At 64.1% G+C, this 41,690-nt stretch carries 38 protein-coding genes and 7 pseudogenes (1 of these 45 cut by a window edge); 27 read left to right on the top strand and 18 right to left on the bottom strand.

All coding sequences use genetic code 11. The annotated features are described in order from the left end of the window. Positions 1–492 (bottom strand): annotated as a pseudogene (istB, locus tag ACNQPB_RS09865) (IS21-like element helper ATPase IstB); its annotated part reaches 107 nt to the left of the window's first position; the annotation flags it as partial. A gap of 191 nt (positions 493–683) precedes the next feature. Between istB and ACNQPB_RS09870 the strand changes: the two are divergent. Continuing rightward, positions 684–1,844 carry an IS30 family transposase gene (locus tag ACNQPB_RS09870; RefSeq protein ID WP_498751217.1) on the top strand — a complete coding sequence of 387 codons (1,161 nt, stop codon included), beginning with the start codon at positions 684–686 and terminating at the stop codon, positions 1,842–1,844. A 61-nt stretch (positions 1,845–1,905) separates the two neighbouring features. After that, positions 1,906–2,063 (top strand): annotated as a pseudogene (locus tag ACNQPB_RS09875) (ATP-binding protein); the annotation flags it as partial. A 309-nt stretch (positions 2,064–2,372) separates the two neighbouring features. On the opposite strand, the gene ACNQPB_RS09880 reads toward ACNQPB_RS09875, so the two are convergent. Further along, a complete protein-coding gene (locus tag ACNQPB_RS09880) occupies positions 2,373–3,785 on the bottom strand; it encodes an MFS transporter (RefSeq protein ID WP_498751219.1) in 1,413 nt (470 codons plus the stop codon). A 605-nt stretch (positions 3,786–4,390) separates the two neighbouring features. Between ACNQPB_RS09880 and ACNQPB_RS09885 the strand changes: the two genes are divergently transcribed. The 8 genes from ACNQPB_RS09885 (at position 4,391) to ACNQPB_RS09920 (ending at position 15,133) form a co-directional block, all read left to right on the top strand. Further along, positions 4,391–4,999: a PadR family transcriptional regulator gene (locus ACNQPB_RS09885; RefSeq protein ID WP_498751221.1), complete on the top strand. Its 609-nt coding sequence runs from the start codon at positions 4,391–4,393 to the stop codon at positions 4,997–4,999. A 41-nt stretch (positions 5,000–5,040) separates the two neighbouring features. Then, complete coding sequence (locus ACNQPB_RS09890) at positions 5,041–6,807, top strand: sulfatase (protein ID WP_498751223.1); 1,767 nt, start codon at positions 5,041–5,043, stop codon at positions 6,805–6,807. Between the two features lie 38 nt (positions 6,808–6,845). Next, the gene (locus ACNQPB_RS09895) at positions 6,846–8,195 is read left to right on the top strand and encodes an MFS transporter (RefSeq protein ID WP_498751224.1); all 1,350 of its coding nucleotides are present in this window, start codon (positions 6,846–6,848) and stop codon (positions 8,193–8,195) included. 96 nt (positions 8,196–8,291) lie between these two features. After that, positions 8,292–10,769 carry a beta-glucosidase H gene (locus ACNQPB_RS09900; RefSeq protein WP_498751225.1) on the top strand — a complete coding sequence of 826 codons (2,478 nt, stop codon included), beginning with the start codon at positions 8,292–8,294 and terminating at the stop codon, positions 10,767–10,769. Next, positions 10,766–11,704, top strand: coding sequence for a formylglycine-generating enzyme family protein (locus ACNQPB_RS09905; protein ID WP_498751227.1), 939 nt, complete (start codon positions 10,766–10,768; stop codon positions 11,702–11,704). Before ACNQPB_RS09900 ends, ACNQPB_RS09905 begins: the two co-directional genes overlap by 4 nt. A gap of 50 nt (positions 11,705–11,754) precedes the next feature. Then, positions 11,755–12,156 (top strand): YidH family protein, encoded by a 402-nt coding sequence (locus ACNQPB_RS09910; protein ID WP_498751229.1) that lies wholly within the window; start codon positions 11,755–11,757, stop codon positions 12,154–12,156. A 3-nt stretch (positions 12,157–12,159) separates the two neighbouring features. Further along, complete coding sequence (locus ACNQPB_RS09915; RefSeq protein ID WP_498751231.1) at positions 12,160–12,507, top strand: DUF202 domain-containing protein; 348 nt, start codon at positions 12,160–12,162, stop codon at positions 12,505–12,507. 1,153 nt (positions 12,508–13,660) lie between these two features. Further along, positions 13,661–15,133: a S8 family serine peptidase gene (locus ACNQPB_RS09920; protein WP_498751233.1), complete on the top strand. Its 1,473-nt coding sequence runs from the start codon at positions 13,661–13,663 to the stop codon at positions 15,131–15,133. A 105-nt stretch (positions 15,134–15,238) separates the two neighbouring features. Here the strand turns inward: ACNQPB_RS09920 and ACNQPB_RS09925 are convergent. Continuing rightward, a pseudogene (locus ACNQPB_RS09925) lies at positions 15,239–15,437 on the bottom strand (hypothetical protein); the annotation flags it as partial. A gap of 293 nt (positions 15,438–15,730) precedes the next feature. Here ACNQPB_RS09925 and ACNQPB_RS09930 point away from each other — a divergent pair. Continuing rightward, positions 15,731–16,561: a universal stress protein gene (locus ACNQPB_RS09930; protein ID WP_498751235.1), complete on the top strand. Its 831-nt coding sequence runs from the start codon at positions 15,731–15,733 to the stop codon at positions 16,559–16,561. 174 nt (positions 16,562–16,735) lie between these two features. On the opposite strand, the pseudogene ACNQPB_RS09935 reads toward ACNQPB_RS09930, so the two are convergent. Further along, positions 16,736–16,957 (bottom strand): annotated as a pseudogene (locus ACNQPB_RS09935) (pyridoxamine 5'-phosphate oxidase family protein); the annotation flags it as partial. A gap of 81 nt (positions 16,958–17,038) precedes the next feature. After that, a pseudogene (locus ACNQPB_RS09940) lies at positions 17,039–17,182 on the bottom strand (pyridoxamine 5'-phosphate oxidase family protein); the annotation flags it as partial. A gap of 299 nt (positions 17,183–17,481) precedes the next feature. Between ACNQPB_RS09940 and ACNQPB_RS09945 the strand changes: the two are divergent. Continuing rightward, a complete protein-coding gene (locus ACNQPB_RS09945) occupies positions 17,482–19,074 on the top strand; it encodes a sensor histidine kinase (protein ID WP_498751237.1) in 1,593 nt (530 codons plus the stop codon). 19 nt (positions 19,075–19,093) lie between these two features. Here the strand turns inward: ACNQPB_RS09945 and ACNQPB_RS09950 are convergent, their stop codons facing one another. Continuing rightward, on the bottom strand, positions 19,094–19,768 hold the full coding sequence (locus tag ACNQPB_RS09950) for a response regulator (RefSeq protein WP_498751239.1): 675 nt from the start codon (positions 19,766–19,768) through the stop codon (positions 19,094–19,096). Between the two features lie 251 nt (positions 19,769–20,019). Between ACNQPB_RS09950 and ACNQPB_RS09955 the strand changes: the two genes are divergently transcribed. From ACNQPB_RS09955 to ACNQPB_RS09970, 4 genes are all read left to right on the top strand, one after another. Beyond that, positions 20,020–20,382, top strand: coding sequence for an SPW repeat protein (locus ACNQPB_RS09955; protein WP_498751241.1), 363 nt, complete (start codon positions 20,020–20,022; stop codon positions 20,380–20,382). Between the two features lie 169 nt (positions 20,383–20,551). Beyond that, positions 20,552–20,671 carry an MBL fold metallo-hydrolase RNA specificity domain-containing protein gene (locus ACNQPB_RS09960; protein WP_498751309.1) on the top strand — a complete coding sequence of 40 codons (120 nt, stop codon included), beginning with the start codon at positions 20,552–20,554 and terminating at the stop codon, positions 20,669–20,671. Between the two features lie 36 nt (positions 20,672–20,707). Continuing rightward, a complete protein-coding gene (locus ACNQPB_RS09965) occupies positions 20,708–21,028 on the top strand; it encodes a DUF3040 domain-containing protein (protein WP_498751243.1) in 321 nt (106 codons plus the stop codon). A gap of 59 nt (positions 21,029–21,087) precedes the next feature. Beyond that, on the top strand, positions 21,088–21,951 hold the full coding sequence (locus tag ACNQPB_RS09970; RefSeq protein ID WP_498751244.1) for a universal stress protein: 864 nt from the start codon (positions 21,088–21,090) through the stop codon (positions 21,949–21,951). A gap of 120 nt (positions 21,952–22,071) precedes the next feature. On the opposite strand, the gene ACNQPB_RS09975 is transcribed toward ACNQPB_RS09970, so the two are convergent. From ACNQPB_RS09975 to ACNQPB_RS09985, 3 genes are all read right to left on the bottom strand, one after another. Continuing rightward, the gene (locus ACNQPB_RS09975; protein ID WP_498751246.1) at positions 22,072–22,581 is read right to left on the bottom strand and encodes a universal stress protein; all 510 of its coding nucleotides are present in this window, start codon (positions 22,579–22,581) and stop codon (positions 22,072–22,074) included. After that, positions 22,527–22,796, bottom strand: coding sequence for a universal stress protein (locus tag ACNQPB_RS09980; protein WP_498751248.1), 270 nt, complete (start codon positions 22,794–22,796; stop codon positions 22,527–22,529). Before ACNQPB_RS09980 ends, ACNQPB_RS09975 begins: the two co-directional genes overlap by 55 nt. A gap of 208 nt (positions 22,797–23,004) precedes the next feature. Further along, positions 23,005–23,625, bottom strand: a complete 621-nt coding sequence (locus ACNQPB_RS09985) for a pyridoxamine 5'-phosphate oxidase family protein (RefSeq protein ID WP_498751249.1) — start codon at positions 23,623–23,625, stop codon at positions 23,005–23,007. 25 nt (positions 23,626–23,650) lie between these two features. On the opposite strand from ACNQPB_RS09985, the gene ACNQPB_RS09990 reads away from it, so the two are divergent. Next, entirely contained in the window at positions 23,651–24,124 is a 474-nt protein-coding gene (locus ACNQPB_RS09990; protein ID WP_498751251.1) for a DUF1003 domain-containing protein, read from the top strand. A 6-nt stretch (positions 24,125–24,130) separates the two neighbouring features. Here the strand turns inward: ACNQPB_RS09990 and ACNQPB_RS09995 are convergent, their stop codons facing one another. The 5 genes from ACNQPB_RS09995 to ACNQPB_RS10015 are packed head-to-tail and all read right to left on the bottom strand — an operon-like array spanning position 24,131 to position 27,968. Then, a complete protein-coding gene (locus tag ACNQPB_RS09995) occupies positions 24,131–24,454 on the bottom strand; it encodes a hypothetical protein (RefSeq protein WP_498751253.1) in 324 nt (107 codons plus the stop codon). Beyond that, positions 24,448–24,981 (bottom strand): P-type ATPase actuator domain-containing protein, encoded by a 534-nt coding sequence (locus ACNQPB_RS10000; protein ID WP_498751255.1) that lies wholly within the window; start codon positions 24,979–24,981, stop codon positions 24,448–24,450. Before ACNQPB_RS10000 ends, ACNQPB_RS09995 begins: the two co-directional genes overlap by 7 nt. Before the next feature lie 2 nt (positions 24,982–24,983). Beyond that, complete coding sequence (locus ACNQPB_RS10005) at positions 24,984–25,280, bottom strand: hypothetical protein (protein WP_498751257.1); 297 nt, start codon at positions 25,278–25,280, stop codon at positions 24,984–24,986. After that, positions 25,223–25,999, bottom strand: a complete 777-nt coding sequence (locus ACNQPB_RS10010; protein ID WP_498751258.1) for a zinc-binding alcohol dehydrogenase family protein — start codon at positions 25,997–25,999, stop codon at positions 25,223–25,225. The genes ACNQPB_RS10005 and ACNQPB_RS10010 overlap by 58 nt, the downstream gene beginning before the upstream one ends. Next, positions 25,938–27,968 carry a heavy metal translocating P-type ATPase gene (locus ACNQPB_RS10015; protein ID WP_498751260.1) on the bottom strand — a complete coding sequence of 677 codons (2,031 nt, stop codon included), beginning with the start codon at positions 27,966–27,968 and terminating at the stop codon, positions 25,938–25,940. Before ACNQPB_RS10015 ends, ACNQPB_RS10010 begins: the two co-directional genes overlap by 62 nt. A gap of 191 nt (positions 27,969–28,159) precedes the next feature. Here ACNQPB_RS10015 and ACNQPB_RS10020 point away from each other — a divergent pair, with 191 nt between their 5' ends. Then, positions 28,160–28,906 (top strand): glucose 1-dehydrogenase, encoded by a 747-nt coding sequence (locus tag ACNQPB_RS10020; RefSeq protein ID WP_498751262.1) that lies wholly within the window; start codon positions 28,160–28,162, stop codon positions 28,904–28,906. Between the two features lie 138 nt (positions 28,907–29,044). Next, on the top strand, positions 29,045–29,299 hold the full coding sequence (locus ACNQPB_RS10025; RefSeq protein ID WP_498751263.1) for an SHOCT domain-containing protein: 255 nt from the start codon (positions 29,045–29,047) through the stop codon (positions 29,297–29,299). Here the strand turns inward: ACNQPB_RS10025 and ACNQPB_RS10030 are convergent, their stop codons facing one another. Then, the gene (locus ACNQPB_RS10030; RefSeq protein WP_498751265.1) at positions 29,300–29,773 is read right to left on the bottom strand and encodes a pyridoxamine 5'-phosphate oxidase family protein; all 474 of its coding nucleotides are present in this window, start codon (positions 29,771–29,773) and stop codon (positions 29,300–29,302) included. A gap of 134 nt (positions 29,774–29,907) precedes the next feature. On the opposite strand from ACNQPB_RS10030, the gene ACNQPB_RS10035 reads away from it, so the two are divergent. Continuing rightward, entirely contained in the window at positions 29,908–30,366 is a 459-nt protein-coding gene (locus ACNQPB_RS10035; protein WP_498751267.1) for a pyridoxamine 5'-phosphate oxidase family protein, read from the top strand. A gap of 10 nt (positions 30,367–30,376) precedes the next feature. On the opposite strand, the gene ACNQPB_RS10040 is transcribed toward ACNQPB_RS10035, so the two are convergent. Further along, a complete protein-coding gene (locus ACNQPB_RS10040; protein ID WP_498751269.1) occupies positions 30,377–30,850 on the bottom strand; it encodes a universal stress protein in 474 nt (157 codons plus the stop codon). A gap of 57 nt (positions 30,851–30,907) precedes the next feature. Between ACNQPB_RS10040 and ACNQPB_RS10045 the strand changes: the two are divergent. From ACNQPB_RS10045 to ACNQPB_RS10060, 4 genes and pseudogenes are all read left to right on the top strand, one after another. Then, a pseudogene (locus ACNQPB_RS10045) lies at positions 30,908–31,633 on the top strand (PEP/pyruvate-binding domain-containing protein); the annotation flags it as partial. 134 nt (positions 31,634–31,767) lie between these two features. Continuing rightward, on the top strand, positions 31,768–32,241 hold the full coding sequence (locus ACNQPB_RS10050; RefSeq protein ID WP_498751271.1) for a hypothetical protein: 474 nt from the start codon (positions 31,768–31,770) through the stop codon (positions 32,239–32,241). A 31-nt stretch (positions 32,242–32,272) separates the two neighbouring features. Then, positions 32,273–33,022 (top strand): DUF2705 family protein, encoded by a 750-nt coding sequence (locus tag ACNQPB_RS10055; RefSeq protein WP_498751310.1) that lies wholly within the window; start codon positions 32,273–32,275, stop codon positions 33,020–33,022. A 99-nt stretch (positions 33,023–33,121) separates the two neighbouring features. Continuing rightward, positions 33,122–33,616, top strand: coding sequence for a S1 domain-containing protein (locus tag ACNQPB_RS10060; RefSeq protein ID WP_498751273.1), 495 nt, complete (start codon positions 33,122–33,124; stop codon positions 33,614–33,616). 48 nt (positions 33,617–33,664) lie between these two features. Here ACNQPB_RS10060 and mgtA read toward each other — a convergent pair whose 3' ends face one another. Then, complete coding sequence (gene mgtA / locus ACNQPB_RS10065) at positions 33,665–36,373, bottom strand: magnesium-translocating P-type ATPase (RefSeq protein WP_498751275.1); 2,709 nt, start codon at positions 36,371–36,373, stop codon at positions 33,665–33,667. Between the two features lie 850 nt (positions 36,374–37,223). Further along, complete coding sequence (gene ppnP / locus ACNQPB_RS10070) at positions 37,224–37,535, bottom strand: pyrimidine/purine nucleoside phosphorylase (protein WP_498751277.1); 312 nt, start codon at positions 37,533–37,535, stop codon at positions 37,224–37,226. 166 nt (positions 37,536–37,701) lie between these two features. On the opposite strand from ppnP, the gene ACNQPB_RS10075 reads away from it, so the two are divergent. The 3 genes and pseudogenes from ACNQPB_RS10075 to ACNQPB_RS10085 all read left to right on the top strand — a co-directional run. Continuing rightward, positions 37,702–39,267 (top strand): helix-turn-helix domain-containing protein, encoded by a 1,566-nt coding sequence (locus tag ACNQPB_RS10075; protein WP_498751279.1) that lies wholly within the window; start codon positions 37,702–37,704, stop codon positions 39,265–39,267. A 118-nt stretch (positions 39,268–39,385) separates the two neighbouring features. Continuing rightward, the gene (locus ACNQPB_RS10080; protein ID WP_498751281.1) at positions 39,386–40,753 is read left to right on the top strand and encodes an MFS transporter; all 1,368 of its coding nucleotides are present in this window, start codon (positions 39,386–39,388) and stop codon (positions 40,751–40,753) included. Between the two features lie 386 nt (positions 40,754–41,139). Continuing rightward, positions 41,140–41,690 (top strand): annotated as a pseudogene (locus ACNQPB_RS10085) (transposase); the annotation flags it as partial.

Raw genomic sequence — 41,690 nt, forward strand, 5'->3', positions numbered from 1 at the left:
GGCGCGGGTCGGTGAAGGTTTTGGTCCAGCCGGAGAAGGATTCGTTGGTGGCGATCACGATGGAGTTCTTTCCTCCCGTTCGGTGAGGACCTGGAAAAGGAGTTCGGCGCCGCGGCGGTCCAGCTCCATATAGCCCAAATCGTCAATACACAGCAAATCCACGCGGCCGTAGCGGGCGATGGTCTTGGCCAGGACCTTCTCGTCCGCGGCTTCGACGAGTTCGTTCACGAGCCGGGTCGCGAGGGTGTATTTGACCCGGTAGCCCTGTTCCGCGGCCGCGGTGCCGAGCGCTATGAGCAGGTGGGTTTTGCCTGTGCCGGAGTCCCCGATCAGGCATAGGGGTGAGCCTTTGCGGATCCAGTGCCCGGTGGCCAGGGTGTGGATCGTGGCCGGGTTGATGTTCGGATTCGCGTCGAAATCAAAGTCCCCGAGCCACTTGTTCCGTGGAAAGTTCGCGGCTTTGACCCGGCGGATTGAGGAGCGCCGGTCCCGGGCGGGGCCACATATAACCGTCACCAATGCCCGGCGAGTCACGAAGTGGGGCCAGAAATAACCGGGTGGATTCTAACGAACGTCGCAACACCTGAGATTTTCAGGAGTTTGTTTTGGCCAAGGATGGAAAGTTGGGGCTGAAGCCGGGTCCCTCCGGGATGACGGCGGAGCGGGCCAGTTATGTTCGGCTCATGAAGCAAGGGTTCAGTAACACCGAGATCTGCCGAACGCTGGGTATCAACCGGAGAACCGGCACCCGGTGGCGGTACGGCCGGGCCGTGAAGGACCCGCTGACAGGCCGCACCTATCAATATCCGGCTGTGTCGTTAATCAGAGAACCGGCAGAGGCCGTTTCCGCACGGTATCTGTCGGAGGACGAACGGATCACGATAGCGGACCGCTACCGTGCCGGGCATAGTCTTCGCTCGATCGCCGAAGAGCTGGGCAGGCCGCCGTCGACCATCAGTCGTGAAGTCCGCCGGAACCGGCACCAAGGCGGGAGTTGCCGTCCGCACCATGCGCAGAAGCTGGCTCGCACCCGCCGTCAACGCCCCCGGCAAGGCAAGATCGCCCGGACGCCCGAACTGCGGGAATTCATCCAGAACCACCTAAACAAGTGGTGGAGTCCGAGCCTAATCTGCCGCAGACTCAAAGCCCTGTTCCCGGACCGGCCCGAGCTGCATCTGGTGCACGAAACGATCTACCAAGCCCTCTATATCGAGGGCAGGGGCGGGCTCCGACGCGAGCTGGTCCAGTGCTTGCGCACGCGGCGAAGCCGTCGTCGGCCCAACAGAGCAGTACCCCGGAGAGCCATCCGCTTCCCCGGGGACGTGCTGATGATCAATGACCGACCGTTCGGCCCCGCAGATCGTGCCCCGACAGGCCATTGGGAGGGCGACCTCATCATGGGAACCCAGAACCGGTCCGCAATCGCCACCCTGGTCGAACGCAGCACCCGCTACCTGATGCTCATCCATCTACCCGGGCACCACCGAGCCCGCGAACTTCGGGACGGCCTAATCCGGGCGTTCGGGCAACTGCCGGCGTCGATGACACGATCACTGACCTGGGACCAGGGCACAGAGATGAGCCTTCATGCCGACTTCACCGCCGCTACCGGCGTTCCCGTCTACTTCTGCGAGCCCCGATCGCCCTGGCAGCGAGGCACGAACGAGAACACGAACGGCCTGCTCAGGCAGTACTTCCCAAAGAGGACCAACCTCGCTCTTCACTCACCCGCGAACCTCGCGTCAGTGGCCGCTGCACTCAATGACAGGCCTCACGCGATACTCGGGGATGACACCCCGGCAGAATGCTTTGCTAGGCTCCTAACACCCAGATTTAACCGATGAGTGTTGCGACGTTCGTTAGAATCCACCCCGTCCTACCGGGGCCATCCAAACCTGTCACAGCCACTCCATCGCCATCGCGTCGAACGAATCATTCTCCGGCTGGACGAAAACATTCACCGACCCCGGCTCTGCGCCGCGATCGTGGACCGTCTCACCTTCAATGGCACCATCATCGAATCCGGCACCGACTCCCACCGACTCGCCCACACCATTGCCCAACACGCTTGGCCCTCCAAACGCAATTCCCGCCTGACGGAAATTTGGGGCTTGCCTGCAACCGGGGATCGGCTTTCCATCGTGGAGCCCACAGCATCAGAGGACTTGCGGCGACCGCGTCCAATTTGCTGGTTATCTGACCAGGCGAATATCAACGAAGGAGGGTATAGCTTCGTCTAGGACTTCCGTGCCTGCTTGACGTAACTGATCCTTCCTCCGAGGAGGCCGGCACCCAAAGCGGATCATTGCCAACTGGCAATGATCCGCCCGAGGGCCTTAGCTCTGGCTTGGAGTCACCGTGCAGTCCCGGTATCAGTGGGAGAAGTCTGTTGAGATCTCGGCGAGGGTGCGCCCCTTCGTCTCAGGCGCGAGCCATTGCGAGAGGACTGCGCCGAGTAATGCGACGGCGGCGGCTACGACCATGCTTGGGCCCATGCCGATGTTGCTGATCGCCCATGGCAGGGCGAAGGTGCCGAGTGCGGCTCCGATGCGGCTGAAGGCCGCGGCGAAGCCCATGCCGATGCCGCGCAGGTGGCCGGGGAATACCTCGGCCGGATAGACCTGGGTCATCGTGGTGTAGCCGGCATTGAAGAAGGAGAAGGCGAGAAACAGCGCGAGCACGAGGATCGCTGGTGCGTTCGCCCAGACTCCGATGACCAGCAAGATGCCTGCGCAGAGCCACTGCCCGGGCACGGTGAGGATTCGGCGGCCGAGCTTGTCAATCAGAAGCACGGTGGTGACAACACCCGCTGCCGCAAGTGCGGACAGGCCGACTCCACCGGCCCAGCCGCCGCCGAAGCCGAATTGGTTGAGCACCTCGTCAGCGAAGGTCGCGATCGCGAAGTACGGGGTGACCGCGCAGAACCAAAAACCTGAGGTGAAGAGGGTGGTGCGCCAGTACTGCCTCGAGAACAGCATTCCGAAGGAGGCGCTCTTGATTTTGGTCCTGTTCTTTGCGGCTTCGGCTTCCTGGATCATTCTCAGATCGATCTCTTCGGTGATGCTGTTGTGCATCTGGGGCGACTCGACGTATCTGCGTGCGATCGCGAGTGCTTCCTCGCGCCGTCCCTTCGTGATGAGCCAGCTGGGCGACTCGGGGAGGCCGATTCGGGCGACGAACAGGATGAGCGCCAGTATCGTGCTCGTGCCGATGACGATGCGCCAGGGTGCGCCGGCGTCGTGCAGGAGCGTGCCGATGATGAATGCCATCATGAAACCGACGTACCAGGCGATCAGAGTCAGCCCGAGCAGCCGCCCGCGGAGCTTTGGAGGGGAGAACTCCGACAGCAATGGCCCGCCGATCGAGTATTCGCCACCGATAGCCACGCCCATGAAGAAGCGGATGAGGGCCAGCTGCATCACGGCCCCGTCTCCGGACGTCACGAAGAACTGGGCCGCTGAGGCGAGCAGGAACAGGCCCATGTCCACGAGGAACATGGGTTTGCGTCCGAACTTGTCGGTAGCCCAGCCGGCCAGCGGGGAGCCGACGAAGATGCCCACCAGTGGGCCGGCAGCGATCATGCCCAGGGACAGTGCGTCCAGCTGGAGGTCGGACCGCATGAGTCCGGTGACGGGGCCGATGATTCCGAGGATGTAACCGTCGAGGAACATGCCCCCGATGAACACGGCGACGAGCCGCACCATGAAGCGGCGTTTGAATTTGGAGCTTGTCTCTTTTGATATGTCGGTGTCGACGGAGGCCGTCGTCCTGGTCGGATTACTCATGGAGCGTTGTTCCCTTCTGCTTTCAGCGCAAACCGCTGACGGCACCCCGAGTGCCTTTTCCTGGACGCACGGACAGCCGCACAGCCCCTTAGCGACCGGTGGACGTGCCGGCTGGCTCGATGCCAGCCGATGTGGCCGCGCGGGACTCGCGAGATGATTTCGGCGTCGTCATGTATCACTGCTCTTCAAGATGGCTATGGCAAGGCCTTGGTTTCCGGCACCCTTGCGCCGACCCATCGAGATGAAAACCTCGAGTCGGGCACGGCCAACTGTGATATGCGACTCATATATCAGAACCCTAAGGGTGCGATCCTCACCTGGTCAAGAGTTGACAAGTTAATTGCTTGTATCCGTCAACTCACCGGGGTCTGTCTGAACCGGCGCAGGTTCCGTGCCGCAGTCATACGAGTTGCGGGAAGCGCGGCAGTGGGTCGCCTCGAATTCGGTCGGCGTGGCCATTTGCATGGCCACCGCGGAGCCTGCAGGGGCGAAGCCCGCCACACCTATTCCACAAATGTCATTGACTAAATATTCCACTTGTGTCATCCTGAAGTGGAGATCGTGATGCAGGTCACGTCAAAGCCGCAATAAAGGGAGTCGACGCGATGAAGCTCGAGCACATCCTTCTCGGTGTCCTCCTTGAGCACCCGAGCACCGGGTATGACCTCAAGAAGTACATGGATACGCATGGCAGATTTCTGCGATCCAACACCCAAATGAGCCAGGTGTACCGGACGCTGGCGGCTATGGAGAACCAAGGATGGGTCACCCATAGCGTGGAAGCGCGTCCTGGAGCGCAGGACGCCAAGACGTACCGCGTGACAAACGAAGGTGCGACCGTTTTCCTCGACTGGCTCACCGGCCCCTACCACCCGCCCACTCGTTTCCAGGATCCGGATCTGGGCGTGCGCTTGATGTTCGCGGGCTTCATGAGCGCAGAACAACTGTTGCGGATCCTCGACACAGAAATCGATACCCGCCAGGACGAGATTGCCCGGTTCCGCTTCCGGGACCGTCGGCAGCAATGGGCTCCTACCATCCCCTTCGATGCCGAACTCACGGAGTCGCTTGGAGAGCGCTTGCACCAGATGGGCGCGGCGGCCATCGACGCACACGTGACCGCCATGATCGAACTTCGACGCAGCCTTCTCGACGGGAAGCTCACTTCGCGTTCGCTGACTTCAGTTCCGGGATCTTCGGAACACTCCCACTGATACCCGGCCCGCGTAAACCGGGTCGTTCCGAAAGGACTCCAATGAGGGCCATTATCCTCATGTTCGACAGCCTCAACAGGCACATGCTCTCCCCGTATGCCGCGGAGACCATGGTCAATGCTCCGAACTTTGCCCGCCTTGCCGCGAAATCGGCTACCTTCGACAACTTCTATGCCGGTTCCATGCCCTGCATGCCTGCCCGACGCGAAATGCACACCGGCCGGTACAACTTCCTCCACCGCAGCTGGGGACCGCTTGAGCCTTTTGATGACTCCATGCCGGAAATGCTCAAGCAGGCGGGAATCCACACCCACCTGGTTTCGGATCACCCCCACTATTGGGAAGACGGCGGGGCAACTTACCATCCCCGTTACACCACGTGGGAGTTCTTCCGGGGCCAGGAGGGCGACCCGTGGAAGGGCGTTGTCTCCGACGATGAACGCACCGGCAACTGGCGTTCAGCCATGAAGCGGCAGGACCTGATCAATCGTGCCTACATGGCCACCGAAGCCGAGCACTCCCAGACCAGGACCGTTGATGCAGGAATGCATTTCATCGACGTCAACCAGGCCGCCGACCGGTGGATGTTGCAGATCGAACTGTTCGATCCGCACGAACCGTTCTTTACGCACGCGGCCTACAAAGCGATGTACCCGCACAGCTACGACGGCCCGGACTTCGACTGGCCCGGTTATCAGAAAGTCACCGAGGCTCCCGACCAGGTCGAGCACGCCCGCTTCGAATACGCTGCGCTGGTTTCCATGTGCGATAAGTCCCTTGGCCGGGTCCTCGATGCCATGGACAAATACAACATGTGGGAGGACACGCTCCTGCTGGTCAACACCGACCACGGCTTCCTGCTCGGCGAGCACGGCTGGTGGGCAAAGTCCGTCCAGCCCTGGTTCAACGAACTCGTGCACCTGCCGATGTTCCTCTGGGATCCGCGCACCCGCGGCCGGGACACCCGGCGAGGCGCACTGGCCCAGACCATCGACATCGCACCCACGATGCTGCGCTACTTCGGCTTGGAACCGACGGCGGACATGCAAGGCCAGGATCTTGCCGCGGTTCTCGAGGAAGACACCGAGGTGCGGGATGCCGCCCTTTTCGGCATCCACGGCGGCCACGTCAACGTCACCGACGGCCGCTATGTCTACATGAGGGCCGCTGCCGCCCCTTCAAACACCCCCCTTGAGAACTACACCCTCATGCCCACTCACATGCGCAGCCGCTTCACCGCCCCCGAGCTTGCTGACTGGGAACCCGGACAGCCCTTCACCTTCACAAAAGGCCTGCGCACCATCCGGGTCATGACGAGTTCGCTGATGAACCCCTGGATGCACGGCACCCTCCTCTTCGACCTCGAAACTGATCCGGAGCAGCTCCGGCCGCTCACCGACGACGGCCTGGAACTGCGCATGTTGCAACTCCTGGCCCGCCTCATGCACCAAAGCGATGCACCTCGGAGCCAGTTTGAGCGCCTCGGCATCCCCTTCGACACAGAACCGGGCATGGAACACCTCCTCGGCCGTGCCCAGGCAGAGCGGGCGCGGAACGCACTCGAGCCACTCCCGCCACTGGCAAGTTTCCCCGGCAACGGGGAAGCCCTCACTGTCCCCCTCCTGGAACTCCTGCAGGACACCCGGGCCCGTGAAATCCTCGCCGAATACCTGCCCGGTACGGCATCCACCGAATTGGTGAACGTGCCGGTCCAACTGAGCCTCTACCAATTGGCTGCAGTCTTCCCCATCGGCCCGGACGCCCTGCGCAACGTCGCCGAAAACCTGGCCCACATCCCCACGGCCTGAATCGCATCCCCATCCCTGACAACGTAGACAGGACCCTCATGACCCTCAACCCCAGCTCCACGGTCACTGATCAAAACGAAGGCGCCGCCCAGGCCCGCCACGTCCCCCACCGCTGGCGGAACCTTGCCGTCCTCACCGGCGTCACCGTCGTCGACAACACCGAATCCGGCCTCAGCACCACCCTCTTCCCTACGATCGCCGCAGCCCTCAAACTGCAAAGCAGCCACCTCGGGCTGATGGCCGCACTGGGCAAGCTGGTAGCGGTGCCCGCCGGTCCCGCGTGGATGTGGCTCGCCAGCCGTATCGGCCGCCGCAACGCACTCGTGGCGACGACATTCGTCGGAGGTGGGTTCGGCATTGCCGCCGGCTTTGCCCACGACTTTGTCCAGCTGCTGATCTTCAACACCCTCATGTCGGCCGCAATCATCGGTGGCAGCCCGATCGCGAACGCCATCATCGCGGACTCCTTCGACGACAAACAGCGGGGAAAGGCGGCCGGCTATTTCTACGGCTTCATGAGCCTGATCAGTTCCTTTGTCGCTCCATTGATCGCCCTGTTCACCGGGCTGGGTGACGGCTGGCGCTACGGAATGTGGACTATCGGCGGCATTTGCATCTCTGCCGGCTTCGTCGTGGCAGCCCTCCTGAAGGATCCTGGAGTGGGAGCCTCCGAGAAACAACTCGCAGACCTGACGGGACGGGACCGTCTCGCACCCAAAGTCACCTTCCGCTCCGTCCTTTCGCTGTTCAAGATCCCGACCTTCTCCGTGATGATGGTCTCCCGCCTGCTCTCGGGGCACTTGCTCATCACGATCTTCGGCATCCAGTTCCTCGTCACGGAACGCGGCTTCACCAACGTCGTGGCCGCAATAGTGCTGGTGCCCTTCGGACTGGGCTACTTCGCGGGCACGGTCGGCGGAGGGTGGCTGGTCGGCCTGTTGGACCGCGTCCTGCCCCATAACGGCCGGGTCGCGTACCTCCAGGGGGCGCAGATCATGTTCGCCGCCGTCGCGTTCCTGGCAACCCAACTCCGGTACGATTCCATCGCCCTCTACGGCATCTTCTGGGCACTCATGGGCTTCGCTCAAGGAGCCAATCCGCCGGCCAACCGCCCGATTGTGGCCGCCGTCATCCTCCCGGAGTTGCGCGGCCAGGCCTTCGCGATCTTCCTCACCGTTTTCGAGACCATTGGATGGGCAGTTTTCTCGCTGGGCGCCGGCGCATTGGCGGCCAGCCTCGGCATCCAGACCGTCTTCCTCTGGACGCTGGTGATCCTCATGCTCGCCAACGCGTTGGTGCTGTCCCTCCTGCACCGCTACTACCCCCGCGACGTCCACCGCGTCGTCAACGAACTGGAGCGCCGCCGGGCCGAAGCACCGGCCAACTGAGCAGCCGGCAGCCCGGGGCGCACGAAGAACCATGGTCCGTCTCCCGCTGCCCGCCAACTCCCCCATCTCCACACACAATCCTCAAGGAGACCACACATGGCCCCCACCCAGACCACTCCAGCGGACCTCGATGTCCGAATCCACGGACTCATCGAACAGCTCAGCCTCGAACAGAAGGTCCAGCTCCTGACGGGCGCAGACGTCTGGTCCACTCGGACCATGCCCGAGATCGGACTCGGCAGAATCATCCTGTCCGACGGGCCTGCAGGCGTGCGGGGTGAAGACTTCGACGAAAGGCATGACTCCATCAGCCTGCCGTCCTCGACGGCGCTGGCGGCAACCTGGAGCGTCCAGGCGGCCCGGCGCTACGGCCAGGTCCTGGGCCAGGAGGCCCGCCGGAAGGGCGTCCACGTGGTGCTCGGGCCCACCATCAACCTGCACCGGTCCCCGTTGGGGGGACGGCACTTTGAATGCCTCAGCGAGGACCCCCGCCTTACCTCAAGCCTCGCAGCGGCATATGTCCGCGGCGTCCAGTCCGCCGGTGTCGGCGCCACGCCCAAACATTACGTGGCAAATGACGCCGAAACCGACCGGTTCACGGCGAACTCCGTGGTCGCAGAGCGTGCGTTGAGGGAGTTGTACCTGGCGGCATTCGAAGAAGCCATCACCGATGCCAAAGCCTGGTTGGTCATGAGCGCCTACAACTCCACCAACGGCACCACGATGAGCGAGAACGACCTCCTCAAGACACCGCTCTCCACTGAGTGGGGCTTCGACGGGGTCGTGGTGTCGGACTGGACCGGTGTCCGCTCGACGCAGGCTGCAGCGAACGCCCACCAGGACCTTGAAATGCCCGGGCCAATCGGCCATTGGGGACCAAAGCTCGTCACCGCTGTCAAGGAAGGCCACGTCAGCATGGCCTCCATCGATGAGAAGGTGGCCCGCATCCTCCGGCTCGCTGCACGCGTTGGCGTGCTGGAGGGCTTCGAACCGGCAGTCCACCAACCCGTGGAAACCCTGGACGCGCGGCAGGTCGCACGCGACACTGCTGTGCTGGGCGCTGTTCTCCTTCGCAACGAAGAAGCCCTCCTTCCCCTCGATGCCCGGGCACTGAGCCGGGTGGCCGTCATCGGCCACAATGCCGAAGAGGCGCGTACGCAAGGTGGCGGCAGCGCAACCGTCATGCCCAAGCACGTTGTCTCCCCTTTGGAGGGACTGCGCAGCGCGCTCCCGGACAGCGTTGAAATCAGCTACTCGCGCGGCGCCAAAGTCGCCGAGGGCATCCAACCATTCCGCAGAAGCGAGCTGACCAACCCAGCCACCGGCGGCCAAGGAGTCCGCCTGACCTTCCTGGACAGGGACGGCGCCGAAATTTCTTCGGAGGACCGCCTCGCGTCCCAACTGATCTGGTTCGGACTGGGGATTCCCGAAGGGACGGCCGCAGTCCGGGCCGAGACCTTCTGGACAGCACCGGGTGGCGGAACACACAACCTGGGTGTGGCCACCGTGGGCCGCATCAAGCTGCTCATCGACGGGAAGACATTCTTCGACGACGAGCTCAAGGACACCACGGAGGTGCTCGGAGCGGCCCTGTTTTCCCCTCCTGCATTCAGCACGCCTGTCCGGGCGGACAAAGGCCAAAAGATCCGGATCGAAGTTGAATACCAGCTTGAGCTGGCCGGGGCGATTCCCTTCAGCGTCTTCACGTTCGGCCAGGAGGCCATCGTCCAGGACCCGCAGGCCGAAATCGACGCCGCCGTCGCAGCCGCCCGGGATGCCGATGTCGCAGTCGTCGTCGTCGGCACGAATTCGGCCATCGAATCCGAAGGATTCGACCGCGACAACCTTGATCTTCCCGGCCACCAGGACAGCCTCGTGGAGGCAATCGCAGCAGCAAACCCGCGCACCGTCGTCGTGGTCAACTCCGGCGCACCAGTACTCATGCCGTGGCGCCACAAAGTGGGTGCGATAGTGCAAGGCTGGTTCGGCGGACAGGAGTTCGGCACGGCGATCGCTGACATCCTCCTCGGCGAACAGGAACCGGGAGGCCGCCTCCCCACCACCTGGCCGGCTTCGATCGAGGATGTCCCGGTGTTGTCCACCACCCCGGTCGACGGGCAGGTCGTTTACGCCGAAGGCATTCACATCGGGTACCGCGCATGGCTCAAGCAGCAGGCCGACGGCGGTCCCGGCCCGGCCTATCCGTTCGGCTTCGGTCTCAGCTACACCAAGTTCGAGCTGGGCCGCGCCCACGTTCCCATCACTGCGGCGGCCGGCAAGGACGTGACAGTCCATGTCCCCGTGACGAACACCGGGCGTCGGACCGGACGCGAGGTCGTCCAGGTGTATTTGGCGCGCCCCGGGTCCAGCATCGAACGTCCCGTGCGTTGGCTGGCCGGTTACGGCGACATCCACCTGGCGGCAAGCGGCGCCGGGAGCATGGAAATCAGGATCCCTGCCCGCTCTTTCAGCCATTACGACGACGGCTGGCAGTTCGAGCGCGGAACCTTCCAGGTCCTGGTCGGACGGCACGTCGAGGACGACTTCCAAGTGCACCAGCTGGAGTTGCGGTGACTTGCTGTTCAAGCCGCGGTCCGTCCCGGCCGGAAACCGCTTCCAGCCGACCGTTCGCCTCCCGGCCTTCCGGGCAGCGGGCGGTCCATCACGACGTCGGCCTTCCAGGCGGCGCTTTCCGCATGGGAGACGCGCACGGAGAAGGTTACCCGCGGGACGGGGAGACTCCCGTGCACGAGGTACGGGTTGACGCGTTCCGGATGGATTCAACAGCGGTAACCAACAGCATGTTTGCCCGTTTCGTCCAGGACAGCGGCTACCGCACGGAGGCCGAGCAATACGGCTCCTCCGCAGTTTTCCACCTTCTCTCCACCGCCACCGGCAGCGACGTCCTCGGCGCCGCCGCCGGTGCACCGTGGTGGCTGGACATCCGCGGGGCCGACTGGGCGCACCCCACGGGACCGTCGTCGGACTGGCGCGGCATGCCAGACCACCCGGTGGTCCATGTCTCGCATGACGATGCCATCGCCTATTGCCTCTGGGCCGGGCGTCGCCTGCCCCTGGAGGCTGAATGGGAGTACGCCGCCCGCGGCGGGCTGGAGGGCATGCGCTACGCCTGGGGCAACGACCTCACCCCCGGGGGCCAGCACCGGTGCAACATCTGGCAGGGGACCTTCCCGACCATCAACACCAGCGAAGACGGCTTCCTGGGAACTGCACCCGTGAAGTCCTTCCCGCCCAACGCCTACGGGTTCTACGAAATGGCAGGAAACGTCTGGGAATGGTGCGCCGACTGGTTCCTCCCCGACTACTACCGCAACTCACCCACCAAGAACCCGAAGGGACCGAGCAGCGGCGCCGGGCGCGTCATGCGGGGTGGCTCCTACCTCTGCCACGACTCCTACTGCAACCGATACCGGGTCGCGGCCCGCAGCTACAACACGCCCGATTCGTCCTCCGGCAACTGCGGCTTCCGGACAATTGCCATCACTTGACGGCATACGGACCCGGCGCCCGCACCACCCCGCACTTTGATGGAGACCACATGGCAGAAGACCGCACAGCAGAGGCAAAAGGCGAACGCTGCGCATTCCCGGCCCGAATCCTGGGCGGCGGGGCCGAACCCGATCCCCGGTTCACCCTCGCCAACGAACGCACCTTCCTTGCATGGATCCGCACATCCTTGGCGTTGATTGCCGGCGGGATCGCGGTCGAAGCCTTCACGGCGGACCACTTCCTCCCCACGTTGCGCAAACCCATCGCGATAATCCTGCTTTCCCTGGGCCTCGTGATCGGCGCCGGATCCTTTTTCCGATGGCTCAATGTTGAACGCTCCATCCGGAATAGGAATCCGCTGCCGCTTCCACTCATCGCACCCGTCCTGGCCATCGGGGGCGCCCTCGTTGCCGGCACGATGGTCGTGTTTGTCGTTGTCGGGCAGGCCTGAAACATGCAGGGACAACCGGCCACGCCAACGCATGGCGACGCCGGGCTCCAGCCCGAACGCAGCGATCTCGCATGGCGCCGGACCGCCATGTCCCTGGTGGTTGCCGCATCCATCTTCCTACGCTGGATGCCCCACCACGGCTGGTTCGCCGGCACCCTTGTCGCGGCCGCCGTCGCCACCGCCGGGGCCATCAACCTCAGCCGCAAACACCGCTATCTTCGCGCCATCACAGGCATCAACCGGGAACACATCGCCCCGAACGCCGCATCGACAGCGAGCCTTGCGGCAAGCGTAGTCGTCCTCGCTGCCCTCAGTATCTATACAGTTCTGGTGGTACCGCTGGACCGGTAGAGGCCGTCCCTGCATCTGGAGTTTGACGCCCGGCAGCGTCCCAACATGCTCATGCCCGCACCGGCGAACGCTGAATGCCGCCTCAGGGAATCGCGGATGGAACGGGGGCCGACAGCGGTGGAGAAGACGGTCTCATCACCCCAGCGCGCACGGCAAACGAGCCAGCTCGGCAAGAAACGAGTCCGTCGACTACTATCCGGCACCCGGCACTGGGAGAGCCACAGCGGGCTCGTCGGCACGGATCCCGAAGAACTCGACGGCGGCGAACGGGCCAGGGCCACTAAACATGTACCCGAGGTGGGACTCGAATTGCATTCCAGGCCCTGAGAATCCGCCACTCCCCCGAAAACATGCCCAGTACCCTGTGTGTCAGTCCGGCCGATGTAAGGCGCAGTCCGGAGGTCAGAGTGTGGACAGTGTCCACAGCCGATTTCTACTCACCACGGCGTTCCAGCTCGGAATCAGGTCAGGGCAAGGCTACTTTCCGGGCCGCCCGACAGTCCACCCGGCCGGCTGGGCGGCCTGGCGCAAACCACACGCGGGCCACTCCCGGCGCTTGGATAAGCCCGCCCGACACAGACCCGGCACCGGCTCGGATCTTCGCCCGCGGCAGCCGTGATGCCGGGAGGCAGCTTTTGCGGGCATTGCCGCAGGATTTGTGCAGGATTTCCCTGATCCGGGCCCAACGGCACTCCTGTCTTGTTAATTTGGTATGGGCGAGCCAAATGAGCGGGATTCGCGGCTCGGGGTCACTCTTAACGTCGATCACGGCACGGACCGTCAAACTCACGCTGGAAAATCAATCTTTGGAAAGTCGATCCATGTCGGACAACACGAAATCGCCGCGGGCATACTGGCCACCGATGCCATTCTGTCCGCGGGAGCAGGCGCTGTGATGGCCGTAGCTCCTGCCACAGTCCATCAGCTCCGCTTCCGATGCCTCCTCGGTCGCAGCGCTGAAGAAGGCCGCGGCGCTGGCCAAGCAGCTCACTGCAGTCAGCTAGCCTGACCATCGCTTCCTTGTCCGCGGCCACGAGCCGGGGTCTTGGACTAGGAAGCCTCCGGCTAACCGCCCCTGCGCCGCTCAGGCCGGAAATGTGTATTCATCACGTTCTGCCGCTCCACCCGGGAGCGGACCATTGAAAGGTACATTGTGCGCTCCCTCTCCCGCAGTTTCGCCGCAACCGTCTTCGCAGCCATCTCGCTGGGCTCACTGGCACCGGCGGCCTCGGCAGTCCCAGCGACAGGTGCGTCCGAGCAGACTGCCCGCTACCTGGTCCGTTACGCCCCCGGAACTGATGTTGCCGCCGCAACAAAATCGCTGCGAAGCTCCGGAAAGACTGTGGGCCGCACATTTACGACGGCGGTGCGCGCCGCCGTGGTGACCACCACCCCGGCCCAGGCCAAGATGCTGGCCGGTTCCCACGACGTCGTGAGTGTTGAGCCGGACCTGCCGGTGAGGGCCACGGACACGCAGGCGAACGCGCCCTGGGGCCTGGACCGTGCCGACCAGCGCGCCCTTCCCCTCTCGACCACCTTTACTCCCCCGTCCACCGGTGCCGGGGTCAGCGCCTATGTCGTCGACACCGGTGTCCTGGCCTCCCACGCCGACTTCGGCGGCCGCGTCGCGGCTGGTTACTCCGCCATCGCCGACGGACGGGGCAGCTCCGACTGCAACGGGCACGGCACTCACGTGGCCGGAACCCTCGCCGGCAGCACCTACGGTGTCGCCAAGGGCGCCACAGTGATTCCGGTGCGCGTCCTGGGCTGTGACGGCAGCGGCTCCATGTCGGACGTGATCGCCGGACTGGACTGGGTGGCAGCGAACCACACCGCGGGCACCCCAGCCGTGGTCAACCTGAGCCTGGGCGGGGGCACCAGCTCCACCCTTGACGCAGCCTTGCAGAACGTCATCAACGACGGCGTCACCGCAACTGTCGCGGCCGGCAACTCCGCCGCCGATGCATGCGCCAGTTCCCCCGCACGGGTAGCGGCAGCCCTGACGGTGGCAGCCAGCGACTCGTCGGACCGGCAGGCCTCGTTCTCGAACTATGGAACCTGCGTGGACCTCTACGCCCCCGGCGTCGGCATCAACTCGGACTACTACACCTCCAGCACGGCCACCGCCACCATGTCCGGAACATCAATGGCGTCCCCGCATGTGGCAGGCGCGGCGGCCGTGCTGCTCGCCCGGACACCGTCGCTGACGCCCGCCCAGGTGGCGTCCGCGCTAAACACTTCCGCCACCGCCGGCGTCATTACCGGCGCCGCCCCCGGGACCCCCAACCGGCTCCTCTACGTGGGCGCCGTAACTGTTACCGACCCTGCACCGGCCGCCACCAAGCCTTCCGCGGCAACCAATGTCAAAGCAACCGCCGGAAGCTGGTCCGCAAAAGTGAGCTGGACCAAAGGCAGCGACGGCGGCTCTGCCCTGACCGGTCAAACGTTGACCGTCTACTCCGGCACTACCCGGATCGCCAGCTTCCAGATTTCCGCATCCGCCGGCAGCGCCACGATCACCGGGCTGCGCGCGGGCAGCTACTACTCCTTCAGCATCATCGAAACCAGCAAGCTCGGTAGCAGCCCCGAATCCGCCAAATCCAACACAGTCCGCATCCTTCGATAACATCACGGCCCCGTTCCTGACGAGGACAAACGAAAGGCTGATGCGGCCACGGGACGACGTCACGCCGACAAAGCCCTTCAGGAGCTCCCGTACGATGCGGGGCCGGAACGACGAACGCGTGCCGCGTCCGGGCGGTCGTGACCAGTCCAAAGCATTCGCCAGCGACACCCAGCCGGTGGCCGGACGGGTCATCTCCTGCCCCACATAGTGGACCGATGTGATCTCCCCCCGGCCAGGCCGCGGCGTACGGAGTCGCGGCCTCGTCGTAGCCGCCCGCCCAATCCCCCGGAAGCCCCCAACGGCCGCGTTCCCGAAAGACCGCCCTTGCGTCGCCGGTCCGACCCATTTGGTGTGAAGAAGCGCCCGATCTTGAGCATTGCATCCAGGGCTGGGCCATCCAACCCCGCAGGGTCTTTGACACTCGTCCCCCGATCCCAAGGCTCCCATTCCGGTCGGAACAGGCTGCTCAGGCCCTAGCCGCGTTCCGGCTCTTGCACGTCCCGGTACAGCCAGGCCTTCCGACCCTTGTCCCCTCTTCGATCGATGGGTGGAATAGGGACAACAGCCTCAATAGCACCGCGAAAGGTGGTCAGGGCCATGAATGCGCACCTCTTGCTGGGTATCAACGGTTCGCGCTCAGGCGTGGCGGCAGCCGACTGGGCAGGGCTTCGTGCCTGCTCATCCGGGCTTCGCCTGGATGTCGCCCACGTTAGCCCGCCGCGTTGGGCATTCCCTGAAGCACAGCAGTTTGATGCCGTATTCGAGCAGGGCCGGGTTCTCCTGGACACCGAAGCCACTCGCCTCCTCGAGAAATTTCCCACACTGGACCTGCACACCGTCCTCCGAGCCGGAGAGCCGGCGGAAGCCCTGACGGCACTCTCAACCGACGCTGAGATGGTTGTTGTCGGCACAGACAGGCGACCCGGCGACAAGGGTGAGGGATTCGGCGCCGTCAGTTTCCAGGTCGCCGTTCTTAGCCACTGCGCAGTGGCGATCATACCGGAGGTGCTGCCCGCGGATTCTGCCGGGGTCGCCGTAGGCGTGGACGGCTCCCCCGAATCATGGCTTGCTCTCGAACGGGCCGCATCTGAAGCGACGCGTTTCGGTGATGAGTTGACAGTGGTTCATGCGTGTGGTCCGGCGTCCCGGGGTTCGGCCGGTCCTGTTGATTCAACTGCCGGTCGTGAGCGCTTCGGCAAGGAGCTGCTGAGGGAAGCCCTTCTCCGGCTGGATGAGAGCGCACCGCTCTTGAGGCGGCATTCGGCGCTGGATCCGCGACGGCCAGGTGAAGCCCTCATTGAGGCTGCTGCCCGTGCGCGGCTGCTGATCATTGGATGCAGGGGCAAGGGTGGCATGCGGGTGCTGCTCGGCTCCGTTGCCCGTGATGTCCTGTTCAACGTCCGTTGTCCGGTGCTGGTGGCCCGTTAGCGTCACTGTTTGAACCGTTCCAGGCGCTCGTCGTTGAGGGAGGTTGTCCATATCCCGGGAGGCACTGTCCTGAAGCGGCGCCCGGTGATTGTGTCTGGAGTCAACCGCATAATAATAGGCCTTTTCCCCCGGCTCCCACGGCTCCAAGCGCAGCGAATCCACGCGGGCCTTCTCCGATCGGTCAAGGATGAACCGTGCCCGCGCGTGCACAACAACGCTCCAGGCCTTCCCGGAAAGCGCGCTGTACCCGTCGACCTCCAACGCGCAGGTCTCCGCGAGGCTGGCCCAGAACTTGGAACCCATCGCCGTGCGGAAGACGATGCTGCCGTCGTCGAGCACGTAGTTGACCGGAAATACTTCCGGTCTGCCTTCCAGGATCACAGCGAGTCTCCCCACGGCTGTCTTGCCGAGAAGGTTCCAGCATTGATCAGCCGTGAGTCGCTCAGTCGAGGAGGCTGGGGAACATTCATGATGGTGTTACTCAAAGCGGGCGCGGCTTGCGCCATCCAAGGGGGTCCACCAGGTGAGAGGCGGGGTGACTTTGAACCGGCGGCTGGTGACGGCCCCCGGGACAACGCGGACGAAATGATCCTTGCGGCCTGCCTGCCAAGGGAAGAGCAGTCGCCGCAGAGCCCAGCACTCGTCAGAGGCAAGGACTTCGGTTTCGGGCGTTGACGGTTCTCTAGTCATGCCGTCAAGTTGCGCTGGACTGTGCCCATCCGAACAGGGCCCAAAGACCCGTGGGCTTCCCCTTTGAGCCAGGATCTGGATGAATGATAGATGCTGGTGAGGAAGCTGTTGGTGACACTCGGTGTGAGGTTGTGATGGACGGGACGACGCCAAATCCTGGAATCAGGATCGAAGACCTGCTCAAGGATTTCCTGTCCCGGGCAGGAGATCTCCTGCATGCACAGGAGCATATGAGGGGTTTGTTGGAAGCCGTGGTCTCGGTCGCCGAAGATCTCAGCCTCGAGGCAGTGCTGGACCGTGTGGTGAGGTCCGCTTGCAATCTTCTGCACGCCCGTTACGGCGCACTCGGAGTCATCGGCGAGGACCAGTCACTCAGCCACTTCGTGACAGTAGGCATCGACGCACAACTCGCCCACAGCATCGGGCCCCTTCCCACCGGCCACGGCGTGCTGGGATTGCTGATCACGGACCCGAAACCCCTGCGGCTGCATGATCTTCGTGAGCACCCGAAATCCTATGGATTCCCCGCCCATCACCCTCCCATGAAGTCCTTCCTCGGCGTGCCGATCAGGGTACGGGACGCCGTCTTCGGGAACCTCTACCTCACGGAGAAGGAAGACGAAGGCGACTTCACGCCCGAAGACGAGGACCTGGCCATCGCATTGGCGGCCGCTGCCGGTGTGGCAATCGAAAACGCGCGACTCTACGAAGACTCGCGCCGCAGGGCATCTTGGCTGGAAGCGTGCATGGACGTCACCGGCAGGATGTTCGAAGGCGACGACGTCGAGTCACCAGTCGGTTCGGCGATGAACCTGATAGCCGAACGTGCCCTCCGGGAATCGGGCTCGCGGCTGGCGCTGCTCCTTGTCCCGACGGAGGGAGGCGCCTCATACCAAGTGGCGGGCGCCGCCGGGGAACACGCGGAGGACTTCTCCGAGCGGACCGTAGGCGCGGATTCGCCAACCATCAGAGAGGTGGTGCACACCGGAACAGCGGCGACGACCGGGGATCCTGAAACCGTCCTCGGGCCCATCGACGGATTGAGCTCACGCAGGCTCGTGGTCTTCGACATGAGCGCCCAGGGTGCCCACCACGGATTGTTGATCCTGCTTCGCTCCGGCGAGGGACCGTACTCCAAGACAGATGTCGAAATGGGGTCCGTCTTCGGTTCCCACGTCGCTTTGGCCCTCGAACTGGACCGTATCCGCCGGCTCAGGGAGCAATTGGTCGTCTTCACTGACCGCGACCGGATCGCCAGGGACCTTCACGACGTCGTAATCCAACGGTTGTTCGCGGCCGGCCTGAGCATACAAAGCCTGCGGCGGTTCGTTGACGGCGCACCCGCTCTTGAGCGAATTGATTCCGTAACCGCCGAACTGGACGAAACCATCCGCGACCTGCGGAACACCATCTACTCCTTACGGGCCAGCGAAGGGGAATCCGGGTTACTCAGCTCCCGGATCCTGCAAGCGGTCCGCAAAGCCTCAAAGTCCCTGCCTTTCGCGCCACGACTGGTGCTGACCGGCGGGATTGACGCCGTCGTCACGAACGGCGTGGCAGGCAACCTCCTGGCAGTGATTTCCGAGAGCCTCAGCAATGCGGTGCGTCACGCTGACGCCAAGGAAATCGCAGTAACGGTGGCCGCTGACGACGGCACGCTGACCCTGACTGTCCGGGACGACGGCCGCGGATTCAGGGACCCCCTGCCAGGCAACGGCTTGGCGAACATACGACGGCGCGCGGCAGACCTGGACGGAAAATGCACGATCGAGAGCACACCTGGCGAGGGAACAACTCTCGTATGGTCAGTCCCGGTCAGGTGAGCGTTCTCAGTGATTGACCTCAGCCAGCTGCATCAGGCGGCTGCACCATGTATACCGCCGCTTGGGTCCGCCGTTCGAAGCCAAGCTTGGCCAGCATTGATGACACATAGTTCTTGACCGTCTTTTCGGCGAGCGCCATCTGCACGCCGATCTGACGGTTCGTCATGCCCTTCCCCACAAGCTCCAGCACTCGGCGTTCCTGCGGAGTCAGGGAAGCGACCCGAGGATCCATTCTTGGGGGCTCGGTGAGGCCCTGGACGATCCTCGCCTTGACCGCTGCATCGAACAAGGATTCTCCGTTGGCCGCGCGGCGTAGGGCGCCCAGCAGATCCGTCCCGCCGATTTCCTTCAAGACGTAACCCGCGGCACCGGCAAGAACCGCGCCACGCAAGGCCTGCTCATCGTCGTAGCTGGTGAGTATAAGGCAGTTCAGCGAAGGATCAACCGAACGCACGTCCCTGCAAACTTCGATTCCTGTACCGTCCGGAAGCCGGGCATCCAAGACCGCCACATCGGGATGCAGGGCGGGAATCCGGCGGGCGGCTTCCTCGGCTGAGCCGGACATGCCCACCACCTCGAAGCCTTCGCCTTCCAGGATCTCCTGGAGTCCCCTGCGGACAAGCTCATGGTCGTCGAGGATATAGACCCGGATCGGCCTCTCTCCAGCACCGAAGGCACGATCCTCTCTTTCCACGTGTTCCACGCTTTTCCTGTCATTGGCCCGGCTGCGGCTCCTGCACTTCTATCTGCCGCGGCTATTCATTGTTCATGAACCGGGGCGACCTTAACAAGGGTCGAAGGACCCACCCCGTCCATGACTTTCGGCCCTGTTCCGGACGATCCATGGCGACCAATCTTGGAAATGGACAGACACGCACGGTACTGGGCCGCAAGCCGTCATCCGCCATCGATCAAGAACTGTGAATAGAAGGAGCATGATCCCTCATGAAGAAATGGACACGTTGGCAGGACTGGACTGTCATCGCTGCTGGTACCTATGCGGCCCTGTCAGTGTTGTGGACCACCCAAACCGGCTCGTCCACTGCGTTGATGGTGATGCTTGGGGCCCTGCTCGTCGTCAGCGGCGCCACGAACCTGGCCTGGCCCGGCCTTCCCGCGGCCGAATGGGCCCAGGCAGTCATCGCCGTGGTCCTCCTGGTATCCCCCTGGCTTGGAGGCTTCCAGGACGCCATGGGCGCGGCATGGAGCGCCTGGATCCCTGGCGCAGTGGCTCTGATCGTGACCGCCTTGGCGATCAGACCCAGCACCGAGGATTACCGGCATCACCACATGATGACCGCCCCGTGATCCACTGACGGCACACCGGTGTCCTGCCCGGCAGGACACTTGCCGACCGGAGGAAGTGACAGCATGAAGGATAAACCCGTACAACTGCGGTTCTTCGGCGCGACCGATACCGTGACGGGGTCGCGCTTCTTCTTGGAGGCCGGCGGGACAAGGATCCTGAATGACTTAGATCACCCACGGCGAACCGGAGGCCTCCGACGCGCTGCGCGTGCGCATCAAGCGCGAACTCGGGTGGAACGCCAGGGTCCCTGAATATCTCGAAGGGATCCTCCTGGACGATCCGCGCTGATTTCATCCACGTCACGCCACGGCAAAGGAGCCAATGATGGCACACTCGGAATACGAAAAGGCAACGCTTGAACAGATCGGCCGGGATCTCGGCCAGGACTACCCAAGGCTCGCCGCAAAGCTCGGCCCGGCGCCCCTTCGTCCGATGTACCGGACCCATGCCCGGCTCGGGCTCTTCACAGCCGTCGTCGGCACCCTGGTTCTGTGGGCTGCCCTGGCAGTGCAGGCATTGCCGCTTGGGGTTCTCGGGTTCATCTTGATGGGGACGGGAACCTATCTGGCGACCATACGGATCGTGGCGCCGCCATTTCTGCGCCGCAACTCTCCTCGGCCCGGCAGCCAGGCCGGCATGCCATGAGCGGGTACATCCACCGAAACCGGGCGCAGGCGCCGGGCCGAATAGAACAGGAGAGCACAATGAAGAATCCGATTGTTGTCGGAGTCAATGACACGGCGTCCAGCCAGGCAGGGGTGATCTGGGCCACGCGCCGGGCGGCTGCCCTCAAACTTCCCGTACTGCTTATCCACGCGGTTGATGACCGCTGGACTTCAGACACGTTCGTCTATGGCGAAGAACTCCGGAAATACGCAACGGAAATACTGCACAAAGCCAAGTCCATCGCATTAGAAACCGAACCCTCGGTAAAGGTGCGGACCATTGTAGCTTCCGGCAGCACGGGCGCAATCCTGCGGAAGCATTCAAGAACAGCCGAGATGGTGGTCATCGGCTCGGGCCATGCCTGGCCCGGAGGCCCGGTGACCGACCGGGCGCTGCAGATCGCCGCCGTGGCCCACTGCCAGGTCGCCGTCGTCGGCGAAAACGGCGGCGACGGCGACGGGATCCTGGTTGGCGCGGATGGGTCCGAGGAATCAACCCAGGCTGTGGCATTCGCTGCCGCCGAAGCGGACCGGACAGGACAACAACCGTTGACCGTTCTTCATGCCTTCCACCTGCCACCACCACAGTTCCAGCGCGGAATTCCCGAGGGAAACTTTGCCGAGCTGGTGGCCGAGGAGGAGCGGGTAGTCCTGGCCGAAACTGTCGCCGGCCTCGCCGAAGAGTATCCCGACCTGACAGTCAAGCAGGTGCTCGTCACCGACCGGGAACCCGCGAAAGCGCTGCTGGACGCGGCCCGCGGAACCAAGTTACTGGTGCTGGGCAGCAGGGGCAGGGGCGCCTTCAAGCGCCTCCTCCTCGGATCGACCGCGCACGCTGTGCTCGCCCAGCTGCCCTGCCCCACGATCATCACCCGGGTCCGCCGGGGCAAGGACACGAAGTAGCGCTCCGGCTGTGGATTCCTTGCGGGTTCTTCGCCAACAGTCAGGTGTTCGTTGCCCATGTGACGTCCTGGGTTGCACGTTCGAGCTGTGATCCGGGCTTTGCGCCGGACAGGCGCTGCATTAAAACTCTGGGCCCCGCACGATCACGACCGGACAAGCGGCATGGTGCAGTACGGCATGTGCTGTGGAGCCCAGGACTTGGCGGCCGTGCTCTTTGGCCCGTCCACCGACGACCACCAGCCGGGCGTCCCGGCTCAGTTCCAGGAGGCCGCCGGCCCGTGACGAGCCGACCGCTTGACGGGTTTCGACGGCCCGATCCGGCGAGAGATCCCGGACCAGCCGTTCGGCCTCATCCAGCAGTTCCTTAGCCGCCTCGGATTGGTCGTACCCGCCGGCGGCGCCGTGGTCCTGCGAGCCATGCATTTCCCGGGTTCCGTGCTTTTCCCGGACGTGGACGAGGCGCATCGGCGCGTGGTCCGCTGAGGCCAGTGCGCACGCAAACCGAACCACCGGGTCCCAGCCTTTGTTGCCGAGCCCGACAACGAGTGGACCCCCCGGATGCTCTACGGGCCTGATCACGGCAACCGGGCATTCGGCCGTCGTGGCCAGGTCAAGGCTGACGGAACCCACCAGCAGCTCCAGAAAACCGCCAAGGCCGCGCGCCGTAAGCCGCTGTCCGCGATCCCAGGCACAGGCCCAAGGTCATGGGTGAAAGCCGGCCACACTGAGCTGTGGACAAGTTGAAGTCTGGCCCGGCGATTGGCCGCCTGACGAGCCGCCCAGCGGACCGCGCCGGCGGCTTCGGGAGAGCCGTCATAGGCGGCGACAATACGCTCGGCGTCCACGCTCAGTCACTCCAAGGCGTTGTGCTTCCCGAAGGGCAGCGACAGATCCTTCGGAACCATCCACACCGACAACGATTTCACCCATCTTTCCTCCTCAACGTCGGGCGTGCTTTTCTAGATGAACCGCAGGTCAGGCAGCCTGCCAAGTCCTCCCCGCCCGGCATGGCATTAGGTCCCCTGCCGGGACGGTCGTGAACGCGGCCGCCCGTCAGCCCCGTACTGGTTCTTCCCCAAGCTCGAAATGACGGCCGTGGATGCGGCTCGGGGCGACTTCCACGTAGGTGTACTTCCTGGTCGGAATCCACGGTGCCAGCGGAAGCTTGTCGGCTCTCTCGATCTCGCGCTGCGATTCCACGATCCTTGCCGTGCCCTCGACCACAACACTCCAGGCTTCGTTCTCCAGGACTTCGTCGACTTCAAAGGCCACGTGCTCATTCACTGTCAGGCTCGCAAGCTTGGTCCCGGGGTTCGTCCGCATGAGGAGGACGCCATCATGCGCGAGGTAGTTGATGGGGTAGATGTCCGGCCTGCCCGCAACACAAGTCGCAAGCCGCCCAAACCCGCATCGCTTAAGTACGTCCCACGACTGTTCATCGGACAGCACAGTTCCTGGACGCTCGTCGGTTTCCATCGCTTGACCTCCCGTTTGACAGGCGTCCTGATTGAGTGCGGTAGACGGACGCCATTCCATAGTGCAATTTTTCAACCGAAGTCCTGCCGGCAATAGGGTCGGAAGACTCAAGATGATGCCCTTCACACCCGCCGTACCCGTTACAGCCGGGGCCGCCTCCCACGGAACCGGAATCCCCCCGCCCTTCTTGGTGCGCATCGGGCGAGGAGCCTACCCTTGCCCTATGAATGAACAACGAGCCGGCGCCAGCGATGCTCCGGTGCAGCAAAGCACCTGGCACAGCCGGCACAAAGCCGGCCTCAGCCTCGGCCAACGCGCAGCCGACGTCATCCGGAACGGGATGGGAAGCTGGCCATTCGTGGGGATCTTCATCCTGATCACGGCGGCTTGGGCACTCGTTAATTCCGTCGCATTTGCAGCTCATGCCTGGGACCCGTATCCCTACATCCTGTTGAATCTGTTCCTCTCCATGCTGGCGGGACTGCAAGGTGCCATCCTCCTGATAGCTGCCAAACGCCAGGATGCGATAGCCGCAGCGATGGCCCAACACGACTACGACACCGACCTCCGTGCCAAGGAGGAGATCGAGCAGTTGATGGCCGTCAACCGCCAACAGCTTGAGATACTCCATGAGCTACAAAAGCTCTCCCGCATGCGGGGCGGTGGGACGCGGGACGAGGGAATTTCCGGATCATGATGAACATCAACCCGGTTGCGTCCCCTTCCGTGCGGTTGCTGTCGGTTTCCCGGCAGTTGCGGTCGTGCGGTCCACGGAGCTTCGGGCCGAGGCCTTGGCCAGGATCCCCACGGCCGTAACTCCAAGGACACTCGCTGTGAAGGTAACCGCCAGCAGCGACGGTGCCAGCCATTCCAGGGCAAGAAATTCCTGGAAGAACGGCAAAGCCAATGCAAGGACGAAAGCCGGACTCGGCTTCCTCTTGACCTTCGCGGCCAACGCCGCGATCCGCACCAGGCGGGTGTCACTGCCCGTGGCCGCGACGACGCCCTCGGCATCGCCCTTCACCACGAACGTTCCACCTGTGCCGGGTCCGCCGGCCTCTTTCCGGACCGTTCACTTTCGCCCGTGAGCATCGATTCGTCCACAGAACAGCCCGACGCCGAAGCCAGCGTGAGGTTTGCCGGAATCCTGTCGCCCGCCGCCAGGAGCACTACGTCTCCTGGAGCCAGTTCGCTGGCGGGCACGCTGACCGGCCGGCCGTCGCGCCGGACCAGTGCCTGCGCCGGCAACAGCGCCCACAGTTTCGCCGCAGCGTGCTCTGCACGCTCTTCCTGGATGTACGCGAAGATTCCATTGATGATCACCACCGCGATGATGGCGATGGCCAGCTGCGGAAGCGCGGCGACGAAGGCCATGCCTGCGGCAGCCCAGAGCAGCAACGCGAAGAAATGCACGAACTCCGCCAGCAGCCGCTGCCAGGCGGGGATCCGCGCAGTGTCCGGAAGCACGTTTGGTCCGTGGACTTTCAGGAGCCTTCCCGCTTCCTCCGAGGTCAGGCCACCCGAAGCCTGGGATGTCGGTGCGGCGCCCGCCATGGTCAGGGTTCCTCAGAACGGGCCACCCGCAGGACCGCGGCGCCGGTGATCCTGTCCCGGGACAGGTCCTGCAACGCCCGGCTCGCTTCGGCCAAAGGGTAGACCGTGGTGGTCGGCCGCAAGGGGATCCGGGCGGCGATGTCCATGAATTCGCAGCCGTCCTGCCGGGTGTTCGCTGTGACGCTGGTGAGCCGGCGTTCCTGGAAGAGGTCCTCGGCGTAGTGCAGCGGCGGTATGTCCGTCAGGTGGATTCCGGCGATGGCCAGCGTTCCGCCGCGGTCCAACGCGCGCAGCGCCACGGGAACGAGTTCGCCGGCGGGAGCGAACAGGATCGCGGCATCCAGCGGCTTGGGCGGTTGTTCCCGGGCATCGCCCGCGAACACCGCCCCAAGTCCAATGCCAGGCGTCGGGCCTCCTCGGAGCGCGTCATCACGTAGACTTCGGCACCTTCGTACAGGGCGATCTGCGCCGCCAAGTGTGCCGAGCCGCCAAAACCGTAGATTCCCAGCCTGCCGCCTTCCGGCAAGGCGGTCCGGCGAAGTGCCCGGTATCCGATGATCCCGGCGCACAGCAGCGGGGCGGCCTGTTCGTCGGAGAAGGCCTCCGGAATGGCGTACGCGAAATCCTCGTCGACCACCATTAGCTCGGCGTATCCGCCGTCCGCGTCCCACCCGTTGAACCGCGGCGTGAGGCACAGGTTTTCCCTGCCGGAAGCGCAGAAGCGGCAACTGCCGCATGTTCCGCCGAGCCAGGCCGCCCCCACCCGGTCTCCCGGCCTGAACCTCTTGCAGCCCTCGCCCAGCCCTGCCACCACGCCCACCACCTCATGGCCAGGGATGACGGAGCGGGATTTCGGCGGAAGGTCTCCCTCGGCCAGATGCAGGTCGGTCCGGCACACCCCGCACACCAGGACCTTCAGCAGGATCTGGCCGGGCCCGGCGACGGGATCCGGCCGCTCACCGCCCCTGAGCGGGTGGCTCGCGATCGTTCCCGGATCCTCCACCCACCATGCGCGCATGTGCCCTCCCTGATACGGAGGCCCATTGGCGACCATGACGGGCCTGCCCCTTCCCAGATTGTGTGAGGAACCTCCCGGGCGACAGGGCCGAAAGGCCCGCCTCCGGGGCGCGGGCCCGCAAGGCCCGCAGGGCGTTAAGGATAGTTGCCAGGTCCACAAACTCCTGCAGCAAGGCCCCAGCTACCACGGGAATTCCTCCGTAGGCCGCGATGCACATCAGGACGACGGACACCAACATGCCCGCGAAAATGCTCTGCTTGGCAATGCTGAGGGTCCGTTTGCCGATCCCGACGGCGAGGGCGCAGCGCGCGAGATCGTCGAGCATGATGACCACGTCGGCGGACTCGCTGGCAGCGGTAGAGCCTTTGGCACCCATGGCGATACCGACGTCGGCGGCCGCCAGCACGGGAGCGTCGTTGACGCCGTCCCCCACCATCATGACCGGCCGCAGGGACAGCGCCGCGACAGCTTCGACCTTTTCCGCGGGCAGGCAGTCCGCGTGGAGACTCGTGATCCCAAGCTCAGCTGCAACGTGCCGGGCGGTGGAGGACACATCGCCGGTGAGCATCACCGTGTGCCGCACGCCCAGCCGGCGCAGCATTGCCAGGGTCTCTACGGCCTCGCTCCGGACCGGATCGGACATCACCAGCGAGCCGGCATACCTGCCGTCCACGCCCACGTGTATCCCCAACTGCCCGGCCGCCAGCTGCGGAGGGTCGAAACCTGTCGTTACCGAGCGGACAAAGCCGGGCTTGCCGACGACGACGGACTGCCCGCCGCAGCGGGCCGCGACACCTTCGGTGGCGTGCTCCGAGGCATCGCTGGCCGCAAGGAGCGGGATGTTCCGTGCGCGGGCGGCCTCGATGACGGACTTGGCGAGTACGTGGCTGGAGTATTGCTCCGCGGAGGCAGCCAACTGCAGCAGTCTGTCCCCGCTCATGTCCGGGGCATCCACGGCCACCATCACACCGTGCAGGGTCGGCCGCCCCGCGGTCAGGGTTCCGGTCTTGTCAAAGACGGCGGACCGCACATTGGCGAGTGTCTCCAGGGTCCCGCCGGTCTTGACGATGATGCCTGCGGCCGCGGCCCGGCTCATCCCGGCCAGAAAGGCCACCGGAGCGGCGATCAACAGCGGGCACGGCGTGGCGAGGACCAGGACCTGGGCGAACCGGTCCGGATCACCGCTGAGATACCAGGCGAGTCCGGCCAGCACGAACGAACCAGCGGTGAACGGAACGGCATAGCGGTCCGCGAGCCTCACCACCGGAGCCCGGCTGGCGGATGCTTCACGCACCAAAGCAACGATCCGGCTGTATTGGGAATCCGCCGCCGTCGCGCCTGCCCTGATGCGGACCGCCTGGTCACCGTTAACGGAACCGCTGAGGATCCGGTCACCGGCCAGGTGCTCGACCGGCAGGCTCTCACCGGTCAACATCGACTCGTCGAAGACCCCGGCCGTACTGAGCAACTCGCCATCGACCGGAATGACTTCGGAAGGTTTGACCAGGAGCACATCGTCCGGCGCAACCTCACCGACCGGCACATCCATCAGGGCAGGGCCGGGCAGTTCCCGGTGAGCTGTCCGCGGCGCGCGGTCCATCAGGGCCGTCAGCTCCCGCGCAGCGCGACCCTGGGCAAAGTCTTCAAGTGCGATGCCGCCGGAGAGCATCAGGACGATGATCAGGGAGGCAATGTACTCCCCGACCAGCACGGTGCTGACGATCGCCGCAACTGCCAGGAGATCGATGCCCCAACGGCCATGCACAAACTGCCGGACCATCGCGATGGACCGCACGACCGCCGCGGCCAGGGAAAAGGCGCTGGCGAGCCAAGCCGCAGCGGCCGGCTGCCCCGCGGCAAAGAGCACGGCAACGATCGCGCCGGCACCCAAGGTAGCGGCAACCGCCGGATAACGCCTGAGCAGAGTCAAGGTCCCGCGAACGGTCCGGTCGCCTGGAAAGGACCTCATCCCCTCACGCTACAAGGCCCGGGCACGGGCGTTCAGAGGCTAAAGACCCAAGCTGGAGTGCCTTGAAAGCCGGTGACTTTCGGCCCTGTCGGCGCCTCTTGAACCGGTCCAGTCTGGGATTACAAGCCAACGGCTCTGCGCGTTGCGCATGGCCGGGGCAGACGGAACATCCCCATGAGAAGGAAGAAACCATGGAACGCGTCATCGATAAGACAGCCTTAGTCACCGGCGGGGCGCGCGGCATTGGAGCCGCGGTGGCAACCCGGCTCCACGGTGAAGGTGCAAAGGTCGTCATCGCCGACGTCTTGGATGATGAGGGCAAGGAAACAGCCGCGCGTCTGGGCGAGGGCGCCCTTTACGTCCATCTGGACGTGACAAGTCCGGAGGACTGGGAGGCTGCGGTCAAGGCCGCGGTGGATACCTTCGGCGGGTTGAACGTCCTCGTGAACAACGCCGGCATCGTGAATTTCGCCTCGATCGAGGACTACACCCTCGAGCAGTGGAATTCGGTCATCGCGGTCAACCTGACCGGTACCTTCAACGGCATCAAGGCCGCCATCCCGGCCCTGAAGGACGCAAAGGGCGGGTCCATCATCAACATTTCCTCGATCGCGGGGATCCGCGGCTATGAGCAGATTCCCGGGTACACGGCGTCGAAATTCGGCGTGCGCGGGCTCACCAAGAGCGCCGCCCTCGACCTGGGGCACTACGGCATCCGGGTCAACTCGGTCCATCCCGGTGTCATCACCACGCCCATGACCGAGGGTATGGCGATGGACATGAGCCATGTGGCACTTAGCCGCGAAGGCCATCCGGGCGAAGTGGCCGGGCTTGTGCTCTACCTGGCTTCGAACGAATCCTCCTTCGTCACCGGAGCCGAGTTCGTCATCGACGGCGGAGACACGGCCGGGACGGTCACCCCCCACGGGGAGGAATGAGCGTACACCACACTGCCGCCGGGCCGGCCGCCCCGCGGCAGGACCCGATTCACCCAATCCGGAATCACCAATCAAGAAGCGGAGGCAAGCAAGATGATGTACTGGAACGGTCAGATGGGCGTCTGGGGATACTTGATCATGAGCATCAGCATGGTCCTGCTCTGGGGTGCTGTGATCACGGGCATCGTGCTGCTTGCCCGGTCCCTGAGGACTCCGGGGGCGACTCCGGGCCTTCCCGGCTTCCCACCGCACGGCTACGCCGCGCCGCCGGCAATGCCTCCGGTCCCTCCCCGAAGCGCCGAGGACCTTCTCGCCGAGCGTTTTGCGAAAGGTGAAATCGACGCTGCAGAGTACCAAAGCAGGCTTGAGATCCTCAGTAACCGGAACCGCTGACTATGAGGTTCCGGATCCTCTCTCGACCGGGGGCCACCAATGTTCCGGGTCCGCGATCACAAACCTCCGGCCGCTGAGCTGCGTCGGCACGATCCTGATCACGTGTTCCTTCTCGCCGCCTTCCCACGGGGCCGGGATCTCGACCGGCAAGTCGCGGGCGTCCCGGATTTCTTCCGGCAGTCCCTTAAGGACAACGCTCCAGGCGATGGTGCCGTAACGGTTCATTCCGTCTATTTCCAGCGCGAGCGGCTGCCCTGCTGTGGTGGCTCCCAGCTTCGTTCCCTGCCCGGTGCGGAAGACCACCGATCCTTCATCCGGCACGTAGTTCACCGGGAAGATCTCCGGACGGCCATCGACGACCACCGCCAGCCTGCCAAGCGAGGTTGTCCCTATGTACTTCCAGCACTCGTGGGCATCAAGCTCATGGCTTTCCGAACTGCGAGCCGCGGGTGATCCGGCTTCAGAACTATTCATGGTGCAGAGCCTATGCCCCATGCCACCTCGGCAACAGGGCCACAGGTCCCACAAGGCGGCGGACCGCGTTCGACGGTTCCGATCCCAGGGACTTTATGCCCTGTCGGCTCTCACCCCGACTCTAGGATCACCTCATGACAGAGAAGAACATGATCCCAGAGCCAGAGATTCTCGATTCAGAGGAATGCTGGAAACTCCTTCGCCAAACGGGTATCGGACGGCTCGGCGTGGTGCTCGACGGCCGGCCCGAAATCTTCCCCGTGAACTTCAAGGTCGAAGACGACTCAAGTGTGGTCTTCCAGACCGGAAGCGGAACCAAGACCGAAGCCATGGACATCACGCCCACGGTAGTGCTGGAAGCAGACGCCGTCAGTGCCGAATTCGGCATCGCATGGAGCGTAGTAGTCAAAGGAAATGCGACGAGGATGGACGCCAACGAGCCGGCCCTCGCTCTCTTCCCTTGGCAAGGCGTGGACAAGGAAGAGCTCTTCCGCATTGTCCCGGAATCGGTCACGGGCCGGCGCTTCACCGTCACCGAACACATGAAGTGGCGGTCTTCCCTCGACGAGGCGAGCAGGGCCGGTCTGGAATAACCGCTTCCGCTTACTGCCCTTGGAACTCCTGGTCCACCACCAACACCGGGCAATGGGCGTGGGCCGCGCAGGCACGGCTGACAGATCCGATCGGTTGGGCAAAGAACCCGCCACCCCGTCTACCCACGACCAGAAGCCGGGCGTGCCGGCTTTGGTCGATCAAAACCTTGGCCGGAGCGCCGAACTTCTCACTCACGGTGAGATTGTCGGGCCTGTTTTGGCCGAATGCCCTTTCCACGGCTTCGCCGGCCAGGCGTTCAGCTGTCTCCTGCAGTTGTTCGGTGAACCGTTCGATTCCGGATTCGAGGCGTGAAGCAAGGTAGAAGTCCGACATCCCGACGCAAGTGATGACTTCAAGGGGAGCATGAAGTGCACCCGCCATGCGTCCCCCTGCCTTCGGGGCGTTCGAGGAAAATTCGGAGCCATCGACGCAATGACTTTCGGCCCTGTTGCCGCCCCGCTGGAGGGCCCAGTCTGGGAACAAGCCATCGCGAAGCGCCCCAACTACACCGCAACGTGAAGCGGACCGGGAGGAACACACATGGCACAACGAAATATCGCTTGGTTCGAGGAACTCGGCATGGCTGACGTCGCCGAAGTCGGCGGGAAGAACGCCTCACTCGGTGAGTTGACCCGTGCCCTGGCACCCCACGGCGTGCGCGTTCCGGAGGGCTTCGCCACCACGGCGTTTGCCTACAGGGCCTTCGTGGAGTCCAACGGCATTACGGCGCCCATGGCCAAACGGATCGCCGAATACCGCAGCGGCCGGGCTTCGCTCCGTGCCACCGGCAAGGCCATCCGTGAATTGTTTCTCGCCGGCAGCTTCCCTGCGGATGTCGCCGAATCGCTCGGGAACCATTACCGCTCACTTTCCGAGCGCGCCGGGAAGGACCAGGTCCCGGTGGCGGTCCGCAGCAGTGCAACGGCCGAAGACCTCCCGGACGCGAGCTTCGCCGGACAACAGGAGACCTTCCTGAACGTCTCCGGCGAAACGGGACTGCTGGAAGCCTGCCACCGCTGCTATGCCTCGCTCTTCACCGACCGGGCCATCACCTACCGTGAGCTGAAGGGTTTCGACCACCTCGACATCGCCCTGTCCATCGGCATTCAGCGAATGGTCCGTTCGGACCTCGGCGCCTCAGGGGTCATGTTCTCGATCGACACCGATAGCGGATTCCCGCGTACGGTGGTCATCAGCGCCGCCTGGGGACTGGGCGAAACCGTGGTGCAGGGCAGCATCAACCCGGACAAGTACCAGGTCGCGAAGCACACCTCGGCAAACTGCTCGTAAACGACGGCGACCCCGGTCGGCCTTGGCGCGGCCGCTGGTGGGCGGCCCAGACCGCCGGGACCACGGGACGGCGCGGCGTCTTCGCCTGGGACCGCAGTGAGTGGGCCACCGTGCTCGCCTCCTACGCCCGCGCCAACGACTGGGCGGAAATCCCCGCCGGACTGACCCGTCCCCTGAAGGTCGCCATCGTCAGTTCCCGCCTGCCCACCCACCAGTCGGCCGTCGTCGGCGCAACCTTACGCTCCGCCATCATTCCCACGCCCAGGCTTGACGCGGCCGCACCCCGCGCTGAGACGGTGGCAGCCCTCAACGGATTCCAGCCGCGCCTGCTGGTCGGCTACGCCTCCGCCTTGCGCCCCTTGGCCGCAGAGCAAACCGCTGGCAGGCTGGCCATCCGGCCACGCGCGGTGATCTCCGCTTCCGAAGTGCTTGCGCCGTCGGCCGCCGCGGAGATCGAAGCGGCCTGGGGCGCGGCCCCCTTCGACGTGTATGCGGCGACGGATACGGCAGGCATTTCCTCGCCCTCGGTCTGGTTCGCTTGGAAACCGCCGAGCTGGACTTCGAGGAAGTATTCTTCGAGCTGATTGGAGCTGACTAGGCGTGGCTGGCTTCTCGGTGCTGGCCCGGAGAGAGGCCCTTGAGATCGTTCGGACCTGGCGTATTTGGGTGTTGCCAACGATCGTGCTGCTTTTCGCCATCATCGGACCGCCTCTGGCCCGCATCACACCGGAGCTCCTTGGCTCCCTGGCAGGCGGCGAACCCGGAACGCTCCGGCCGCCGCCAGCCACGTATGCCGACTCTTACGGGCAGTGGATCAAGAACTTGTCACAGATCGTCCTGTTTGCCCTGATCATCATTTATGGCGGTGTGGTGTCCGCCGAGATCCGTGGCGGAACGGCCGCCTTTATCCTGTCCAAGCCGGTTGCCCGTCCGGCTTTCGTGGCAGCCAAGGCGGTAGTCCACGGCATCTTCATCACGCTGATATTCGCTCTCGGCTCCGCAATCACCTGGTTGGAGACCCAGCTGATTTTTGGACAGGCGCCGGCCAGGGAACTATGGATTCCGGCGCTACTCCTGCTGATTTTCGGGCTGCTGATGATGTCCTTGATGACCCTCTTTTCAGTCATGCTCCCGTCGGCGGCAGGATCTGCGGGTGCCGGGATCGGCGTGTACGCCTTGCTGGCTATTGGTGCCATATGGAAGCCGCTTGCAGACTATTCACCAGCCGGGCTGCCGTCCATCGCGGCGAGCATGGCCACAGGCCAAAACGGCATCTCGCCATTCTGGGCGTCATTGACCTCGCTTGCCTTGGCCAGCCTGGCTGTTGTCCTTGCCTGTCGTATGTTCAGCAGGAAGGAACTCTAGCCACTCAGACGCTCGAGGGGTGGTACAGGGGTCTGCCCAAAGACTTTCTTCGTGGCGTATTGTCACGACAGAGGACCGTATGCAACGGAAAGGCACCCGATGAACACCCCGGTTCAGGCGCTGTCGTTGTCCATGATCCTGAATCGCCCTGTGACGGACTCCGGTGGGCACCGTTTGGGTTCCCTGGCGGATCTCGTCGTCGGTCTCCGGGGGAAGGACTACCCGCTTGTCACCGGGCTGATCGTCGCTGTCGGAGATATTCGGGTATTCCTTCCTGCGGAGGATGTGGATGCCCTTGAACCTGGACGAATCGCGCTCAGCGGCGAGACGTTCGAGTTCACCGAGTTCAACCGGCGTCAAGGCGAACTGCTCCTTGCCCAGGATGTCCTAGGCGGGCGCCTGACCGACATTTCCGGCGCCACGAAGGTCATTGCCTACGACGTACAACTCACCCGGGTTCTGGACGGCTGGGCTGCGACCGGGCTTGACGTTCACCGTTGGCCGTGGCTCGTCCGCGGCCCTCGGCATGCCGGGCACACCACGCGCGACTGGCATGAGTTCAAGAGGCCCCCACCGCAGCTTCCGGCCCGCTGACGAACGGTGCGCAGACCCGTCAGGGGCAGTTCTTTTGTGATCCTGTTGTCAGGCCCCGCGGTGGGCGACTGGTCGGCGGCGGATCTGCGCCCTGCCCGTGTGCGCGAGGAAGGGTACGGCGCGCCGATGGACGCGCACGTGCGAAGCATGCTGGACGCGCGCGGTGACCACGGCAGGAACGGCCCGCTCGCGGGCGGCCCGACGGTCTGCGGCGCGGTAATAGAAGTGCTTCGCGGTCTCGACAAGCACGAGGTATAGGACGACCATCCCTACGAGAGCGAGGAAGAACGGTGCCGGCAACATGAAGAACCCCATGAGAGCGCCGAAAGCCGTGTAGGGGATGACCGCTCCCGCGGTGACGACGACCATGACGCTGATGGTCAGGGCTGCCGAGGCCCGGCTCCGGACGAACGGGATCTGTCTGGTCCGGATCGCGAAGACGATGAGCGTCTGCGTCGCGAGGGACTCCACGAACCATCCCGCGCGGAACTCCTGTGGGGCGGCGCTGAATACCCACAGCATGAGCCCGAACGTGGCGAAGTCGAACAAAGAGGAGATCGGCCCGAAGACCACCATGAAGTGCCGGATCTCGCCGAGGTCCCAGTGCGCAGGCCGCCGGAGCTGTTCCTGGTCGACTCTGTCGGTGGGAATCGCGAGCTGGCTCGCGTCGTACAGCAGGTTGTTCAACAGGATCTGGCCCGGGAGCATCGGCAGGAAAGGCAGGAAGGCAGTGGCCACCGCCGCGGAGAACATGTTGCCGAAGTTGCTGCTCGTGCCCATGAGCAAGTACTTGATGGTATTGGCGAAGACCCGCCGCCCGCCCACGACCCCTTCCGCGAGCACCCCGAGGTTCTTCTCGAGCAGGATGACGTCCGCGGCGTCCTTCGCGACATCAGCCGCGCTGTCCACGGAGATACCGACGTCGGCCTGGTTAAGGGCGAGGGCGTCGTTGACGCCGTCGCCGAGGAAGCCGACGGCGTGGGCGCGCCGCAGGAGGCTGACGATGCGGGCCTTTTGCTCGGGCGAGACGCGCGCGAAGGCGCGGGCGCCGGTCGCCGCAACGGTGAGCTCGTCGTCGTCCATGGCTGCGATCCGGGCACCGGTGAGAACGGGCCCGTCCGCCATGCCCAGGATAGAGATCACGTGCTCGGCGACAAGGGCGTTGTCCCCTGTGGCGATCTTGACTTCGACTCCCAGCGCGGCGAGCCGGTCAAGGGAGTCGCGCGCGTCGGGCTTTGGTCTGTCGATGAAGCTAAGGAACCCCTCGAGAGCAAATGCCCTTTCCGGATCGCCTCCGGAGTAGATGCTTTCGCGATGGCGGTCCGGACCGCTGTTGTGGGTGGGTCCGCTCGCAACGGCGATCACGCGCGCACCGCGCCGGAACAGCCCGTCAAGCTGCGTGCGGGCGGCATCGTCTACTCCGGCGCAGCGCTCGAGCACAGCTTCCGGGGCTCCCTTGAGTATGCGCAGGGCCCCGCCGGGGCCTTCGATGACCGTTTCCATCGTTCGCGTCTCGTGGTCGAAGGGCCGCAGGGAAAGCCTGCGGTGCCCAGCCAGCCGCTTGGGCAATTCGGGGAAGGCCTCCCACAACGCCTCGTCCACCGCGTTCTGCCCAAGACTCGACGCCCCAGGCTCGCAGGGGTCGGTCTCGCAGCACAAGACGGCCAGCTCTGCGAGAGCGTCCACGGTGCGAGCCCCGACCGGCACGGCTTCTTCGAAGCCAATGCGGCCGTCGGTGAGCGTGCCGGTCTTGTCCGTCACAAGGACATCGAGGTTGCCCAGATCCTCGATCGCCAGAAGCCGCTTGACGAGCACACCGTCCCGCGCCAAGAGGTGCGATCCCGCGGCCAGGCTGGTGCTCACGACGGCGGGCAACAGCTGCGGGGTGATCCCTACCGCGATCGCGAGGGAGAACAGGATCGAATCGAAGAGGGGCCGTGCGAGCACTAGATTGATGACGAGGATGCCGGCCGTGAGGGCGATGCCAACCCATAGGAGCATGAAGGAGAACTCCCTGAGTCCCCGCTGGAAGGCGGTTTCGGGCGGCCTATGGGCCAGTCCTGCTGCGATCTTCCCGAACTCGGTGGCATGGCCGGTCGCGGTTATGACGCAGCGGGCGGAACCCGCATGGACGACCGTTCCCATGAGCAGGCAATCCGAAAGCTCAGCGAGCTCGGCACCCTCGGCTACGGCGCTGGTGGCCTTTTCCACCGCGGCTGATTCGCCCGTGAGCACGCCCTCGTCCGTTTCGAGGTCTGCGGCCTCGAGGATGCGCGCGTCCGCAGGAACGATGTTGCCCAGTCCGAGGCGAATGACATCCCCCGGCACCAATTCCCGGACCGGAACGGCGCGCTCGGACCCATCCCGCAACACGACGATCGAGTGGCTGATCCCCTCATGCAGGTCAGCAGCCGTGCGCTCGGCCCGGTACTCGTTCGAGAAGCCCAGCAAGGCGCTACCGAGAAGGATCGCCAAGATGATCGTCGCGTTGAAGCGGTCACCAGTCGCCAGGGACATCACCGCCGCAGCGAGCAGCAGCGCCTGCAACGGGCTTGCTAACTGGCGAAGCAGGATATGCATCCAGCTAACGCGCCGCGCTTCCAGGACGTTGGCCCCCAGCGCCAGACGCCGGGCAGCCTCAACCTCACTGAGGCCGCCCGGACGCGAACCAAGGAGCGAAAGAACCTCCGCACCCGGCAAAGCGGCGGCCTTCGCGACCGGAAGCTGAACGAGCCCCTGTAGAGCCTGGACACTCACAAGCCACACTTTACTCCCGGTGTTCAGGGCAACTCAGGAGGACGGCCACGCGCGGCCACCGACACAGTACGCGGCAACGAAATCGATAGGAAGCTATGTGGCGCCCCTGCGAGTGCATGGGGTCCACGCTGCCTCGCGTTCTGCCGTTTCATTGTCGCCGGGCGGGTCCTCTGCGCAGCCAGGGCGCTACGCGCCAGCCACAATCCAAAAATTCGCTCGGCGCTCCTACGTCGCTTGCTTCCTCGTGAAATTTTGGACCGCTGCCTGTACCCCAAGTTGCACTCCGCCCCTTCAACGCGGCGTTGGCTCCGCTAACAGAACGACGCCGAACCTGATCTTCCAGCCCAAGAACAACTAGCCCCTGATGCAGGCTCCATCGGCCTCCAGCCACAAACCACAACCACATCTCAGGCAGAAGTCATGTGGAACCGCCCCCTACCCCACGATGAAGAAGCAAGATCACAGAACCAGCAACCACTCGACGAAAGCGAGGCGCGCCGGAAACAAAAAGGCCCCCGAAGGGGCTCATCCGTGAACACTTTTTGCAGATTCAGCGGCCAGCCGACCGAACTCTCATGCCGGAGTGGCTCTTTCTGCAGTTAACTGGGAGCTGGCGTCGTGTCGCCTGGACGACTCACGTGCAGACCGAGGAAGGGGCCATTGCGATGAACGACAGAGCAGACTGCTCACTGAGCCGTCGAGCTACGCTACGGATACAAAGGACACTCACTCATAGAGGTGAAGGCCCGCACGGGCGCACCAAAAGGAGCCCGGCTTGGCGCCAGGCTCCTTTTGTTGAGGTCAGTCCAAGACCTACTCATGTGAGTCAGCTCTCAGGCAGTTGAGGATGCTACATGTCCAAGTGGCCGAGGAACTCGCCGGTGTAGGGGCAGAGGTAGGCGACGGTGTCTTTCACGCGGACCGTGAAGTCCGTGCCGCCTGGAACCTCGAATCGTTCGCCTTCCTTGTAGGTTGTCCACGCCCCTTGCCCCGCGGGTTGCTGCACGTCCCAGGTTCCTCGGACGAGATGCATCCACTCTTTGACGGGTGCCTCGAACTTCCACTCACCGGGCTCCATTACTCCGACCGTGAAGTTGCCTTGCTCGTTCTTGAACTCAAGGCTGCGCACTTGTCCCTCAAAGTACTCATTCTGGCCAATCATGGTTTTCTCCATTCGCATGTGGGTCTTCGGCACGCTGGTCGCGGCCTGCTGCGAATCAGACTAACGACCCCATCCTGACAAGCCCATCGCCTGGTCGTACACTCCGAAGAGTAGATAGTGGCCATGGCGTACAGTTTGGGCACACCTTCGTTATTAGTATGGGGCTATGGCACTTGATAAAGGGACGTTCACGGTCACCAAGCTGGCTATGGCCAAGGAGCTTGGGCTGAGGATGGCGCACGGAGGCACCGGCGTCGAAAGAGCAGTTGGCATTCCACTGGCAATCGAGCGGCGGGGCCCGATTCCAGAACTGCACGGCGGGGAATTGGTGTTCACCAGTGGACGGCACCTTGGAGAAGATTGGACGGCGTGGAAGCTTTTCCTCGAGGGGGCCAAGGCCGCTGGCGCCGCGGGGCTCATCATCGGCCTCGGCAGCGGGGCAGCATTCGAGACACTTCCGGCGGAATTGCTTCGATTGGCCAGCGAAAATGATCTGCCGCTGCTGACCGCCGACTATGCAGAGATCGGACGGATCGCACATGCGGTCACAGGCCTGCATTCAGAGTCACAAAGGGACGCGTACAGACGACCCCTCGAACTGCAGATGGAGATCACTGCAATCGTGGCACGCGGAGGATCTTTCGGGGACCTGCTTGACGGCTGGCAGCAACGAACCCAGGAACCTGTAGCTGTGTTCGACCGGCTCGGACGTGTCATGGCCCGAAGCTCGGCCTTCCCATCGAGCCTGCTCGCTCCGCTGGGCAAACGCCTCGCCAGCCACGAAGCACCCCGCCTCGGAGAGCATTTCAACCTGTCCGCCACCACCCTGGAGGCAGAGCCCGACATCGCATCCGCGCAGGCCTGGCAGACGGTCGAAATTCACCCCTTTGCCGGCAACGACACCGTCCGCGGATACTGTGTCCGCATCCCCACCGGCCAAGAAACCGCTGAGCTCGCCGCCCCAGCGCTGCGTTCGCTGCTGGCCCTGGAATTCGAACGCCTCTGGTTCCTCGACGAGTCAGCGCGCCGGAAACGCGCCGAGCGGTTTGCCCGAATTTTGACGCTCACGGAACCCGGCAGTGCACGGACGTTCCTCAGGAGCCTCGGCATCGAGGGAGGTCCACTGCGCGGCGTGGCCATCGAAGCCCGCAACGAGACACACGCCGAAGTGCTCATCGACGACCTCGCGGTGGTCCTCGCCGCCCCCTTCATCCGGCACCGCCACCGTATCGTCGAATGCCTGGCAACCGTGGACCCCCGCCAAGCCCTGGCCGACTACGGTCTTGACGTCCCAACGGGGATCGGCACCCGCGGCGCGCCCGAGCACTCCGCCCGCAGCATCAGGCAGGCAACCCTGGCCCTTGAGACAAGCCGACGGGCCGGCACGCCCATCGAGTACATCGACGGAGCCTCGCACGAGTTCCTGATCAATGCCGCCCCATCCGACTACCTGGAAGCCTTCTCCAGCGCTGCCCTGGCCCCCATCGAGAACTCCCGAGGAGGCGAAGCCCTCCTCCGCACACTGCACACCTGGCTTCTCGAACGCCGATCCATCGAGGCGACAGCCGAACGAATGGGAGTCCACCGCCACACTGTACGGAACCGGATGCAACGGATCGTCCAAATCACGGGGCACGACCTGGACGGCATCGATGCCCAGACCGAACTCTGGCTGGCCTTCAAAGCACGAGGCTTCCGCGATGGCACAGACACATCACCCGCAAGTCCATAACTAACAGTCGAAGTTCGCCGCTTGGGCCATATCCGAGTGGTTGCTTCGCTGCCATGATGGTCGTCACATCCTGCGGACCCCACCGCAAAGATCCGGTACTCACACGAGGAACGCCAACATGCCCACAACCGTTGCCACCACCGATTCCGTCCCCCGGTCCGTGCTCCGCCGAGTCATCATAGCCAGCGGGCTCGGCACCTTGCTGGAGTACTTCGATTACGCCAGCTACAGCTATCTCGCAACCACCATCGCCATGGTGTTCTTTCCCCCGGAAGACCGCGCCGTTGCCCTAATGAGTACCTTCGCAGTCTTCGCGCTATCGTTCCTTGTCCGACCGCTCGGCGCCTTAGTCTGGGGAAGCCTGGGCGACAAAATCGGCCGCAAGAGCATCCTGGCCACCACCATCATCCTCATGTCCGGAGCAACCTTCCTGATCGGATTCATACCGAACTACGCGACCATCGGCCTCGCAGCACCGATCCTGCTCCTCCTGCTTCGCGTCACGCAGAGCTTCTCAGCCTCCGGGGAATACGCCGGAGCAGGGACTTTCGTCGCCGAATACGCTCCCGCAGCCAAGCGCGGACTGCTCACCAGTGTTGTACCCATCGCAGCAGCCGCCGGCTTCCTGGCAGCCTCACTCATGGCCACGGTCCTATACGCCGGCACCTCACCTGAATTCATGCAGGAATGGGGCTGGAGAATTCCGTTCCTGATCGCAGGACCGCTCGGAATCGTTGGCCTCTGGCTCCGACTGCGCCTTGAAGACACCCCCCAGTTCCGACGAGTGCTGGAACTCGAAAAGAAGCAACGAGAGCTCACGCTTGATAAGCGCCTGGCAGCCAGCCGCTGGTCCGAGACGCGCAAGAGCCTCCCTTCCATGGTCAAGGCACTGCTCGTCATGTCATTGAACGCCGGCGCCTATTACCTCCTGCTCAGCTACACGCCGTCGTTCCTCATAGAGGAGGCGGGGATGAGCGAGGCGACCGCAACACTGGTTGTCACGATTGGCCTCGTCGCGCACATCATCTTCATTCCCCTTGCCGCGCGCCTGTCCGACCGGATCGGTCGTAAGCGCACGCTGATGATCTCGAGCATCGCTTTCATCGTCTTGAGCTACCCGATCATGACCCTGCTTTCCTTCGGAGGCGTGGTCCTCGCCTCCGCGGTCCTCATCGTCTCGCTCATGTTCTTCGCCATGAACGATGCAGTGTTTCCTTCCTTCTTCACCGAACTGTTCGGCACCCGCTCGCGCTACCTCGGATTCGCGTTGCCGTTCAACGTCGGCGCCATGCTCTTCGGCGGCGTCGCACCGCTTATCGGCACCTGGCTGATCGCCACCACCGGAAACCCAAGCTCGCCAGCGTTCTTCCTGATGGGCATCGGCGTACTCTCCCTGATGGGCTTGCTGATGAGCGCGGAGACAGCACGTAGCCCCCTCGCCGACGAACAAGCTGAAGTGCGCAGGCCATCTATGTCTTCGGTCTAACCCGTTACGCCGCAAAGCGTCCTCTGGTGACCACCGAGCAAAGCGCCGGACAGCACCCCGGGGGGAGCGCTGTCCGGCTATCGCTGCACGCCCTCACCGCGCAAACGGGGGAACTCATCAGCCCGTCATTACATCAGTTGCTTTCACCAGGGATGAACGACCTTTGGGGAAGCCCGGCTACTCGGCACTCGATTCACCCTCGCATGAGCCCTCCGCTACCGCCATTTCGCCACCACCCGGACGGCGCCCGCAGAGGGACAACACCGCAGTCACCCAAGGCTGCTGACACAGGGCGCAATCATATTGCTCAGACCAAGCAGGGGACTGCCCCCGGTTTTGTTGACTCCTTAACCTAGCGAGCTGGTGCTCGTGGAAGGATGTTGACCATGCCCACGGCTTATGGGGCGGAGTTCCGCCAGGATGTTATTGATGTGGCCCGCAAGGGCGAGGCGCCGCTGGCGCAGATCGCGAAGGATTTCGGGCTGTCGGTCACGACGCTGAAGCGCTGGATTGCCATTGCCGAGCGTAAGGAATCCGGGGCAGGCCCGGCGGCAGCGGAGTCGGCCGAGGTGCGGGAGCTGAAGAAGCGGAACCGCTTGTTGGAGCAGGAGAATGAGATTCTGCGTCGGGCTGCTGCCTATCTGGCCAGGGACATCAACCCAAAATGACCTACCCGTTGGTTACGGATCTTGCCGCTGACGGTGTTCCCGTGGCGGTGACCTGCAGGGTGTTGGGTTTCAGCAAGCGAGGCTATTACCGGTGGAGGGCCAGTCCTGTGACGGAACGGGACTGGGTCGATGCCCATCTGGTCAACGCCGCCCTAGACATCCACGCCGACGACCCGGCATTCGGGTACCGTTTCATCGCCGACGAACTCCCGGAGAAGGGCATCAGCGCGGGTGAGAACAGGGTCCAGCGCCTATGCCGGGACCACGGC

It is taken from the genome of Curtobacterium sp. LFS079 (genome assembly GCF_047977865.1).
Lineage (GTDB): Bacteria > Actinomycetota > Actinomycetes > Actinomycetales > Micrococcaceae > Arthrobacter.

Bases quoted from the DNA above. Each gene is read 5' to 3' on its own strand.
- ACNQPB_RS09870 (WP_498751217.1), top strand. From the start codon at position 684: ATGAAGCAAGGGTTCAGTAACACCGAGATCTGCCGAACGCTGGGTATC.
- ACNQPB_RS10030 (WP_498751265.1), bottom strand. From the start codon at position 29,773: ATGAATAGTTCTGAAGCCGGATCACCCGCGGCTCGCAGTTCGGAAAGC.
- ACNQPB_RS09990 (WP_498751251.1), top strand. From the start codon at position 23,651: ATGAATGAACAACGAGCCGGCGCCAGCGATGCTCCGGTGCAGCAAAGC.
- ACNQPB_RS09890 (WP_498751223.1), top strand. From the start codon at position 5,041: ATGAGGGCCATTATCCTCATGTTCGACAGCCTCAACAGGCACATGCTC.
- ACNQPB_RS09955 (WP_498751241.1), top strand. From the start codon at position 20,020: ATGAAGAAATGGACACGTTGGCAGGACTGGACTGTCATCGCTGCTGGT.
- ACNQPB_RS09930 (WP_498751235.1), top strand. From the start codon at position 15,731: ATGAATGCGCACCTCTTGCTGGGTATCAACGGTTCGCGCTCAGGCGTG.
- ACNQPB_RS09895 (WP_498751224.1), top strand. From the start codon at position 6,846: ATGACCCTCAACCCCAGCTCCACGGTCACTGATCAAAACGAAGGCGCC.
- ACNQPB_RS10060 (WP_498751273.1), top strand. From the start codon at position 33,122: ATGAACACCCCGGTTCAGGCGCTGTCGTTGTCCATGATCCTGAATCGC.
- ACNQPB_RS09915 (WP_498751231.1), top strand. From the start codon at position 12,160: ATGCAGGGACAACCGGCCACGCCAACGCATGGCGACGCCGGGCTCCAG.
- ACNQPB_RS10075 (WP_498751279.1), top strand. From the start codon at position 37,702: ATGGCACTTGATAAAGGGACGTTCACGGTCACCAAGCTGGCTATGGCC.
- ACNQPB_RS09885 (WP_498751221.1), top strand. From the start codon at position 4,391: ATGAAGCTCGAGCACATCCTTCTCGGTGTCCTCCTTGAGCACCCGAGC.
- ACNQPB_RS10035 (WP_498751267.1), top strand. From the start codon at position 29,908: ATGACAGAGAAGAACATGATCCCAGAGCCAGAGATTCTCGATTCAGAG.
- ACNQPB_RS10000 (WP_498751255.1), bottom strand. From the start codon at position 24,981: ATGGCGGGCGCCGCACCGACATCCCAGGCTTCGGGTGGCCTGACCTCG.
- ACNQPB_RS09910 (WP_498751229.1), top strand. From the start codon at position 11,755: ATGGCAGAAGACCGCACAGCAGAGGCAAAAGGCGAACGCTGCGCATTC.
- ACNQPB_RS10025 (WP_498751263.1), top strand. From the start codon at position 29,045: ATGAGCATCAGCATGGTCCTGCTCTGGGGTGCTGTGATCACGGGCATC.
- ACNQPB_RS09970 (WP_498751244.1), top strand. From the start codon at position 21,088: ATGAAGAATCCGATTGTTGTCGGAGTCAATGACACGGCGTCCAGCCAG.
- ACNQPB_RS09985 (WP_498751249.1), bottom strand. From the start codon at position 23,625: ATGCGCACCAAGAAGGGCGGGGGGATTCCGGTTCCGTGGGAGGCGGCC.
- ACNQPB_RS09900 (WP_498751225.1), top strand. From the start codon at position 8,292: ATGGCCCCCACCCAGACCACTCCAGCGGACCTCGATGTCCGAATCCAC.
- ACNQPB_RS09945 (WP_498751237.1), top strand. From the start codon at position 17,482: ATGAGGGGTTTGTTGGAAGCCGTGGTCTCGGTCGCCGAAGATCTCAGC.
- ACNQPB_RS10080 (WP_498751281.1), top strand. From the start codon at position 39,386: ATGCCCACAACCGTTGCCACCACCGATTCCGTCCCCCGGTCCGTGCTC.
- ACNQPB_RS10015 (WP_498751260.1), bottom strand. From the start codon at position 27,968: ATGAGGTCCTTTCCAGGCGACCGGACCGTTCGCGGGACCTTGACTCTG.
- ACNQPB_RS10010 (WP_498751258.1), bottom strand. From the start codon at position 25,999: ATGCGCGCATGGTGGGTGGAGGATCCGGGAACGATCGCGAGCCACCCG.
- ACNQPB_RS10020 (WP_498751262.1), top strand. From the start codon at position 28,160: ATGGAACGCGTCATCGATAAGACAGCCTTAGTCACCGGCGGGGCGCGC.
- ACNQPB_RS09880 (WP_498751219.1), bottom strand. From the start codon at position 3,785: ATGAGTAATCCGACCAGGACGACGGCCTCCGTCGACACCGACATATCA.
- ppnP (WP_498751277.1), bottom strand. From the start codon at position 37,535: ATGATTGGCCAGAATGAGTACTTTGAGGGACAAGTGCGCAGCCTTGAG.
- ACNQPB_RS09965 (WP_498751243.1), top strand. From the start codon at position 20,708: ATGGCACACTCGGAATACGAAAAGGCAACGCTTGAACAGATCGGCCGG.